Origin of the sequence: Parashewanella hymeniacidonis (assembly GCF_016900895.1) — a bacterium.
Classification (GTDB): domain Bacteria; phylum Pseudomonadota; class Gammaproteobacteria; order Enterobacterales; family Shewanellaceae; genus Parashewanella; species Parashewanella hymeniacidonis.
This window is the reverse complement of the sequence record NZ_JAFEUN010000020.1, coordinates 1-46,860: the sequence shown is the minus strand read 5'-3', so window position 1 is coordinate 46,860 and position 46,860 is coordinate 1. Positions and strand designations below refer to the sequence as shown.

General features: G+C 40.7%; 40 protein-coding genes and 1 pseudogene. 14 read left to right on the top strand and 27 right to left on the bottom strand.

What is annotated here, in order from left to right:
- Window positions 1-433: 433 nt before the first annotated feature.
- The 8 genes from JQC92_RS06185 to JQC92_RS06150 are packed head-to-tail and all read right to left on the bottom strand — an operon-like array spanning window position 434 to window position 8,209.
- A complete protein-coding gene (locus JQC92_RS06185) occupies window positions 434-844 on the bottom strand; it encodes a hypothetical protein (protein ID WP_204998833.1) in 411 nt (136 codons plus the stop codon).
- Window positions 841-2,169 (bottom strand): FliI/YscN family ATPase, encoded by a 1,329-nt coding sequence (locus JQC92_RS06180; protein WP_204998832.1) that lies wholly within the window; start codon window positions 2,167-2,169, stop codon window positions 841-843. Before JQC92_RS06180 ends, JQC92_RS06185 begins: the two co-directional genes overlap by 4 nt.
- Window positions 2,156-2,923: a flagellar assembly protein FliH gene (gene fliH, locus JQC92_RS06175; protein ID WP_204998831.1), complete on the bottom strand. Its 768-nt coding sequence runs from the start codon at window positions 2,921-2,923 to the stop codon at window positions 2,156-2,158. Before fliH ends, JQC92_RS06180 begins: the two co-directional genes overlap by 14 nt.
- A 14-nt stretch (window positions 2,924-2,937) precedes the next feature.
- Entirely contained in the window at window positions 2,938-3,924 is a 987-nt protein-coding gene (locus JQC92_RS06170; RefSeq protein ID WP_204998830.1) for a flagellar motor switch protein FliG, read from the bottom strand.
- A gap of 1 nt (window position 3,925) precedes the next feature.
- Window positions 3,926-5,635, bottom strand: coding sequence for a flagellar basal-body MS-ring/collar protein FliF (gene fliF / locus JQC92_RS06165; protein WP_204998829.1), 1,710 nt, complete (start codon window positions 5,633-5,635; stop codon window positions 3,926-3,928).
- A 23-nt stretch (window positions 5,636-5,658) separates the two neighbouring features.
- Entirely contained in the window at window positions 5,659-5,994 is a 336-nt protein-coding gene (gene fliE, locus JQC92_RS06160) for a flagellar hook-basal body complex protein FliE (RefSeq protein ID WP_204998828.1), read from the bottom strand.
- Window positions 5,995-6,035: 41 nt separating this feature from the next.
- Window positions 6,036-7,331: a sigma-54 interaction domain-containing protein gene (locus JQC92_RS06155; protein WP_204998827.1), complete on the bottom strand. Its 1,296-nt coding sequence runs from the start codon at window positions 7,329-7,331 to the stop codon at window positions 6,036-6,038.
- Complete coding sequence (locus JQC92_RS06150; protein WP_204998826.1) at window positions 7,328-8,209, bottom strand: MotY family protein; 882 nt, start codon at window positions 8,207-8,209, stop codon at window positions 7,328-7,330. The genes JQC92_RS06155 and JQC92_RS06150 overlap by 4 nt, the downstream gene beginning before the upstream one ends.
- 477 nt (window positions 8,210-8,686) lie before the next feature.
- On the opposite strand from JQC92_RS06150, the gene JQC92_RS06145 reads away from it, so the two are divergent.
- The 8 genes from JQC92_RS06145 (at window position 8,687) to JQC92_RS06110 (ending at window position 16,391) form a co-directional block, all read left to right on the top strand.
- Window positions 8,687-9,559 (top strand): FliM/FliN family flagellar motor switch protein, encoded by an 873-nt coding sequence (locus tag JQC92_RS06145; RefSeq protein WP_204998825.1) that lies wholly within the window; start codon window positions 8,687-8,689, stop codon window positions 9,557-9,559.
- Window positions 9,556-9,897 (top strand): FliM/FliN family flagellar motor switch protein, encoded by a 342-nt coding sequence (locus JQC92_RS06140; RefSeq protein ID WP_204998824.1) that lies wholly within the window; start codon window positions 9,556-9,558, stop codon window positions 9,895-9,897. Before JQC92_RS06145 ends, JQC92_RS06140 begins: the two co-directional genes overlap by 4 nt.
- 25 nt (window positions 9,898-9,922) lie before the next feature.
- Window positions 9,923-10,651: a flagellar type III secretion system pore protein FliP gene (fliP, locus tag JQC92_RS06135; RefSeq protein ID WP_204998823.1), complete on the top strand. Its 729-nt coding sequence runs from the start codon at window positions 9,923-9,925 to the stop codon at window positions 10,649-10,651.
- Between the two features lie 11 nt (window positions 10,652-10,662).
- Entirely contained in the window at window positions 10,663-10,932 is a 270-nt protein-coding gene (locus JQC92_RS06130) for a flagellar biosynthetic protein FliQ (protein ID WP_129948453.1), read from the top strand.
- Window positions 10,933-11,064: 132 nt separating this feature from the next.
- A complete protein-coding gene (gene fliR, locus JQC92_RS06125; RefSeq protein WP_204998822.1) occupies window positions 11,065-11,841 on the top strand; it encodes a flagellar biosynthetic protein FliR in 777 nt (258 codons plus the stop codon).
- Between the two features lie 2 nt (window positions 11,842-11,843).
- A complete protein-coding gene (flhB, locus tag JQC92_RS06120) occupies window positions 11,844-12,974 on the top strand; it encodes a flagellar biosynthesis protein FlhB (protein WP_204998821.1) in 1,131 nt (376 codons plus the stop codon).
- Between the two features lie 14 nt (window positions 12,975-12,988).
- Entirely contained in the window at window positions 12,989-15,073 is a 2,085-nt protein-coding gene (flhA, locus tag JQC92_RS06115) for a flagellar biosynthesis protein FlhA (protein WP_204998820.1), read from the top strand.
- Window positions 15,074-15,197: 124 nt separating this feature from the next.
- The gene (locus JQC92_RS06110; protein ID WP_239480416.1) at window positions 15,198-16,391 is read left to right on the top strand and encodes a GGDEF domain-containing protein; all 1,194 of its coding nucleotides are present in this window, start codon (window positions 15,198-15,200) and stop codon (window positions 16,389-16,391) included.
- A gap of 101 nt (window positions 16,392-16,492) precedes the next feature.
- Here JQC92_RS06110 and JQC92_RS06105 read toward each other — a convergent pair whose 3' ends face one another.
- From JQC92_RS06105 to pepA, 19 genes and pseudogenes are all read right to left on the bottom strand, one after another.
- The gene (locus JQC92_RS06105) at window positions 16,493-16,972 is read right to left on the bottom strand and encodes a ClpXP protease specificity-enhancing factor (RefSeq protein ID WP_204998819.1); all 480 of its coding nucleotides are present in this window, start codon (window positions 16,970-16,972) and stop codon (window positions 16,493-16,495) included.
- 3 nt (window positions 16,973-16,975) lie between these two features.
- Entirely contained in the window at window positions 16,976-17,605 is a 630-nt protein-coding gene (gene sspA, locus JQC92_RS06100; RefSeq protein ID WP_204998818.1) for a stringent starvation protein SspA, read from the bottom strand.
- Between the two features lie 94 nt (window positions 17,606-17,699).
- The gene (locus tag JQC92_RS06095; RefSeq protein ID WP_204998817.1) at window positions 17,700-18,422 is read right to left on the bottom strand and encodes a cytochrome c1; all 723 of its coding nucleotides are present in this window, start codon (window positions 18,420-18,422) and stop codon (window positions 17,700-17,702) included.
- The gene (locus JQC92_RS06090; RefSeq protein WP_129948691.1) at window positions 18,422-19,636 is read right to left on the bottom strand and encodes a cytochrome b; all 1,215 of its coding nucleotides are present in this window, start codon (window positions 19,634-19,636) and stop codon (window positions 18,422-18,424) included. Before JQC92_RS06090 ends, JQC92_RS06095 begins: the two co-directional genes overlap by 1 nt.
- Before the next feature lie 5 nt (window positions 19,637-19,641).
- Window positions 19,642-20,232 carry a ubiquinol-cytochrome c reductase iron-sulfur subunit gene (gene petA / locus JQC92_RS06085; RefSeq protein ID WP_204998816.1) on the bottom strand — a complete coding sequence of 197 codons (591 nt, stop codon included), beginning with the start codon at window positions 20,230-20,232 and terminating at the stop codon, window positions 19,642-19,644.
- Between the two features lie 357 nt (window positions 20,233-20,589).
- Window positions 20,590-21,480, bottom strand: coding sequence for a protease modulator HflC (gene hflC, locus JQC92_RS06080; protein WP_204998815.1), 891 nt, complete (start codon window positions 21,478-21,480; stop codon window positions 20,590-20,592).
- Between the two features lie 2 nt (window positions 21,481-21,482).
- The gene (gene hflK / locus JQC92_RS06075; protein WP_204998814.1) at window positions 21,483-22,640 is read right to left on the bottom strand and encodes an FtsH protease activity modulator HflK; all 1,158 of its coding nucleotides are present in this window, start codon (window positions 22,638-22,640) and stop codon (window positions 21,483-21,485) included.
- 118 nt (window positions 22,641-22,758) lie between these two features.
- Window positions 22,759-24,042, bottom strand: a complete 1,284-nt coding sequence (gene hflX / locus JQC92_RS06070) for a ribosome rescue GTPase HflX (RefSeq protein ID WP_204998813.1) — start codon at window positions 24,040-24,042, stop codon at window positions 22,759-22,761.
- A gap of 192 nt (window positions 24,043-24,234) precedes the next feature.
- Entirely contained in the window at window positions 24,235-24,501 is a 267-nt protein-coding gene (hfq, locus tag JQC92_RS06065) for an RNA chaperone Hfq (protein ID WP_204998812.1), read from the bottom strand.
- Window positions 24,502-24,671: 170 nt separating this feature from the next.
- Entirely contained in the window at window positions 24,672-25,586 is a 915-nt protein-coding gene (gene miaA, locus JQC92_RS06060) for a tRNA (adenosine(37)-N6)-dimethylallyltransferase MiaA (RefSeq protein ID WP_338049495.1), read from the bottom strand.
- Window positions 25,579-27,471 (bottom strand): DNA mismatch repair endonuclease MutL, encoded by a 1,893-nt coding sequence (mutL, locus tag JQC92_RS06055; protein ID WP_204998811.1) that lies wholly within the window; start codon window positions 27,469-27,471, stop codon window positions 25,579-25,581. The genes miaA and mutL overlap by 8 nt, the downstream gene beginning before the upstream one ends.
- An 18-nt stretch (window positions 27,472-27,489) precedes the next feature.
- Window positions 27,490-28,812, bottom strand: a complete 1,323-nt coding sequence (locus JQC92_RS06050; RefSeq protein WP_204998810.1) for an N-acetylmuramoyl-L-alanine amidase — start codon at window positions 28,810-28,812, stop codon at window positions 27,490-27,492.
- Window positions 28,813-28,838: 26 nt separating this feature from the next.
- Window positions 28,839-29,297 (bottom strand): tRNA (adenosine(37)-N6)-threonylcarbamoyltransferase complex ATPase subunit type 1 TsaE, encoded by a 459-nt coding sequence (gene tsaE / locus JQC92_RS06045; RefSeq protein ID WP_204998809.1) that lies wholly within the window; start codon window positions 29,295-29,297, stop codon window positions 28,839-28,841.
- Between the two features lie 93 nt (window positions 29,298-29,390).
- A pseudogene (locus JQC92_RS06040) lies at window positions 29,391-30,880 on the bottom strand (MFS transporter).
- Between the two features lie 193 nt (window positions 30,881-31,073).
- The gene (locus JQC92_RS06035; RefSeq protein ID WP_204998808.1) at window positions 31,074-32,399 is read right to left on the bottom strand and encodes a hypothetical protein; all 1,326 of its coding nucleotides are present in this window, start codon (window positions 32,397-32,399) and stop codon (window positions 31,074-31,076) included.
- Window positions 32,400-32,597: 198 nt separating this feature from the next.
- A complete protein-coding gene (locus tag JQC92_RS06030) occupies window positions 32,598-33,482 on the bottom strand; it encodes a bile acid:sodium symporter family protein (protein ID WP_204998807.1) in 885 nt (294 codons plus the stop codon).
- A gap of 171 nt (window positions 33,483-33,653) precedes the next feature.
- Complete coding sequence (locus JQC92_RS06025; protein WP_204998806.1) at window positions 33,654-36,527, bottom strand: valine--tRNA ligase; 2,874 nt, start codon at window positions 36,525-36,527, stop codon at window positions 33,654-33,656.
- 12 nt (window positions 36,528-36,539) lie between these two features.
- A complete protein-coding gene (locus JQC92_RS06020) occupies window positions 36,540-37,010 on the bottom strand; it encodes a DNA polymerase III subunit chi (protein WP_204998805.1) in 471 nt (156 codons plus the stop codon).
- 67 nt (window positions 37,011-37,077) lie between these two features.
- Window positions 37,078-38,586, bottom strand: a complete 1,509-nt coding sequence (gene pepA, locus JQC92_RS06015) for a leucyl aminopeptidase (protein WP_204998804.1) — start codon at window positions 38,584-38,586, stop codon at window positions 37,078-37,080.
- A 207-nt stretch (window positions 38,587-38,793) separates the two neighbouring features.
- On the opposite strand from pepA, the gene lptF reads away from it, so the two are divergent.
- The 6 genes from lptF to JQC92_RS05985 all read left to right on the top strand — a co-directional run bounded on the left by lptF (window position 38,794) and on the right by JQC92_RS05985 (window position 46,745).
- Window positions 38,794-39,906, top strand: coding sequence for an LPS export ABC transporter permease LptF (gene lptF, locus JQC92_RS06010; protein ID WP_204998803.1), 1,113 nt, complete (start codon window positions 38,794-38,796; stop codon window positions 39,904-39,906).
- A complete protein-coding gene (gene lptG / locus JQC92_RS06005) occupies window positions 39,903-40,964 on the top strand; it encodes an LPS export ABC transporter permease LptG (protein ID WP_204998802.1) in 1,062 nt (353 codons plus the stop codon). The genes lptF and lptG overlap by 4 nt, the downstream gene beginning before the upstream one ends.
- A 197-nt stretch (window positions 40,965-41,161) precedes the next feature.
- Entirely contained in the window at window positions 41,162-42,409 is a 1,248-nt protein-coding gene (locus JQC92_RS06000) for an endonuclease/exonuclease/phosphatase family protein (RefSeq protein ID WP_204998801.1), read from the top strand.
- Between the two features lie 114 nt (window positions 42,410-42,523).
- Window positions 42,524-44,047, top strand: coding sequence for a YifB family Mg chelatase-like AAA ATPase (locus JQC92_RS05995; protein ID WP_204998800.1), 1,524 nt, complete (start codon window positions 42,524-42,526; stop codon window positions 44,045-44,047).
- Between the two features lie 1,368 nt (window positions 44,048-45,415).
- Window positions 45,416-46,450 carry a nucleoid-associated protein gene (locus JQC92_RS05990; protein ID WP_204998799.1) on the top strand — a complete coding sequence of 345 codons (1,035 nt, stop codon included), beginning with the start codon at window positions 45,416-45,418 and terminating at the stop codon, window positions 46,448-46,450.
- Complete coding sequence (locus JQC92_RS05985) at window positions 46,443-46,745, top strand: hypothetical protein (protein ID WP_204998798.1); 303 nt, start codon at window positions 46,443-46,445, stop codon at window positions 46,743-46,745. The genes JQC92_RS05990 and JQC92_RS05985 overlap by 8 nt, the downstream gene beginning before the upstream one ends.
- Window positions 46,746-46,860: the final 115 nt, after the last annotated feature.

Here is a 46,860-nt window from a genome sequence, read left to right as displayed (position 1 = left end):
ATGAAATTTCTTGAGTGTTAGCGTATTCTGTCTGCATAGAGGGCTTTATGTGTTGTTATTGCGTGTCGGAACAATATAACTAACACAAAAAGCTCTCTTGTCTACCTTTATATAAACTCAACTCATTGATCTTAATAGATCTATTTTTTAAGTTTGTCGTTTCAAAAGATCTACACCCTATTGAATTCCAAAAAATATCTAAAGAAACTGAATCAACAGTCACAGATTCACACAGTGATAATTCATCGAGTTATCTGAGACTAAAAATATACCTACATACATGTGATGGAGAATCCAGAGAGTTATTACTATGTTTAATCAATAATCAAATGCTCCTTAACTTTATGACGCACGAGCAATTAAACTTTGAATACCTATCAAACCTATTCAGTGAAGATATTCTATCAAAAGCTATTTCTGCCGCTTCCCTCGATTAACTTACTAGTGAGCCAGCAAACTCATCCGTTTGAGTTTGCTCCTGTTTCGCTAAAAACTTTTGTTTTTTTACATGTGCATTTTCCAAAGCAACTTCGAGCCCTAAATGACGTCCTAATTGTCTTCGCCACAACTTCTCAACTCGCTGCTTTTCTTGAGTATGCAGCATTTGTTGACGAGTGAGTTGCTTTTTAATCGGCTCTAGCGCCAAACTCATTTCAACACTATTATTCAAAAGCATAGGGTTGGCATGACAATAACGCTGCTGCGCATAATGAGTGGCCGCTTGTTGTAATGCTTGTTGCTGCGTTGCGAGCTGATCAAGCTTTAATTGTGCTTGCTGTTTTTCATTTGCTAGTGCACAGAGCTTCTTTTGCTCCTGCTGACTCAGCAGCTTTAACGCTTTCACTGTTGACAACCCGTCAATTGCGAGATCAAAGTATCCAAACTTATTAGAGTCTGCTCGACACTCGAAGATTCATGCATGCCTTGCTGTAAAAACTCTGCCAGCTTTGAATAACTGCTCACGGCTATATCTAACTGTGGGTCTTGTCCCGCTTGATAACCACCGAGTGGAATTAACGCTTTAACTTCGTTGTATTTACTGAGCAGCAAACGCATTAACTTTGCGTGTTCTAATTGTTGTTCATTAGATATTTGCGTCGCTAAACGACTGACCGAAGCGCACACATCAATCGCTGGAAAGTGCCCTTGCTCGGCAAGTTGACGACTTAGCACGATATGACCATCTAAAATCGCTCTGGCAGAATCAGCGATCGGATCTTGCAAGTCATCGCCTTCACTGAGAACGGTATAAAAAGCGGTTAAAGTTCCTATTGGATGCTGACTGTTCCCCGACATTTCGACTAAGCTTGGCAGCGTAGCAAACACTGAGGGCGGATAGCCCTTGGTTGCAGGAGGTTCGCCTAAACTCAATGCAATTTCACGTTGTGCTTGTGCGTAACGGGTTAGAGAGTCGACTAACAGTAACACTTGCTTGCCCTGCTCTCTAAAATCAGCAGCGATTTGATGACAAAGCAACATGGCACGTTTGCGCATGACAGGTGTTGTATCGGCTGGAGCTGCTACAACAACAGCACGTTGCATCCCCTCGCTACCGAGTGAATCTTCGATAAACTCTCGTACCTCACGACCACGTTCACCAATCAAACCTACGACGATCACTTCGGCTTCGGTGTATCGAGTCATCATTCCTAACAGCACCGATTTACCGACACCTGAGCCAGCAAATAAGCCTAACCGTTGACCGCGACCAATCGGCGTTAATGCATTTATTGCTCTCACGCCAACATCTAAAGTCTCCGTAATGGGTTTACGTTTTAATGGGTTTAGGTTTTTATGAACATGACTGTGTTTGTTATCGATACGTGCTTCAAGTTCATCAATTGGTTGCCCTAAACCATCGATAACACGACCGAGAAGTTTTTCTCCGAATGGCATTCTACGATGATCTGAAATGGGTAACACTCTTGCACCAGGCATTAAGCCATGAGGGTGCTCAACAGGCATTAAGCACAGAGTTTCTTTATCAAAGCCAACGACTTCAGCTTCTATCCATCGGCCATCTCGGCATTCAATTTTACAAGGCTCACCCGTCGCCATTTGGCAACCCACAGCTTCGAGCAGTAAGCCATTAACCCGAGTCAGTCGGCCGTAGACCTGTGCAACAGGAACCGCTGGAAAATCAAGTATTACCGCTTCAGTCGGCGACATGCGCTTCCTCTGATTGAGCTACTTCAGTTTGCACGGTTTGGTTTTGATTCATTTCAACCAATTTATTGGCCACATGATCCATACAGGTATTTAAGCGAGTTTCTACTGAAGCGTCTGCGTCGGAGTGTTCACTCACAACGCGGCACCCACCAGCAGAAATACCGTCATCAGAAACAAGTTTCCAATCCTTAATTTTATCGGCAGCGAGTTCTTGTAGCTTACTGACGGCGGTAGGCTCTAAATGAATTTTAACTTGCTTGGCATCATCAGGCAGCGCCGCTAAGGTTTCTTCTACTAGCGTTAGTATTTGTGCTGGCTGTAGGGTTAATTCACAACGGATCACTTGCTGAGAAACTTTACGCACAAGTTCTAGAATCAAATCCTGCTGTTGTAGAATATGCTGGTTATGACCGTCCTCTAGTGTTTCTTTTAGTGCAGAAAGCGGAGTTATCATATCGTTGAGTTGCGATTCAAGGTGAGTTCGGCCTTGTGCATGCCCTTCGGCCAGCCCCTGTTTAAAACCGACATTATAACCCGCTTGTTTTCCTTGCTCTTCACCTGAACTAAAACCAGTGTCATGCCCTTGCTGCAGACCTTCTTCATAGCCTTTATCAAATTTAGCTTGATAGTCATCCCATGCAGCTGTTGCGTCTTGCAATTCCTGCTCATGAGCTGATTGCAGTAAAGGAGGAAAACGATGCAACCGTACATTACGCTGCGCTGATTTATTAAACACTAAATTCAAAGGTTTCATATCGTCTTTACTTCCTATTCCACAACTTGCTCTTCAAATAACTGCAGCTCAATTTCACCGTCATCGTTCATTTTTTTCGCCAACTGCATGATTTCTTTACGGGCAGCAATAGCTTGACTTAAAGGCACAGAACCTAAAGCTTCAGATTGAGTTTCAATCGCTGATGACATGCGTTTTGGTAACGCTGTCATGATGATACCTTTAAGCTCAAAATCGATGCCTTTAATGGCTATTGCAAGTACCTCTGGTGGTACAATCGAAATGATTTCTTGGAGAACATCTGGCTTTTGACGACCAAGAATAATGAAGTCAAACATATTATCGGTAACATCACTTGCAAGTTCAGTATCATGTAACTTAATCATGGTCATCAGCTGCTCACGATCACCGTCATAACGATTCAAAATATCGGCTACTTGGCGTACACCAGATACTTTAGTGTGACTCTTTTCCATAGCGATGAGCATGCAACGTTCAACCAGCTGTCTCAGCTCATCAACAGCATCTCTATCCAGCTCACTGAGCTGAGCAATACGAACTAATACTTCATCCTGAACAGTTTCAGGCAATTCTTGCAATACTTGAGCAGCACTTTCTGGTGGTAATAAAGCAAGAAGCACAGCTTGGAGCTGACAATGCTCATGTGCGATTTCCTTAGCAAGAAGCTGCGGATCAACCCACTCTAAACGTCTTACAAGTGTTTTTATTTCGTTGCCATAAATACTGTCGATCAAACTCTTAGCGACTCGATCGCCTAACGCTAAATCTAAGGTCTTTTGCAAATAAGAACGTGATGCTCTGGCAATGCCTGATTGTTCACGATATTGACTAAAAAAACGTCCAAGAACATCATCAGCTTCATGTTGGCTGATACTAGAAAGTCGGGCCATTTTATGACTAAGGTGTTGTACATCATGGCGATCAAGATGCGCCATCACTTGCGCTGCACCTTTTTCTCCCATACTCAGCAGTAACATTGCCGCTTGCTCTACATTGTTCATACTACTGCTCCTTATTCTCTTCGACTTCTTTATCTTTGATCCAATGCGAAATAACTTCAGCGACTCGTGCAGGCTCTTTTTCGGCTAATAAGCCTAAGTGTTCTAGTTTGACCGTCAGTGGTGAACCAGGCTCAGGCAGTCCATGTAAATGCATCCACTCAGCTTCTGATAATTCAGCTTGTTCTGGTGTCTGCGCTGATTTTGGCAATGCACCTAGAGACTCTGCTTGCTGTTCTTCTGGGCTCAATAGCGGTTTAGCGTCATGATTTGTGTTGTCTTCAAATTCATTTTCTACTGTACGTGTTAAGTGTTTCACCAAAGGACGCAATACAAAAATGATCAAGCCAAACCCAAGCAAACAACCAATCAAGTAACGTAAATACACTTGATATGTTTCGGACTGCCACCAAGGCATCGGCTCAAACTGTACCGCAACGGTAGGGGCAAAACTAAAGCTGTTGATGCTAAATTGGTCGCCACGCTCAGCGCTGTAACCAATCGCATTTCGAACCATCTGACTGATCTGTTGCTGTTGTGCATCTGTCCAGCCAGCTTCACCTGCAGCCGCATTATTGAGCAGTACCGAAACAGACAAACTCTCAAGCTGCATTTGCTGATATTTTATGTGCTTAACTGAGCGACCAACATCAAATTGGCGATTATTTTGCTCACGTAGATTACGGCGTTGGTTTTTATCTGACTCACTGTCTGTCGACGGCGGCTGGTTACTGAGTGCGCCAGGAATACCTAGTGCTAAATCTGAATTACTTTCATCACGTGATAGCTGCTCAGAACGTATTACGGTAGAGGGATCTAATGATTCTTTAGTCTCTTCAATTTGGTTGAAGTTAACCTTAGCTGATACTTGCACCTTGAAGTTATCTTGACCAAGTACAGGCAATAGCATGTTTGATGCACGCTCAATGAGGCTCTGCTCAAGTTCATTAGTGTATTTTAACTGGCGATCACGTGACTGAGTCATGTCTTCACCTATGTTGATCACTGAACTTAAATGGTTACCTTCTTGGTCTACGACTTGAACCCGCTCAGGCTTCATCCCCATAACACTGCCAGAAACTAAGTTAACAATCGATTCAATCTGCTGTGGTGTTAGGTTAGCATCTGCGTATAAATCCAACATAACTGATGCAGAAGCCAGTTCTGGTTTCTCACGAATGAATAATGATTTCTTTGGAATCGCAAGATGCACTCGAGCATTGCGAACAACTTTTAAGGCCATAATGGTACGGGCTAACTCTCCTTCAAGGCTATGGCGATAACGAGCTTGCTCCAAAAACTGACTGGTACCGATACCTGATTTGTCTAACGCTTCCATACCAGAAGGCACTTTGGCTTTCACGCCACGTGCTGCCAGTAACATGCGTGCTGCACCCAATTTCTCTTCAGGTACTAAAATTAAGCCGGTATTGGTTTCAAGTTGGTAATTGATACCTTCAGACTCTAGCACTTCAATGATCTTCGAAGTATCCACCTGCTCTTGCTTACCGTACAAAGCACGGTAGCCTTGACTAGCACTCCATAATGCCAGCACTATCACACAAGCGACTACAATCGCTAACACAGCAAGCACCAGTACTTGCTTATCGCTGCCATTGAAACTTTGCCACTTTTGCTTCATTGATAAAAGCAAGTTGCCACTTTGCTCATCGGTGATCACTTTCGGCTCAGGTTGAGTTAACGTCATTGTCATAGTGCGAGTTTCCAAAGATAAAATTAAATAGGCATTTTCATTACGTCATCAAACGCCTGAACGAGACGATTACGTATTTGAACCATTGCAGAAAAAGATAGACTGGCCTTTTGGGATGCAACCATAGCGCCGACTAAGTCATCACTTTGGCCACTATCAACGGCACGCATCAATGCAGATGATGAATTTTGATCGGTATTAATCGCAGAAACTTTTTGTGCCATTAAGTCAGAAAATGAAGCTTGAGCGTCTCCAATTTCATCAGGATTGCGACGAATGGTAATTTCACCTTTCGCTACTTCTTTATAGCGGTCAAGTTGTTGCAATAACGATTGGTTATTTGTATCTAAAGCATTCATTTACGCTTACCTTTAATTCTTCTTTTATAAGCAGCTATGGTTTATGCGGCTTTCGCTTCTGTTAAAATAGTGTCAATATCGATACCTTGCTCACGCATTTGCGCCAACTTGTAACGTAAGGCTCGAGTTGTCATTTCCAAAAATTCGGCTGTTTTACAACGATGACCATTGAAACGCTTTAAAGCATCAATAACGAATTGGAATTCAGCCTGCTGCTTAGACTGTTTTAAACTGGTCTCTTTCGTTTCTATAAGGACGGCACTAGATTTAATTTCTAAACCCAAGTCTGCCATCTGTATCACTTGCCCACGCCTTAATACCAGTGCACGCTGAATACAATTCTCCAGCTCTCTTACATTTCCCGGCCAATCATGTGCCATCAACACTTGCTTAGCTTGATCGCTAAAAAACTGAAGTGGGGTATCCATGTTGTACTTACTCAGAAAGTGTTCAGCTAAAGGCAAAATATCGCTTCTGCGTTCACGCAATGGCAATGTTTTTAAGGGAAGTACATCTAGGCGATAGAATAAATCTTCTCTAAATTCACCATTGTTAACCGCTGCGCGTAAATCACGATTGGTGGCAGCAATAATCCGGATATCCAATGAAATCGATTTATGATCGCCTAAGCGTTCGACTTCTCTTTCTTGGAGCACTCGCAATAGTTTTGCTTGAAGCAGTAACGGCATTTCACCAATTTCATCCAGCAGAATCGTACCGCCGTTGGCCAGCTCAAACTTACCCGGCTGATCGGCTTGTGCCCCAGTAAATGCACCTTTGCTATGACCAAACAGTAAAGATTCAAGAATACTCTCAGGGATAGCGGCACAGTTAATCGCAATAAATGGCTTATTCGCACGAGAAGAATTTTGATGGATATAACGAGCTAACGGCTCTTTACCTGTTCCACTTTCACCTGTAATCAATACTGAAGCCTCAGTCATGGCACTACGATGAGCAAGCATCAATAGTTGACGACTAACAGGCGATGAAACAATATAATTATGGTTTGTCTTTTCTAGTTCTTTTAAGCGGATAACCAAGGCAATTAATTGTTCTTGCTGCAACGGCAATAATAGATAATCTTGAACACCTAACTTCATGGCCTGCGCCGCATTTTCACTTTGTTCGGCATTAAGTAGTGCGACTTTATTCGTACCATTAACCTTAGCCAATTCAACTTCAATGCATTCAGCAGACACTTTTGATAGATTAACGAGACTCAACCAAGGTGTTTGCTGGCAGTTCGTCACAAGATTAAAGCCTTCACATTCTAATGCCTGAATTAAGTCATCAGAGATTAGATGATCAATGAGTTCAATGCAGTATTTATTCACTGGTTTACTCCTTGACTATGCTTAACCAGTTTCACCGTAACACGACGATTGATAGAGCGACCTTTCTCTGTAGAGTTCGCTACTAACGGCATCCGTTCACCGTGGTGGCGCACGTCTACCATATCAATAGCAAGTCCGAGTTCGACAAGCCTCGATGCGACTTCATCAGCACGCTCTTTACTCAATACCAAATTGGCTAAGTGATGACCATTGCCGTCAGTGTGTGCATCAACAAGTATGCGCTCGATAGTGCTGTCTGCTTGAACGTATTCAACAATCGCATTCAAGTCTTGCTCATGCTGAGAATTAAGCTGACTGCTTCCTGAGTCAAAAATAAGGTCAATGCGTCGAACGTAAGAATAGGGTTTTGGCAACAGTTGAGCGTAACAATGGCGAAATTGCTCAATGACGTTTTGTGAATTAACCGAATTAGCAATGCCAGAAAATTGTTCGCCAATCCGGTTATCAACCGTAACTTCAATAGTATAGCCTTTGGCTATTGCTTTTAAATAAAGACCGAGCTTGTCATCAGCAACTGAAGTTTGCTGTTTGTTCTTTGCTTGAAATTTAAAAGTTGGAAATGACTCATGCTGTGTTTGATGCCATGAAGGAACAACCACTTGAGCAAAGCTATGTGCTTTTTCAAAATTCAGCCATTGACTGTTTAAATTCAGTGTTAATGACGCATCTGGTCGTGCGACCAAACTGATCTCACCAAAGCGGCTAATATCATGTGCAATTTGACATGAAAACTTGTCGCCTTGATAGCGCCAATTTGATTGCTCTAATTCAGTTTGAAATGAGCCAGCCCATAAAACATTAGGCAATAAAGCACACACAACCCAAAGGCTTATTTTTATTATTGTAATGACCTTCATCGAATTATCTCGTCCATAAACAGTTTTAATTAAAACTTATAGAGGCGGTTATAAAAACCACAAAACTAAAACTAATTGGCAATAAGAATTAACAACAGAAACAATTAAACACAAATTAATATTAATTGTAAAACAAAATAACAAATTAAAGTCACATTAATTAATTAAATGCATTTATCATTGACCTAGCAATAATAAATAAGATAAATTCAAAACCGATTTATAAATATAATTAACAATTTAGCGAACAGTGACTATTTAATTATAGGCAAATCAAGCACAAAGCACGCTAAGTCACTGTTTTACTTAAGCTTAAATAAATGAAACTTTAGTGTCAAAAGTTTATCTAATGTCAAAAAATTATTTAAAGTAAGAATATTGACGTTTTAAATAATAAATAAGGACGTGACATTAATTTGACATAAAATATATATAAACACTTATTTGACGACTGACAAATTAAAATCAAAATAAAAAATGAAAACGACATCTAAAGCAACATTATTAAAAACAAACAACACAAACAGTATTAGACCAATAGTTTTAACAAATGAAAAACTTGCCAGAAGTAGATTATTTGCTCAACTTAAGTCTAGCCAACGTTCAATTTTAAATGTCACTAACTCTTTATTAATGCCAATAATTAGGCAAGGACATTCGGCGTTAGAAACTATTAAACAAGACTCAGTACCAGAAGTATTTGATCCAAATATCAAACAATCCTGGTTCACTATGATGTATCAAGGTAATACCGTTGCTTGGTGGAGTGTCGATCGCTCTACATTAGATCAACTCGCCAGTTGTTATTATGGCAGCCCAAGTAGTCCGGCTAAATCTCCCTTACTGCCTCCAAGCAACTCCGAATTTCGTCTGGCAAAACGTTTTATGCTTGGTGCATTAAAAGCATTACCCGATTTATCCCTAGATCCAGATGATATCGAATTAACACTATTAACAAGTGCCAGTGAGATTAATGCACAGGTGATTTGGACAATGAACTTTGCCAAAGAAAGCTACATAAAACCTATGCATTTTTGTGTCAACGAACAACTTTTGGGTTTGCTCTCCAACCAACCAACCCATCAAGAGCCTGCTCTAAACCTGGCTGAAAAGCTTAAAGAGAAGAGCCGCCAAATTCCTGTGCAACTCAAAGTTGAACTAGGAAAAGCCAATACCAGTATGACAGAACTAAATCAGTTACGTCCGGGCGACATTTTACCATTGACACTACATGCACATTGCCCAGTAAAAGTGACTGATCACCATCTATATGACGCCAATATTTATACCGATCAAGGTCAAATGATAGCCAAAATCACTAAAGTTCAAGACGAGGAAAAAATGACATGAGTGAACACGATTTATTAGCTGATACGGATTTATTGCTAGATGCTGACATCTTTGGTGATGATGAGCCATTAGATCTACCAAACACAACGAAACCTACAAAAGATATGTCTTTTTTCCAGCAGCTACCAGTTCAAGTGACGCTTGAATTGGCCAGTGCTGAAGTATCACTAGGTGAACTCACAGAAATGGGAGAAGGAAACGTCATTATGCTCGATCGTATGGTGGGCGAACCATTGGACGTGCGTGTGAATGGTGCTCTATTAGGCCGTGGTGAAGTGGTTGAAGTCAGTGGCCGTTATGGTGTGCGTTTATTAGAAGTTGAATCAACACAACTTTAAGACAAGTGATTTAAGGTTTACACACATGTGTCGAGTATTACTGATCCTAGCGCTAATGTTTTCACCGTTAGCAAGTGCTTCTGAAGGGCTTACCCTGCTGACATTATCTGATGGCGATCAGCAACAGTCGGTAAACATTAAGCTTGAAATTTTAGCATTAATGACCGTCTTGAGTTTATTACCTGCCATGCTAATGATGCTCACCAGTTTTACTCGAATCATTGTGGTACTCGCTATTCTTCGTCAAGCCATTGGCCTGCAACAAAGTCCGCCTAATCGCATACTTGTTGGCATTGCATTAGTGATCACACTATTTATTATGCGTCCTGTAGGTAATGCCATTTATGAAGATGCTTTTGTTCCTTATGACAAGGGGTTAATTGAACTACCTGAAGCAGTAGAACGCGCAGAACAACCGTTACGTAAGTTTATGTTGGCACAAACTCGTGAAACAGATTTAGAGCTACTATTAAAAATTGCTGATGAACCTACAACGCTAACGAAAGATGAAGTGCCATTTTTAGTCATGATGCCTGCCTTTGTATTGAGCGAATTGAAGACGGCATTTCAAATCGGCTTTTTGTTGTACTTGCCTTTCCTTGTTATTGATTTAGTGGTCGCCAGTGTGTTGATGTCTATGGGGATGATGATGCTATCGCCACTGATTATCTCGTTACCCTTTAAATTGATGGTATTTGTACTCGTTGATGGTTGGTCGATGACGGTAAATACCTTAGTCGCCAGTTTTGGTTGACGGAGCGAGTTATGGATACTAATCAACTCACAGCTATTTTCGCTGATGCTATTTATTTGGTGGTTGCCATGGTAAGCGTACTCATCGTACCAAGCTTACTATTGGGCTTAATCATCGCAGTTTTTCAAGCTGCGACTCAGGTGAACGAACAAACACTGAGTTTCTTTCCTAAGCTCGTGTTTACTTTATTAACCGTTTTGTTTACCGGCAACTGGATGTTGACCAAGTTGGGTGACCTATTTAACCAGCTGTTCTACAACATTCCACATGTCATTGGTTAAACCTAAAAACATCAGTTGAACGCTAAAAATAACTTATGAAATTACAACATATTTTCGATTTTCATTGGCTCACCAGTAAGGTGAATCGCTCTACGCTTAAAGGCGTATCAAACTGATGTCTTTAGGTTAACCATGCTAGCGCTTACTACCGATCAAATCGTCAGTTTTCTTGGTTTATTTTGGTGGCCATTTTGTCGACTAATGGGTGCATTTGCCTTAATGCCGATGCTTGGTAGTAGCTATACACCAGTTACTGTTCGCATTTTGCTCGCTGCCTCTATTTCTGGAATTTTAGTGCCCGTATTACCTGCAATGCCACATATTGATCCGCTTTCGATACAAGGAGTATTGGTAGCTGGAGAACAAATGTTGGTGGGAGCCATGATGGCATTATTCGTCAATATGCTAATTGTTACCATGACTATGATTGGTGCCATGATGGCGATGCAAATGGGGTTAGCCATGGCAATGATGAACGACCCATCAAGCGGCAGTTCTAACCCGATTATTGGTCAATGGTTGTTAATATACGCTATTCTTTTATTTCTCTCTTTAGATGGACACCTTGTCAGCATTGGTATCATGGTCGACAGTTTTCATCTATGGCCTGTGGGCAGTGGTGTTCTCGGCCTGCCATTAATGTCATTGGTCTCCAAATTCGGTTGGATGTTTGCGTCCGCCTTTATGGTCGCACTGCCGGTAATTATTGCGATGTTGTTAGTCAATATTACCTTTGGTGTGCTCAGCCGTGCAGCACCTTCATTGAATGTGTTTGCATTGGGCTTTCCTATGTCAATGCTCATGGGGCTCTTTTGCGTACTATTCTCGTTTTCCGGTTTACCGTCTCGATATAGCGACTTTTGCATTGAAGCCTTGCAAAGTATGCAAAATTTTATTGGTGGTAGCTGATTATGAGCGAAAATAGTGCACAGGACAAGTCAGAACAGGCCACCCCCCAAAAACTAAAGAAAGCGAAAGAAGAAGGACAAGTTCCTCGCTCGAAAGATCTCGCTTCTTCAGCCCTCATCATGGTAGGTGCCGGTCTACTGATGAGTTATCAAACTGAAATTGCTTCGCAAATTGTTGAACTCACACAGTTCAACATGATGATTGACAAAAATGCGTTGCGAGAAGCCGATATTTTGCAGCTACATCTCGCATCGTCACTCATGTCTGTGGTTACTATTCTCGCACCAATATTGCTGATTTTAATGCTGACGACCATTGTCACGGGGTCACTGCCGGGTGGGGTGGTATTAAGCGGAAAAAACTTAGGTTTTAAATATAATCGTATCGATCCGATTAAGGGCATAGGCCGTATTTTTTCAACTCGTTCTTTAGTTGAGCTCCTCAAATCTGTGCTGAAAATCATTCTATTAGCCGGAATTATGATTAACTTACTATCTAATGAACTACCGAGTTTACTCGGCTACAGCCAGCTTGCTGTTGATGAAGCCATTACTCAAGGGATCCATATGCTGGCCATGGGGATGCTGTACCTGTCACTTGGCTTATTAATCATTACCTTTATCGATGTTCCGTACCAATTTTGGCAACATGGTAAAGAGCTGAGAATGTCGAAACAAGAAATTAAAGAAGAACAAAAACAGCAAGAAGGTTCACCAGAGGTTAAAGGCCGTATTCGCCAATTGCAGCAAAAGATTAGCCGCTCTCGAGCTGATGTTTCCATTCCACAAGCAGATGTTTTGCTAGTAAACCCGACCCATTATTCCGTCGCACTGAAGTATGACGAACAAAAATCTGATGCGCCTTATGTTTTAACTAAAGGCACCGATGAACTTGCTCTGTACATGAAGCAAATTGCAAAAAAACATGATGTTGAAATTGTAGAAATTCCGGCATTAACTCGTGCGGTGTACTACTCCACACAAGTTGAACAACAAATACCAGCAGCCTTATTTGTTGCTATTGCTCACATTCTCAATTATGTCATGCAATTACGAGCGGCACGCCAAGGTAAGCAAAAAGCGCCTGCGCCCTTACCGAACTTTTTCATCCCACCACATTTAAGACACGACTAGAGGTACAAAGCAGCATGGACACGTTTACCAAGCTTTTTTCGGGTAACAAGGCATACATCGGCATTCCGGTTATGCTTTTAGCAATGCTTGCCATGGTAATTTTACCATTGCCGCCTTGGCTACTGGATATTTTGTTTACTTTCAATATCGTGCTATCAATCATGGTATTACTGGTTGGCGTATCGATTCGTAGACCATTAGAGTTTTCAGTATTTCCAACCGTTTTGTTACTCGCCACGTTAATGCGTTTAACCCTAAACGTTGCCTCAACTCGTGTGGTATTAATTGAAGGACATAACGGTGGTGATTCAGCAGGCCGAGTGATTCAAGCCTTTGGCGAAGTGGTGATCGGTGGCAACTATGTAGTGGGTGCGGTGATCTTCCTGATCTTAATGATCATTAATTTCGTGGTGATAACCAAAGGTGGAGAACGAATTTCTGAAGTGTCTGCACGTTTCACTTTGGATGCCTTACCTGGCAAGCAAATGGCGATTGATGCGGACTTAAATGCAGGTGTAATTAGCCAAGAACAAGCTAAAGAACGCCGTCAAGATGTTGCCCGTGAAGCCGACTTTTACGGTTCAATGGACGGTGCTTCGAAGTTTGTACGCGGCGATGCAATCGCCGGAATATTGATTTTAGCCATCAACATTATCGGTGGTATATCCATCGGTGTGTTTATGCACGATTTAAGTGCCGCTGATGCCTTTAAAACCTATGCATTACTCACCATTGGTGACGGCTTAGTTGCACAAATCCCATCACTACTTTTAGCAACGGCTGCAGCGATTATCGTAACCCGTGTTTCTGATGAAGAAGAGATGCCGCAGCAGTTAGGCAAACAATTACTGGCGAACCCTAAAACCTTAGCTACTGCAGCTGGTGTAATGGTGGTGCTTGGTATAGTACCTGGCATGCCAACCTTAGTATTCTTAACCTTCGCTGCGATTCTCAGTTTTGCTGCTTGGCGTCAATATCAATTCCAACCGTCAGCAGCGCAAGATCTTGATATTGAAGACGTCGCTGAAAATAGCTTATCTGAACCTGCAGCGCCAAGTTGGGATTCACTCCCCTTTACCGATCTCATTGAAGTACGCTTAGGTTATCGCCTAGTACATCTGGTTGAACGATCCAAGGGCGCTGAACTGCAAAAACGTCTAACGGGTATTCGCCGAACACTGTCAGAACAAGCTGGTTTTTTACTGAGTGAAGTACGAGTACGGGACAACTTATCGCTTGCACCCAATGCTTATCAAATCAGCGTGATGGGAACACCAGTGATACTTGCAGAGTTAGAGCCTGAAAAATTAATGGCTATCAACAGTGGCGCTGTTCACGGTCAGCTTGATGGCACCTTAACCAAAGATCCTGCTTACAATATGGAAGCTATTTGGATTGAAACAAGCCAAAAATCGAAAGCGTTGAACTTAGGCTACTCCGTTGTGGACAATGCCACTATTATTGCAACTCACGTCAGTAAACTGATCCGAGAATCACTTCCTGAAATGCTACAACATGATGATGTGCATGCATTAAATGATCGGCTTGCAAAACAATCGCCTAAATTAGCAGAATCTTTAAATACAGCACTTACCCCAATTCAGCAGCTTAAAGTGTTCCGCTTATTATTGAGAGAACAAGTCTCGCTTCGGGATATTCGAACCATTGCTACGACCTTGCTAGACTGCAGTGAAAACAGCAAAGATCCTATTTTACTTGCTGCAGATGTACGCTGTGCATTAAGAAATAGCATTCTGCACAGCATCGTAGGTAATGCGAATAAAGTGAAGGTGATGACGCTTGCCCCAGAACTTGAACAAACGTTGATGACAGCTCTAAATCAGGCTCAGCAACAAGGTAACGTATCACTGGATAGCTTCCCTATTGATCCACAGTTACTGGCTCAGATTCAACAGTACATGCCTGATCTATTGGCGAAAGCTAAAGAACAAGGTCATACACCAACGCTATTGGTGCCACCACAACTACGACCAAGTTTAGCTCGATATGCACTGGCCTTTGCGAAAGGCTTACATGTGCTTTCTTATAATGAAGTTCCTGAGTCAAAAGAGCTGATGATTGCAGGACAATTAGGATAAAAAACATCTAGCGCCTCAAATATTGTCGATTAAAAGGCGCTAATATTTATATTCTAAGTTAATATATTTAGTTAAGTTATAAGGTTATAACTGAGCGTTCTCATTTCAATATTTGAGGTTTGTTTTGCCAAAGTATCTTCAAAATTTACGCATTGTCGCCATTCCTTTTTTAGCAACGTTCGTGTGTTTATTTGCAATCTACTTTCAACAAGAACACTGGCAAAGCTGGCGACCAATTTTACGAGAGTTACCTTTGTGGCTATTACCTATTTCAGCGGTGATTGCGATTCAATTTAACCGTAGTCGCTTAAGCTATTTAGCGTTAATCTTCACCTTCTATTTTGCAGTTGAACGTAGCCTTTTATTCGATAGTCAAACTCTGCAACAAAACGCTTTAGTTATCTTCTCAACGATGAGTGCAGTGATGGCTTTTTTGGCATTAAGTAAAGACAGGGGCTTAGCGTCTATTTTTACTCTATTGAATATTATGATCATCAGCGTGCTTTGCGTTATGGGCTACTTTTGGCATCACTATCAAGCCAGCACCTTAGCGTTATTCGAAAACAATGCGAGTTTTCTAGCATCAAAAGGGCTTATCGAAATGCTCCCATGGGGTATCTCTGCTATTTTAATCACTGTTGCGACGATTAGAAATGGTACCTTAACTTCTACGGCAATTGCGCTTAGTTTCAGCTTTTGGTCGATGATATTCTTTAGTCCGGAGTTATTCCCTACTGCAATTCTACTAACCGTATTAGCGGCTCTTTATTTTATTAGCATTCTGTTCGACTCATATACTTTAGCGTATCGTGATGAACTAACAACACTTCCCTCAAGGCGTGCTCTGTACAACTTAGTATTGTCTCTAGGGCCTAAATACAGTGTCGCAATGATGGATATTGATCATTTCAAGAAGTTTAATGACACTTATGGTCATGATGTGGGTGATCAAGTATTAAAACTCGTCGCAAGTAAGCTCTCTAAAGTCAGCGGAGGTGGTAAAGTATTTCGTTATGGCGGTGAAGAATTTACGGTTATTTTCTCTCGTAAAAACGCAGCTGACACGATTGAACATTTAGAGGCTGTCCGACAGTCCATCGAAGACTATAAGATTGTTATTCGTAATGATGATCGAAAGAATGACTCTAAAAAGTCCCGTTCGAAAATGAAACAGGCGAACAAAACTGTGAGCGTAACCATATCAATTGGTGTAGCTGAACATGGTAAAGGTGAGACTTTTGATCAAACACTAAAGCAAGCAGACTTAGCTTTATATGATGCTAAGAAAAAAGGTCGAAATCAGGTTTGTCTGAAATAACACGATAATATTCAGTAAAAATTAAGAGTTACTCTCGGTATGTATTGATTACAAAAAAACCAGCAATTAGCTGGTTTTTATATAATAAAAGCTGCAATGGCTTATTTCACAACAGTTAAATGACCGCGCTTTTTCGGAGGTTTGTTATTACCGTCATCTTCAGGTTTAAGATCTTGTTCAGCCTCAACTTCAGATTCCAATAACTCATCATTCTCTACCGCCTCTAAATGAGCGTCATTTTCAGTCTCTTCATCGTCACTTGGTAGGTAAGCATCTTCCATATCAAACACAGTACCAGCCCCATTTTCGCGAGCATAAATAGCTACAATAGCAGCCATTGGTAGAACAATATGATGAGGTACGCCGCCAAAGCGAGCATTAAACTCAACAAAGTGATTGTTCATCTCTAGACTCAATACCGCACTCATTGCGATATTAAGTACGATTTGACCATCTTTAACATATTGTTGAGGAACCTGCGTACCTTTAACGTACGCATCAACAACAATATGCGGTGTTAGACCATTATCTAAAAGCCAGTCATAGTATGCTCGTAACAAATATGGACGATTTGGAGTCATGTATTAGATACCCATTCGCATTTCGCGTTCTGCTTCAGTCAACGATGCTTTAAATGAGCTACGTTCGAAAATACGAGTCATATAAGCATGAATGTGTTGACTAGATTGCATATCAAGTTCAATACCCATTGTAGGCAATCTCCACAAAAGTGGACCTAAATAGCAATCAACTAAGCCAAATTCTTCACTCATAAAGTATGGTGTTTCAGCAAAAATTGGTGCTAAAGCTGTTAAGCTTTCTTTTAATTGTTTACGAACTTGATCTGCATTATCACCGCTCTTAATTTTAGCTACGAGTGAATACCAATCATTTTCGATGCGATGCATCATCAAACGGCTACTGCCCCTAGACACAGGATAAACAGGCATTAGCGGAGGATGCGGGAAGCGCTCATCCAAGTATTCCATAATGATACGAGATTCATAAAGAACCAAATCACGGTCTACTAGTGTTGGTACAGAGTTGTATGGGTTCAACTCCATTAAATCTTCTGGTAATTCGTTAGGGTCAACCTGTAAAACATCAACAGTGACTCCTTTCTCAGCCAAAACGATGCGCACTTGATGGCTATATAAATCATCGGCCCCTGAAAACAAGGTCATGATAGAGCGTTTGTTGGCAGCAACAGCCATTGATACCCTCCAAATTCTTATAAAAATAAAACAAACGAGGGGCTAAGCCCCTCGTCTATAGTCAGATAATGTACATTTTACCCTTTAAATGGGGTTAGTGTACATCTCTCCAGTATTCTTTCTTCAAGAAATAAGAGATGATGAAGAAAATAAACAAGAAGCCAAGTACATACCAACCCATTGATTCACGAACCGTACGAACAGGTTCTGCTGAATAAGTTAGGAAGTTAGTAATATCAAGGACAGCTTGGTCAAACTCTTCGGCCGACATACTGCCGCCTTTCGCTTCACCAGGCTTACACGTTTGAATACCGTGATTATCTGTCGTACAGGTAGCGTCTTTAACACCTTCTAATGTTTCTAACACGTTAGGCATGCCCACTAAAGGGAATACTGTGTTGTTGACACCGAATGGACGAGTGTCATCTTTATAGAAGCCTTTTAGGTATGAATAAACCCAATCACTACCACGAACACGTGCAATCAAAGTTAGATCTGGCGGTGTAGCACCAAACCACGCTGCAGCTTCTTTATGTGGCATCGCATTAGTCATTAAAGAACCAATCTTAGCGCCATCAAGAATGTACTTTGCACGCATATCATCAGCTGATATACCTAAGTCTTCTGCAACACGACCATAACGTTGATATTCAGTACTATGACAACCAGAACAATGTTGTTGAAATAAGTTCAAACCACGTTCTAAAGAAGCTTTGTCGTGAAGGTCAATATTCGCTTTTTCTAAAGGTACACTGCTTCCTGCTGCGATAACAAAAGTCGGAAGTAATGCAACTAATGCAATAAGTAATTTCTTCATTAGTGAGTCACCCTCTCTGGTACTGGCTTTGTTTTCTCATTTTTACTATATAGCCACAAGAAGAAGAAGAAACCAAAATACAGTAGCGTAAAGATACGTGCCGCTATTGTTTTCTCTGGTGTCGCTGCAACGGCACCTAAGTAACCAAGAACTACAAATGAAACAGCAAACTGTCCAATATTCAACTTATGAAGCAAGCTACGGTAACGAACTGACTTAACTTTACAACGGTCTAACCAAGGTAGAACGAATAGTACTACGATAGAGAGTCCCATCACTACAACACCACCTAATTTATTAGGCACCGCTCGAAGCATTGCGTAGAAAGGCGTGAAGTACCAAACCGGAGCAATGTGTTCAGGTGTTTTCAGTGGGTTAGCTGGTTCAAAGTTTGGTTTTTCTAAGAAGTAACCACCACCATCAGGCATAAAGAACAGAACATAACAGAACAGTATTAAGAAACCTGCTACGCCCATGATGTCTTTAACAGTGTAATAAGGATGGAATGGAATACCATCTACTGGCCAGCCATTTTCATCTTTGTTTTTCTTAATTTCGATACCATCTGGATTGTTAGAACCCACTTCGTGTAATGCAATTAAGTGAAGGAATACAAGAACAACAAGTACGAGTGGTAACGCAATTACGTGTAATGCAAAGAAACGGTTTAGAGTAGCACCAGAGATCACGTAGTCACCACGGATCCAAAGTGTTAAGTCATCACCGATTACTGGAATCGCACCAAACAGAGAAATAATTACCTGAGCACCCCAGAATGACATTTGTCCCCACGGAAGTAGATACCCCATGAAAGCTTCAGCCATCAAAACAAGGAAAATCAGCATACCGAATAACCACAATAGTTCTCGAGGCTTTTGGTAAGAACCATAAAGTACGCCACGGAACATATGCAAGTAAACTACGATAAAGAACGCTGATGCGCCTGTAGAGTGCATATAACGAAGTAACCAACCATAATCAACATCACGCATGATGTACTCAACAGAAGCAAATGCGCCTTCTGAAGTTGGTACATAGTTCATGGTTAGCCAAATACCTGTTATTAGCTGATTGACTAATACCAGTAGGGCTAAAGAACCAAAGAAGTACCAAAAGTTAAAGTTAGTTGGTGTTGGGTATTGACCAACATGACGATTGTAAGTTGCCGTCATTGGAATACGTGCATCAATCCAATTTTGCATACTCTTTAACATTTGCATTACGCTACTCCTTTATCGAGACCGATAAGAACAGTTGCGTCATCCACATAATGATGCGGTGGAATTACCAAGTTCAATGGTGCTGGAACGCCTTGGAATACACGGCCAGCCATATCAAACTTAGAACCATGACAAGGACAGAAGAAACCAGATCTTATACCTTCAACGTATTGCTCAAACTTATCGTGTTCATAAGTTGGTGAACAACCAAGGTGAGTACAAATACCAACAGCAATGAATAATTCTGGTTTAATTGAACGACCAGGGTTCTTTGCATATGCAGGTTGTTGATCTTCTTCAGAGTTTGGATCACGCAATTGGTTATCATGCGTTTGAAGCTCGTCCATAATATCTTTATTACGACGAACAACCCAAACAGGTTTTCCACGCCATTCAACACGAATTAGCTGGCCTGGCTCTACTTTACTAATATTAACTTCAACCGGTGCGCCTGCAGCTTTCGCTTTGGCACTTGGATTCCATGACTTGATGAAAGGAACCGCTACAGCGACGGCACCTGCTCCACCTACTACGGCGGTTGCGGCGGTCAGGAATCTGCGACGTCCGGTATCGACTGGCGCATTGCTCATCCACTTATCTCCCAGAGGGTGTTGGAATTTTATTTATTCAACGATATTAAAATCTTGGTACATCAAAGCTAAAGGGAAAATTTTGTACCCTTTAGACAATAAAGTGTAGCACCAAAGATTGAGGCGGTGCTCATTATAGCGAAAAATTAGAAATAGATCATAGTGAAAACACATAAGTTACGTACGGATATTGGTTATTTTTTTCAATTAGAGGTGAAATAGTGTGTGAACTGGCTGAAAAACTGTCAATTAAACAGCAAGTGTTCAGCAAAGTTTGTGAATTAATAAATAAAAAGCCCGAACATGTTCGGGCTTTTTTACATTATGTTTGAGGTTTGTCTTCAAATTAATACGAAGTTATTTCTTTTCAGAACCTTTCATATATTTAAAGAACTCACTGTCAGGCGAAAGTACCATAACGTCTGAATTTTTAGCAAAACTCGCACGATAAGCTTCTAAGCTACGTAAGAAACTATAAAACTCAGGATCTTTTTTATAGGCATCAGCAAAGATTTTAGCTGCTGTGGCATCACCTTCACCACGTGCAATTGAAGCTTTACGCTCCGCATCTGCAATTTTAATCGATACACTCGCATCTATCGTTGCTTTGATAATCTCAGATTGTTCTTTACCTTGAGCACGATGCTCTTTAGCTACAGCTTGACGCTCAGCACGCATACGTTTGAAGATACTGCTACTTACGTTTGCAGGTAGATTAATTTGCTTAACACGCACATCAACGACTTCAATACCAAGATCTTTAGCACTTTCGATTGCGTTTCTTAGCGCGTCACGTTGAAGCTCATCTCGGTTACCCGACACAATTTCTTTAATCGTGCGACGACCAAACTCAGTACGCAAATCGTTATTCACTTTACGCTGTAACAGCGATTCTGCGATAGATTTTGTGCCTGTATTGGTCGATAAATAATATTTTTCGAAATCCTCTACACGCCATTTAACGTATGAATCTACCATCAAATCTTTCTTTTCAGACGTCACAAAACGGTCTGCATCACTGTCTAATGTTTGAATACGCGCATCAATTAAACGCACTTCGTCAATCAATGGAACTTTTAAATGTAACCCCGGCTTAAAGACCTTATTGGTTTGCTGACCGTCAATGTCAGTTTTCAATACGGCTTTAAAACGCGTCACAATTGCTCTTTCACCTTCATCTACTTTAAAGACTGAAGATAAACCTACGCCCACAAGCAGGGCAAGAATAATTAAAACTACTCTGCTCATAATTATCTCCCTGACTGACGCATACGTTGTTCACGCGTCAAACGGCTTGACCCTGGGGTTCCAGAATTTGTCGAGTGACTGCCATTTGAATGCGTTGAGTGTTCAGTATTTGGTACAACCTGGAATTGCATTGGTTGCGACTTATGTGTATTACCTTTTTCCATTAACTTATCTAATGGCAGATACATCAAGTTGTTACCGTTCTTGCTATCAATGAGTACTTTACTGTTACCAGCTAATACTTCTTGCATAGTATCAAGATACAAACGTTTACGTGTTACATCGGGTGCCTGACGGTATTCAGGTAGTAGCTTCTCAAATCGAGCCGCTTTACCTTTTGCATCTAGAATTACGTTTTGTTGATAAGCACTAGCTTGCTGAAAAATACGCTCAACTTGACCACGAGCTCTCGGTTCAACTTCGCGGGCGTATGCTTTTGCTTCAAGGATAGAACGTTGTTCATCCTCTTGTGCTGCGATGGCATCATCAAAGGCATCTTTTACTTCTTCAGGCGGCCGCGCAGGAAGCACGTTGACGTCTTTAATCTCTAAACCTAATTTATAAGGTTTAATGATACGCTCAATTTCTGCCAAGGTCGCTTTACGAATTTCTTCACGTCCAGTAGTCAGAATGTCATCCATTTTATTATGACCAACCACATAACGTAACGCACTGTCAGTTGCTTCACGTAAACTTGCGTTGGCATCAACAGAGCTAAATAGGTATAAATATGGATCTTCTACTTCATACTGAACTTCAAGCTCAACACGTACTACGTTTTCATCAGCCGTTAACATACTGCCTGAAGCAGGCAGTGAGCGAATGTTTTTCACATTGACTGGATAAACCTTATCAATGAACGTCGCTTGCCAATGTAAGCCTGGTTCAGAAACACCAATATACTGACCAAAACGAAGTACAACGCCTTTTTCAGCTTCTTTGATGGTATAAAAACCTGAAATACCCCACACAACTAGAGCTATAGCCAAGAAAATTAAAACTCCAGTTTTTCCAAAACTAGAACCATTTCCTTTTCCGCCCATGCGCTTTGACATTCCACGAAAGATATCTTCTAGATCTGGTGGTCCTTTATCATTCCCACCATTTCCTTTATTTCCCCAAGGGTCTTTGCCCTTATTTCCGGGCTCATTCCAAGCCATTCAACACTCCATAACAGAATGAAAAAATTTAAGTCTAATCACGCTATATAAAATCGACTTTTACATAAAGACGTGATCAAGCTCACTTACTGATAATTGTAGCTACTCTAACAGCGCTTTATCCGATAATAAAGCTTTCCAGCTCGCCTTGGCTTTGCTTTAACAAGCGCTTCCAATTCGATTCTGGTAGCCTAACGGACAAAATGCAATTTCCTAGCTCATCATATTCTTGCGACTGCGTTGCTTCGAGTCGATAAAACTGACCAAGATAATGCCCAGATGCAGCAGGAATTTTTAATGTAAATTCAGCAACTTTATCTCCAACAAGTTGCTCAATAGCATCTGCTAACAATTCAAATCCAAGTCGCTGCTGTGCAGAAACCCAAACTCTAATTGGCACACCTTCATCGTTATAATCTACTTTTGGCTTCACTGTCTCAAGTAAATCTATTTTGTTACAAACTATGAGCTGTGGGATTTCTTTGGCATTAATCTCTTCAAGTACATTTTGTACCTGCTCAAAATTTTCTCCCATATTTTCATCAGCACAATCGACAACGTGTAATAGCAAATCTGCATTACGTGTTTCTTGCAATGTTGCTTTAAATGCTGCAACTAAATCATGGGGAAGATGCCGAATAAATCCTACAGTATCAGCCAGAATTACGCTGTGATCTTTAAGTTCTAATTTTCTCAACGTTGGATCGAGTGTTGCGAACAATTGATCGGCGGCATAAACATCAGAACTGGTCAACGCATTGAATAGCGTTGATTTTCCAGCGTTCGTGTATCCAACTAATGATACTGTCGATAAATCACTGCGACTGCGCGCACGTCTACTCTGTTGACGCTGTTTATCGACCTTATCAAGACGACGGTTAATCGATTTGATTCTGCCACGTAGTAAACGTCTATCCGTTTCTAGCTGAGTTTCTCCTGGTCCACGTAAACCGATACCACCTTTTTGTCTCTCAAGGTGGGTCCAACCTCGAACCAAACGAGTCGACATATGTCTTAATTGAGCAAGTTCAACTTGTAACTTACCCTCGTGAGTTCTTGCACGCTGCGCAAAGATATCAAGAATTAACGTAGTTCTATCAAGGACACGGCACAAACAGAGCATTTCAAGATTTCGTTCTTGAGCTGGTGATAATGCATGGTTGAAAATAACGACATTCGCCTCTGTGCCTGCAACCATAGCTGCAAGCTCTTCAGCTTTACCTGAACCTACAAAGAATTTGCGATCGGGTGCATTACGACTACCAGTAATCGTACCAACAGCATTTGCACCCGCAGACTCCACCAACAATTGCAACTCAGTAAGGTCTTCTCGACGCTCATCATCTGCAAAGTCAATGTGGACAAGAACAGCTTTTTCTCCTGCCTCATAACGATCAAACAAAAAGTAAACCCCTCAATAAACACCTGACCATAAGTTCTTAATCATTTAAGCGATCAGATCTAGTGCAGTACAAGTCACCACGTAAGACGCATGGCCTTAGCTATGTATCTGAAGCAGCAACATAACTAAACTCTGCGGCTGAATCCTAACGTCAAAAACTCTCACATAATTTGTTATGGTAAGGTACTTTAATTACTCTTCGTTGCTATTCATTTCTTGTGCAGGACCTGAACCACCTTGATTAGCGCTTACATTAAATGGTCGAGCTGGTACAACAGTCGAAATAGCATGTTTGTAAACCATCTGGCTTACGGTGTTTTTTAGTAAGATTACAAATTGGTCAAACGATTCTACTTGTCCTTGTAGTTTAATACCGTTAACCAAATAAATAGAAACTGGAACGCGCTCACGACGCAATGCGTTCAAAAATGGGTCTTGTAATGATTGCCCCTTAGCCATCGTATTTTCCTTTTTTAATTTATTAAAATCAATCTACTACGTTAATAATAACAACAGTATGATACAACATGGATAAATTAGCTAATATCAAGTTCAGTAAGTTTAATCTCGCTCAAAATTTAACGGGAGGCAGCTTATCTAATGCTTCCTGTCAATATACTTACTAAAACTTAAAGATGCTGCGTCACTTTGACTACATTCCCTTCAGCACCACTTTCTAACCAATTTAAATCTCCCCAACTACGTAACCATGTTAATTGACGCTTTGCTAATTGCCTAGTAGCAGCAACAACTTTTTCAGACATCTGACTATAGTCAAATTCGCCATCTAAGTATTGCCAACACTGACGATACCCTACACAACGCATAGATGGTAGATTGATATCTAGATCACCTCGTTGTTTTAACTTGGTTACTTCTTCTACAAATCCTTGTTCTAACATGATCTCAAAGCGTTTAGCAATCTGCTCATGTAAGGTTTTCCTTTCAGTCGGAGCAATAGCAAACTGCACGAAATCATAAGGTAAGGGCTCAGCTTTAACTTGAGTCAATTCAGTTAAGCTCTTACCACTAATTCGAAAAACTTCTATCGCTCTCGATAGTCTCTGAGGATCATTCCCATGAATTCGTTCAGCTGATACTGGATCAACTTTTTTAAGTTCTTCATGTATCCATTGCCAACCATGCTGCTCTGCTTCTTTCATGATTTGTGCTCGAACTTCTGGCACAGCTTCTGGCAACGGTGATAACCCTTCTAATAATGCTTTAAAATAAAGCATGGTTCCACCAACTAAAAGTGGGGTTTTACCACTTTTTATGATGTTTTCGATCTCATTTATTGCATCACGACGAAAATCAGCCGCAGAATAACTCTCTATAGGATCTAAAATATCAATCAAACGATGCGGAGCTCTTGCTAATTCTTCTTTGCTCGCCTTCGCTGTACCCACGTTCATTTCTTTATAAACGAGTGCAGAATCAACAGAAATAATTTCACAATTGTGTTTTTCAGCTAACTCTAGTGCTAACGCTGTCTTTCCTGATGCAGTTGGCCCCATCAGGGTTAGTACTTTTGGATTACTCACTAATTTTCTCTTGTGAACTATTTACCAAGCTTTTTTCTGTTTGCTTTTCCGCTAACCAATTCTGCCAAGGTAAATGAATGCTTCTCGTATTTAAAATATCTTGTTGAACTTTATCATCTAAAAGCTCATATGCTTTCCAAGCTTGTGCTGCCGAAATGAAACCTTTTACAGATTCCTGAGCGAGCCAACTTGCCAACTCTTCATCAGAAGGCTCTTGAAACTGAAGCCACTGTAATAAAGCTGGAATCACTTTAGCAAGCTGACTGTCTCTTATATATGAGGGCACTTTTTTAATTATCAACTGTTTTAATTTAATTGATAATTCAATGCCTAATTTGCGTAAAATTTGTTCTTTATTTTGCACAATTTCTTGCCATTCTGGTACAACACTTACAGAAACGGGCATAAGTAGAGGTTGAGCTTGTAACCCATTTGGTAAAGTTTTTAAAATTGTTTGTTTTTGGGTGATAGTTGCTGCAGCTTTTACAGGCAACAACTGAATTTTATCATCGGCTACGATGACCCAATACTCCCCATTCACCAATGGCGGCATGCTTGAAGTAATAATTTGAGCTTCGTTCACTTCATCGGTTGTATTTGATGATGTAGCTAACAACTCAGCATAACTTTTTACTGCATTCGCATTAATTGAGTCACGACTTGCTGATTGATACCCACCGTAATTATTACTGCCGCCAGAACTCGATGAGTTGGATTGATACGCACCCGAAATATTTTGTTCAGAGAAGTTACTTTGCGCATAATCACTTGTTAAGGAACTTGACTCACCGAAATTAGCTCCATATTCGTCGGCTATATAAGACTCTGTTGGCACTGATGAACCCTCAGATTTACTTTGTTGCGACTCTGAACCTAAAAGATCAGCTACAGAAATTTGACTTAACGCCGACTGTAATGTTTGCAGAATAAAGTCGTGAATATAACGGCTTTGATGAAATCGTACTTCATGCTTCGCTGGATGTACGTTCACATCGACTTGGTGCGGATCAAGTTCGAACATTAATACATAGTTTGGTTGATCTTGAATCGATAACTCTGAGAATGCTTGGCGTACCGCATGATTAACTAAACGATCTCGCACTAATCGCCCATTAACATAAAAATAATGGGTAACAGGTGCTAAATCTTGCTGAAGAGGCGATTGTAAATAACCAGATAAAGACAAACCATCATGCTGACAATTAACTTTAATCGCTGTTTCAGCAAAAGCTTTACTACTCACTTGCGCTAGGCGTTGAATATACTGCGGCTCGGTCTTAGCAGGTCGGTAATTCCGAACCACCTTACCATTATGTTGTAAGGTAAAATGGATATCTGCTCTAACCAATACAATTCGCTTAAGCCATTCATCAATGTGGGTGAATTCTGTCTTATCACTTTTTAAAAAACGACGTCTCGCAGGCGTATTAAAAAATAAGTCCGCGACATCAATCGTCGTCCCAATAGGATGAGCAGCAGGAATTACTTTCACTGCCATCTGAGATCCTTCAGCATAAGCTTGCCATGCTTCTGTCTGCCCCTCAGGCTTTGATGTGATAGTTAAACGAGAAACAGAACTGATACTGGCTAGTGCTTCGCCTCGAAAACCAAAACTTAGTATTGCCTCAAGATCATCTAAAGTGCAAACTTTTGAGGTAGCATGCCTAGCCAAGGCTAGAGACAGATCCGCTTTTCCGATGCCACAACCGTTATCTCGAATTCGAATCAGCTTAGCTCCGCCCTTTTCGATCTCAATATCAATTTTAGTGGCACCAGCGTCGATACAGTTTTCAACCAACTCCTTAACGACTGATGCAGGTCTTTCAACGACCTCACCTGCGGCAATTTGGTTTGCTAGTTGTGGTGGTAAAATTTGTATAGGCATCTAATTTGCCCTTTGTTTTTAAGTTCTAGGAATGGTTAGGCGCTGGCCTAAACGAACGACATCAGATTTAAGGTTATTCGCTTTTTTGATTCTAGCTACAGAGACATTATAGCGTCTAGCAATTCGGGTTAATGAATCCCCTCTCTTCACCTTATGAATTTTAGGTGCACTATGATTAGCGATTAATGTATCTGAAGGCGCATGCTTTTTGAAATAAGAGACAATACCTGTTTTTATGGCATTGGCCAGTTTTTGTTGATGCTTTGTAGACCGTAACAGCCGCTCTTCTTGAGGATTTGAAATAAAGCCTGTTTCGACTAATAAAGATGGGATGTCTGGTGACTTTAACACACCAAAACTTGCAGACTCTGGATGTCGTTTATGCAGTTTGGTTACTCGGCCAACTTGGCCAAGAACACCATCAGCAATTTGATGACTTATAGCAAGGGATTTATCAGAAACCATATCAATCAGGGTCATCGCCAGATATTGCTCACTATCCGTATTTTCAATAGCGTCGCCAGCACCACCTAAAAGTTCTGAATGACGCTCTTTTTGCTCCAACCAACGCCCCATTTCTGACTTAGCTCGACGTTTAGATACTAACCATACTGAAGCACCGCGAGGTTTAGGGGTAGTGAAAGCATCTGCATGAATTGAGACTAGTAGATCTACTTTTTTGTTCCTAGCAATTTCAGTACGCCCATTCAAAGTGACAAAATAGTCACCTCTTCGTGTAAGAATTGCTTTCATTCCGGGTACTTTATTGATTAACGCTTGAGTGCGCTTAGCAATTTGTAGTACGACCTTTTTCTCATAGGTTCCTGCAGGGCCAATAGAACCTGGGTCATCACCGCCGTGCCCTGGATCAATGGCAATGATAATATCTCTGAGCTTTTTCTTCGGTTTCGTTACCACTTTTACAGTAGAAGATTTACCTTTGGTTTCAATATCAATAACAAGACGATCGCCATAAGGCTTTGTTGGTTTTAAAGAGAAAATCTTTGCAGATACAGGCTTTGTGAGATCAAGTACAACCCTTAATGTATTTTTTTTACTGGTTTTGCTGTAACGAACTCGTTTTATAAGCTTGCTTGAGTTTTTTACTTTTGAGAGTGAAAGCTTTGATTTGGAGCCTTTCAAATCAACAACAAGCCGATCTGGCTTCGCTAAGAAGAAATAACTGTACTGAGGATTATCACTTAAATCAAAAACGATTCGCGTAGAGTCAGGCGCAGCCCAGATACGAACACCTTGCAATGTATTAGCAAGTGCAGAATGTATCGGCAGTAAAAAAATGAAGACAATAAGTAGTCTTTTAATTAAGGCTCTATTGGGCATAAAGTTAGTATTATTTTAATTGACTTTTATTGTAACTGACTAAGTAATGCCTCACCAATCGGTGTTCCGGCTTCCATGACAACCTCTCTTCCTGAGTCAACATATTGAATCTCAATATGTATATCGGCTTGTGGTAATAAACCTTGGCCATGTTCAGGCCACTCCACAATACACAAACTATCATCTGAAAAATAGTCTCTTATTCCCATAAATTCGAGTTCTTCTGGGTCCATCAATCGATATAAGTCGAAGTGAAACACCTTAAGCTCATTAATTTCGTATGGTTCAACCAAAGTATAAGTAGGACTTTTTACTGCGCCTGGATGCCCTAACGCTTGGATTAAACCACGTGAGAAAGTGGTTTTGCCTGCACCTAGATCACCTTCTAAAAATATCGTCAAAGGTGGTTTAACAACTTTTGCAAGTTTATTCCCAAAAGCGACGGTAGCGTCTTCATTTGCAAGAGAAAAAGAGTATTGTTTCATTTGAGTACTTACGACAACTTAATTAGCGCTAATTATACTGAAAAAAAAACCGAAGTCTTTTTAACTTCGGTTTTCAGCAGAAAAATTTTCAACCTAAGATGCTTGCTGTGCTCGCTGCATGTTCATTAGCCATTTGCCATAAATATAAATACCTACGGCAGAAATTGAACCAATGGCAGCAATGATGTACCACGCAGCTCCAATATTGTGAATTTGGTATAAATATTGTGTCAGGTACTGAGCTGTTTCACCGGTAAATTGTACTGCTGTGGTAAATGCTTCGCCTTCAGGAATCGCATCGACCTGAGAGGCTGACATGCCTCTTTCCAGCAATAGTTCACGTGAAAACACTTCTTTTGACGCAAATGCTTCATACAATCTAGGAGCGTAACGACTTTCTAAACTCCACCCAATACCTTGTGGAAGCATTACGAAACCTAAGTACATCGCCTTTTTGCCTTTGGGAGCAATATTACCCATAAACTCGTTTTTCTTCGGGCTGATCATCATCTCACCGATAGAAAACATAGCTATCGCAATTGCCATCATCCAAGCAGCATTGGTATAGCCAATAACAAGGAACGCCGCAATACTTAACAGACATCCTGCCAACATGTCATGATCAACGCAGCATTAATATTAATCATACCTTCTGGCATGATTTTAGTTCCAGCAAAGTCCATTCCTAGCACGGTTTGCCAGAAGCTACTTGAGGTTCCGCCTTCACCAAATAAACTGGTAACGATAACGCTAGTGTCTACCCACTCTGAGATGTGGATCGGTAAGACATCAAATAATGCATTGAACAAGAACCAAAAACCTGAGAACACTAACATATAGTAAATTACAATCGGCTTTTTAAGTTCATGTAATGCCTCTTTCCAAAGCACTTTTTGCTTAACCTCACCACTACGAACTTTGTCCATACGAGCTAAGCGTTCTTCTTTACCTGGCTCTTTATAAGTCAGCAATAAAATGAAGTTAAGTGAGATAATAGCAGCACAAGCAAAAAACACATTTTCCCATGCTAATTGACGCATATGAACCGCGACTAATGGCCCAATAAAACCACCAATATTAACAATTTGGTAAAAGATACCCCATGCCATGGACGTATTATTACGATTGGTCGATAAAACTAATGTACCTTGAATACCCGGTTTAAATATACCTGTACCAGTCGCAAGCAACATGGCACCAAAAAAGAATCCCCAATAAGTTGGGAAAAACGCCATGACCATATAACCAGAAATTTTGATTATGGTTGAAGCAAAAATGGTTTCTTTGTAGCCAACTCGATCAGAAATACCACCAGTTAAGACTGGAACAAAAGTCTGCATTAATGCCCAGATAAGAAGAATATCACTGTACTCTCTTAAGTTAATGCCTAATCCACCTTCAGAAACTGGAGATTTCGCATAAAGACCAGCACTGGCTTTTACCCCATAATAAGCAACACGCTCAACCAGCTCCATACCACCCACAAGCCAGAATACGTAGCTTAAACTGACGATTGAAGCCCACATGCCTAACTGTTTAACTTCAGTTAAATCGTTACCCGAAACTGAGCCATTATTGCTCATATCCCGCTCCTTATTTTTATCGTTATTTACTTTTGCCTTACCAATGAATGAAACCAAACAGTCTCACAACACATTTAACAAATTTGCAGCAATTGTATACATAAAGCGGATACTTTACAGAAATTAGGGAAAAAGGCTAGCAGAGGACGATGAAGGGAAAGATTTATATGTAATGACTCACAAACTTAAAAATCTATTTAGTCATTAGTTTTTGACTATTTTTAAATCTAGATAGATCTCTCGGGTGTATTGGAGGTGCTGGCAACGGTACTAACGGAGGAGCTGGCAATTCTCCAGCCTTGATCTCTGCCTTATTTTGCACAGCTTGTTTAAACTCCTTATTTACGTGTATTGCAAATTTCTCTTGAGAACTAAAAGGTACAGACTCAAAACCAAATGTTCGTGAAAGAGGCTCTTTACGAACATTTACAACATCAGCTCTTAACTTATGGGGTGAATCTGAAGATGTTTCAGATGCTTTACAATTTTCGTTCTGGGCTTTCGCATCTAATTGAAAGTAATCACTCACATGAGTTCTATGTAACTCAGAACAATGACCTGAGCAATAACCAGCACTTTTCACACTCCAACTTTTTTCCTCGGCCTCTTTCAATGAAATGCTCTTCTCAGATGAGAAACTGGAAGGTGTAGGCTGATGCTGTTCAGCAGGTACACTGCAATTCATTTCACTTAGAGCTTCCGATGATAAACTATTCTCAGATGATAAATTGGAAGATACGGAGTCATAACCTTCATCACAGGAATGATCAGTTATTGATTGCCCTCCTGTGTCGGCAGTTCTACTTGCTTCATACTCAGCCAATTCTGATGCATCAATTTCGTCATATTCTGAGAATTCTTCACTCGTTTGTATGTGATCTTCTTTACTAGGGGCATGTTCCCTAACTAAACGATTCTCCAGTTTTCGATAGCAATCGGGTCTCGAATCTTTTAATACTTCAGGATGTAAAGGTTTGCTATATTTGCGATTTAATAACAGCTTTTGATCTTCTGCTCTCTTTAAGGCCGATATTTGTTGATTATAACTTTCAAAAAACACACTTCCATTTGTAATTTCTGGACTTTCAAAAATTGCAGAATCATTGCCATACTTTATCGTAACCGTCTTTTCCTTTAACAGACATTTAAAAAACCTGTCAGTGTCTACTGCTTCTCCAGCGGTTATAGTTTCTCCTTCTACTATCAATTGTAAGGATGGCAAACTTCTCAGAGACCAGCTCAAGTTTGCTAGTTGATGTCCAAACTCTTGATTCGTTCTTGCTGTAACGAGTTTACCTACGGCGTATCTGCAGCTGTTTACATCAGAAGGATGAAATTTATACTGAATGTAATTGAAAAAATTGATTAAGCTCTGCTTTAATTTGGTTGTTAGCGACTGAGTGCTACGTTCGGATCTCAAACTTTTCATACGAACAGCATCACCACGAAAATCTCCCCAAGCCGAAAAGTTATCTTTTTGGGCTCCAATGATTTCAGCAGATAAAGGTGCTACAGACATAAAGTTATACCAAATCTCAAAGCTAAATAATCCCCCATGAACAACTCAGCTATGTAAATTTGAGCCTTATTCAACACTATGAATAAACGAATAGAATTTCGACTGTATGTCAATTGCAAAGAAGTGTAAAGAAACATAAATTATAATTTACGTTTCTCATATATTTTTAATGAATATCAAAAATTTAGATTTTTTACTTTAATTTAAGTTGGCTTTGATTTTTTTATAGCGAAAAACAAAATAAAAAGCAGGTATATTCATCAAAACCCCATAACACAATGATATCAAGGCCAACTCGGACCAGTTTAGAAGGTCATTGGCGATAAATATTCCCATTGCAGCGTTTTGAATCCCAACTTCAATTTGTAATGTTTTAGTTTCTCTTCTATCTAAATTAGCCTTTTTTGAAATATAAAATGTAACTGCTATTGCGAGCACACATAAACTCAAACAAAGAACAGCCATTAACACGCCCACTTCGATCAACTTTGTGAAATTATTGCTAATAAGTAGGCAAACAATCACAACGAATAACCAAGATGAAATAGCTTCTGCACTGTTTTTATAGCGTTCACAAAACTCGCTTGAAATATATTGTGTTGTCATTCCCAGAAATACAGGGATTACTGTCACCAGCAGCAGTTTTACTGTTGTTGGTAAAATTGGAATTGAGAATCTATCAACTTGAGATCCAAGCAATGATGCTTGAAAAATGAATAAACTCGGTAAGATAAACGGAAGCACCATGCTCACAAAAGCCGTCATGGATAAGGACAAAGCGCTATTTCCACCCGACAGTTGGCTGATAACATTTGATGTTGCTCCACCAGGACAAGCTGCCAGTAAGATTAGTCCAATACTAATCAATAATGGAACTTCAATGAACAGATTGGCAACGAGTATTACAAACCATGCTAAAGCAGGCAGTAATAAAAGTTGAAGAGTTACTCCCAAAAAGAATGCTTTTGGCTGTTGTTGTACGCTCTTAAAATCTTCGACTTTTACATTCATCCCGAGCACGAACATCATCAATGCCAAAGCAAGCGGTAAAAAGATTTGAAGCATTGATGTGAAATCTATCATTGAAGTTATTACTGTAAGTGCAGAAGGCTAGATAAATTACAAAACATCAAAATAAAAAACAATGATGTAGCGCAGAAGAAACTGACTTTGTGTTTATTTTCGAACAAGACAAAGGCGATCGATCTGATCGCCTTTGTATCTAGTTAGAGACAAGATTGCTTTTAAACCTATTTAAGCCAGTTTCGCAAATTCAGCTTTCGTATCGTTTAGCTTATCCATATCACGTTCAAGATCAGCCAATTTCGCTTTCTCTTTATCGATAACCGCAGCTGGTGCTTTAGCAACAAAACCTTCGTTAGAAAGCTTGCCTTTAATGCGTCCAACTTCTTTTTCTAGTTTTTCAAGTTGCTTATTAATACGTGCGGTTTCAGCGGCGACATCGACTAAACCTGCCATTGGGATCAATAGTTCCATTTCACCGATCAAAGCAGTTGTTGACATTGGTGCCTGTGCATCATCTGCTAGCACAGTCATTGATTCAAGTTTTGCCAATGTAGCAAAGAATGCTTGGTTTGCTTCTAAACGTGCTTTGTCTTGCTCAGACACGTTTTTAAGCATCGAACTTAATGGCTTAGACGGAGCAATGTTAAGTTCAGCACGAATATTACGTACTGCAACAATCACTTGCTTAACCCACTCAATATCTGCCATCGCCTGTTCGTCGACTTTCGATGCATCAAATTCAGGGAATGCTGCCTGCATGATAGTGTCGCCTTCCACTTTAACTAATGGCTTCACACGTTGCCAAATCGTCTCAGTGATATACGGCATCATTGGGTGAATCAAGCGCTGCATGGCTTCAAGTACGGTTAATAACGTATGACGTGTTCCACGCTTTTCAGCATCACTGCCATTTTGCAATACTGGCTTAGTTAATTCTAAATACCAGTCACAGAATTGATTCCATGTGAATTCATAAACTGTGTTTGCAGCTAAGTCGAAGCGATAAGCAGCAATATGCTCATCAAACGTTTTAACGGTATTGTTAAACAAGCTCATGATCCAACGGTCAGCTAATGAGAATTCCATCTCACTCTGTTCGTTTGGCAAAGAGTCAAAACCACAATCTTCACCTTCTGTATTCATCAATACATAACGTGAAGCATTCCAAATCTTGTTGCAGAAACTGCGGTAACCATCAAGGCGTTTCATATCCCAGTTGATATCACGACCTGTCGATGCCATTGCAGCTAAAGTGAAACGTAGTGCATCAGTACCGTGAGCTTCAATACCTTCTGCGAATTCTTTACGTGTACTCTTCTCAATCTTTGCTGCCAGTTTTGGCTGCATCATGTTACCTGTACGCTTCGTCACTAATGACTCAAGATCGATACCGTCAATCATATCCAGCGGATCAAGTACGTTACCTTTCGACTTAGACATCTTATTGCCGGCTTCATCACGAATAAGCCCCGTCACATAAACGGTTTTGAACGGTACTTGAGGTTTGCCGTCTTCATCTTTGATGAAGTGCATGGTCATCATGATCATGCGCGCTACCCAGAAGAAGATGATATCAAAACCAGTAACCAACACGTCCGTTGGGTGGAAGGTTTTTAGATCTTCTAAATTATCAGGCCAACCTAAGGTTGAGAACGTCCACAATGCAGAGCTGAACCACGTATCTAATACATCATCATCTTGGCGAAGTACTACCGAATCATCTAGGTTGTTATTTTTACGAGCTTCGGCTTCATTGCGACCAACGTAAACTTTACCTGACTCGTCATACCAAGCTGGAATACGGTGTCCCCACCACAACTGACGTGAGATACACCAATCTTGAATGTCACGCATCCAAGAAAAGTACATGTTCTCATACTGTTGAGGTACAAATTTGATATCGCCATTTTCAACCGCTTCAATTGCCGTTTTTGCCATAGGCGCTACAGCAACATACCATTGGTCAGTCAATAGAGGCTCAATGACTACGCCAGAACGGTCGCCATAAGGTACTTTCAAACCATGCGGCTCAATTTTTTCAAGTAAACCTAATGTTTCAAATTCAGCAACCACAGCTTTACGGGCAGTAAAACGTTCCATGCCTGCATATCGTTCAGGCAAGCTACCATCAATCTCGTTATTGATTGTGCCGTCTGTGTTTACGACTTCTGCCGTTTCACGAATCGCCGCATCCATGGTCAAGATGTTGAACATTGGCATTTGATGACGTTTACCAACTTCATAATCGTTAAAATCATGAGCTGGCGTGATTTTCACACAACCTGTACCAAACTCGATATCAACATAATCATCGGCAACGATTGGAATACGACGGTTTACAATTGGTAGAAGAATGAATTTACCAACTAGATTTTGATAACGCTCATCATCAGGATGAACCGCAACGGCACTGTCACCCAACATCGTTTCTGGACGAGTGGTTGCAACCTCTAGATAATCTTTACCGTCTGCAGTTAGCTCACCGTCCGCTAATGGATAGCGAAGATGCCACATTGAACCTTGCTTTTCTTTGTTCTCAACTTCAAGGTCTGAAATTGCCGTGTGCAGTTTTGGATCCCAGTTGACTAGGCGCTTACCACGATAAATTAAGTCATCTTCGTATAATCTTACGAATACTTCTTGAACCGCTTTTGATAACCCCTCATCCATAGTGAAACGTTCACGATCCCAATCCACTGATGCACCTAAACGACGAAGCTGTTTGGTGATGGTGCCGCCAGATTGCTTTTTCCAATCCCAGATTTTATCAATAAAGGTTTCACGCCCAATATCATGGCGAGATTTGCCTTCTTCAGCTTCAAGCTTACGCTCAACCAGCATTTGAGTTGCAATACCAGCGTGGTCAGTACCCACTTGCCATAAGGTATTTTTCCCTTTCATACGCTGATAGCGAGTCAGGGTATCCATGATCGTATCTTGGAATGCATGTCCCATGTGCAGACTACCTGTCACATTAGGTGGCGGGATCATAATAGAGTAATTGCCTTGGCTAGTATCACCGTGAGGCTTGAAATAACCTTGCTCTTCCCAGTTTTGGTAAAGCGATTGTTCAATTGACTGAGGATCGTATGTTTTTTCCATGGAATTTGGTCACTAAATATTTAAAGGTTGCTGAGCGAGGTCGTGAGTATTTAACTTCACGCCCATTGCTTTATACTGGCGAAAACGATCTCTTGCGATCGCTTTTAGCTTTTCGTCTGCGGCAACAAAGTCGATAATTTGCCCGAAGTTTACCGCAAAACTGGGTACTTGGTCTGCAAGATTTATCAGAAGATGACGATTTGTGCTAGGTCCAATTTGATCAAAGCCGATTTCAACTGGTGAACCGCCCTCTAATCCCTCACCTTTAAGGTTATGAGGCACGAATGATTGTGGGTCAAATTGCCAAAGAGTCTCATCAATATCAAAAGCCGCTGTTCGACTACCACAATGTATGTAAACTTTACTTTTTTGTCGGTAATGATATTCAGCTAACTTGCAAGCTAATTCTTGCACAGCTACAAGCGCTGAGCTTTGGCTTGCTTGATCTTGATTTGGAGATAATAGGTAGAAAGTTCCTTGCACTTTTTTTCCCTCTTCTGATCAAAAAGGCGAAGCTAATGCTTCGCCTATTTATTCTTGCTGCGAAGCATTATTCGCCTTGTTCGACGCCTGAACGATTCAACAAGAATTGTGACAGAATAGGCACAGGACGACCTGTAGAACCTTTATTCTTGCCACTGTTCCATGCAGAACCAGCAACATCAATATGCGCCCAGTTGTATTTCTTAGTAAAACGAGACAAGAAACAAGCTGCGGTGATAGAACCTGCAGGACGACCACCTAGATTGGTAAAGTCTGCAAATGGACTCTCTAGCATTTCTTGATAATCATCCCACAACGGCATACGCCATGCACGGTCACCACTTTGATCACCCGCATTTAAAATTTCGTGTGCCAGAGGATTATGCGATGAGAATAAACCAGAAGCATGTTTACCCAATGCAATCACACATGCGCCTGTTAAGGTTGCCGTGTCGATTACAAGTTCTGGGTCAAAACGCTCAACATATGTCAATGCATCACAAAGCACTAATCGACCTTCAGCATCCGTGTTTAATACTTCAACTGTTTGACCTGACATCGTTGTCAAAATATCACCCGGACGATAAGCATTACTGCCTGGCATGTTTTCACAACCTGCCAAAACACCAATCACATTAACGGGTAGATTCATCTCACACAAGGTCTTCATTGTGCCGATGACACCTGCCGCACCACCCATGTCATACTTCATTTCATCCATGGCTTCGCCTGGTTTCAATGAGATACCGCCTGAGTCGAACGTCAGACCTTTACCAACAAGTACGATTGGCTGTTCATCAGCGTTTGCAGCACCTTGGTACTTCATAATCGTCATGATGGACTCGTTAGCACTGCCACGGCCCACGGCTAAATATGAGTTCATACCTAGCTCTGCCATTTGCTCTTCGCCAACGGTAGTGACGTTTAAGTTGTCATATTGCTCAGCCATTTGACGTGCTTGTGACGCTAAATAAGCTGGGTTACAGATGTTTGGCGGCATGTTGGCCACATCACGACACAAACGCATACCATCAGAAACTGCATTACCATGCTCAATCGCACGTTCACCAAAAGGCAATTCACGGCGTGTTGGTACATTAAATACAATTTTTCTTAATGGACGACGAGTTTCACCTTTTGACGACTTAAGTGCATCAAAACTGTATAAACTGTCATTCGTCGTTTCTACCGCTTGACGTACTTTCCAGTATATATCGCGACCCTTAACGTGAAGTTCAGATAAGAAGCACACTGCTTCCATTGAACCGGTTTCATTCAAGGTGTTGATCGTCTTAGCAATGATTTGCTTATATTGGCGCTCATCAAGTTCACGCTCTTTGCCGCAACCTACCAGCAAAACTCGCTCGCTCAATACATTAGGTACATGGTGCAAAAGAAGCATTTGACCAGGTTTACCCTCTAAATCGCCCTTACGAAGAATGTTACTGATGTAACCTTCACTGATTTTATCAAGTTGCTCAGCGATACCAGATAAACGACGAGGTTCGTAAACACCGACAACAATACATGCTGAACGCTGTTTCTCTGGACTACCGCTCTTTACGCTAAACTCCATGAGCACTCCTAGATTCTTAAAGACAAATATTTTTATTTATAAGATAATATCAAATCTGCACCGCTTATTGGGCTAGTATTACAGTTTACATTGAATTTCTCTGTAAAAATGACATCAATAGATAATAAAAGCTCTGAAAGCAGACAGTTTACATGAAACTTATTCGTATTCCAGAAAAAAGACAACAACAATAGAGTCTAATACCCAGTGATTGTATTTAGATATTTAGTTAAAGAAGTTTTTAAGGCTCAAGCAGCGGTTTTAACCGTTCTTCTTACCATTTTTGTTAGCCAAAACTTCGTGCGTTTTCTCGGTGATGCCTCAGATGGTGATTTCTCTGGCACACTGGTATTAAATTTTGTTGCCCTCAATTTGCCTGAGCTGCTTATGCTCATTGTGCCATTGAGTTTATTCTTAGGCATTCTGCTCGCTCACGGTCGTATGTACGCCGAAAACGAGATGGTGATTTTCCATAGCGTTGGTATCAGCGAATGGTATGTCACTCGTGTCACCCTCGTTCTCGCGCTCATCAATATGGTCGCTACAGCAACCATCTCGCTTTACATCTCGCCTTGGGCAGAAGAGCAACAAAACGTGCTTCGAGAAAAAGCGAAAGCCGAGGCTGGTATTTCTGCCGTCATTGAAGGTCGATTCCAAAAAAGCCCCAACGGCCGTGCCGTATTGTTTGTTGAAGATAAAAACAAACAAGGCAACTTATCCAATGTATTTGTTGCTCAGCTGCCCGATGAAGATGACGTCAGTGGTGAAACCAATATCGTTGTCGCTAAACACGGTAAAGTCGTTGAAGAAAAAGATGGTGAGCAGCAGCTTAACTTAGAAGGCGGAACTCGCTATCAATTAAAACCAGATACTTTAGATTATCAAGTTATCCACTTTGGTGGTTACCAGATGCAAATTAAGGATCAAGAAGTTGAAGCCCGTCGCCGGAAGCTTAATGCGATGCCAACGGCTCAATTGATTGGTACTCCTGGCCCTGAGGCTGCGGCTGAATTCCACTGGCGTATTGCAATCCCAATTGCCATCTTAATGATGACGCTTATTGCTGTACCTATGTCACGGGTAAATGTACGCCAAGGTAAGTTTGCCAAAATGTTCCCAGCGATACTACTGTATTTAGGTTATTTCGGTATGCTGGTTGCCGGTAAAAAGGCCATTGCAGACGAAGTATTCCCTTCGTTTTTAGGTATGTGGTGGATACACCTATCGGCCTTTATCATGGGGATGCTGTTACTCGGAAAGGAAAGACCAACAGGTGCGAAATTTGCTGGCTTTATTAAACAAAAGAGGGCGAAGAAATGAAGATAATTGATCTTTATATTGCCCGAGTATTGATGAGTTCATCTGCACTGAGTTTACTCGTCTTGACTGGCCTTTCAAGTATTATTAAATGGGTAGATCAACTCAGAGTCGTTGGTCGTGGCACCTACACTATTGTTGATGCAGGGCTTTACGTGTTGTATTTGGTGCCTCGTGATATTGAGATGTTCTTTCCAATGGCAGTGTTGCTTGGAGGGTTGATTGGTCTTGGCATGTTGGCATCCAACTCTGAACTTGTCGTCATGCAAGCATCAGGTATGTCAAAGCTGGATATCAGCATCTCCACACTAAAAACGGCGATACCGTTAATGCTGTTAGTTATGGCATTGAGTGAATGGGGCGCCCCAATTGCCGAACAAAAAGCCAATGAACATAAAGCAATTAAAGTATCAGGTGGTAGCTTAATTAAATCGCGCCAAGGTGTGTGGGCTAAGGATGGTGATTTATTTGTGAATATCGGCCAAGTCAACGACATCAACCGCATCAGTAATATCACCTTGTACCATTTCAATGATCAACAACAGTTAACTAATTTAGTTTTCGCTAAAAATGCGGACTTTATCGACGGTAGCTGGAAAATGCACGATGTTACGCAAACCTCAATTACACCGACTAAGGTGACAAAAAAGCTTTCCTTCGAGTACGAGTGGAAGTCCACATTAACACCAGACAAACTCAGCATTGTATCAGTTGAACCAAAATCGTTATCAATTGAAGGATTGTTGGATTATCTTGAATATTTAAAAGTGAATAAACAAGATCCAAGCCGCTATGAACTTGCTTTATGGTCTAAGATCATGCAACCCATATCTGTTGCAGTGATGCTGCTCGTTGCACTGTCATTTATCTTTGGCCCATTACGAACGGTAACCATGGGTGCAAGAGTGCTCTTTGGTGTGATAGCAGGTTTTAGCTTCTATATCAGTAACCAAATTTTTGGTCCTGTTGTCATTGTTTATCAGTTACCGCCGATCATTGGTGCTGTAGCGCCAAGTTTGTTATTTACCTGTATCGCAGTGTATCTAATACGCAAACAATAACGTCACGCTTATCTGCTGTAATGTTAACCAGTTAACATTACAGCTTTGACCTACCCCACAAAAATAAATCCATAGTTTTAAGTTACCTAATTACTTCTATTAATCGTTAGCTACATCACGTTTATTCTAAATATTTATATCTATGATTCATCTGAAATATAAAGCCATATAAAAATTGTGACTATAAGGTTGATGTAATGAAGTTAAAAGCAAGTTTAATTGCGACTGCAGTAAGTGCTATGTTATTAGCAGGGTGTAATTCAGATAACGACGATAACAAACAAGTGATTGACCAAACCGTAAGATTCGCTAGTTTTAATGCTTCATTTGACCGTACTGCGGCAGAAGTACTTCCAGCAGAAATGGCTGCGGGCGATAACCAGCAAATTAAAAATGTCGCTGAAGTATTGCAACGTACTCGCCCAGATGTTGTGTTATTAAATGAGTTTGATCATGACGGCATCGGTGAAAATGACACTGCCGTTAAAGACTTTATTGCTAACTACTTGAATAAGTCTCAAAACCAAACAGAAGCTATCGATTACCCTTACTTTTATATTGTTTCAACTAACACAGGTTTGGCTGAGCATGACTTAAACGATGACGGTAAAGTAACCATCCCAGCAGATACCTATGGATTCGGTTTTTACCACGGTCAATATGGTTTCATCGTACTCTCTAAGTATGAGCTTGATACTGACAACATTCGCAGTTTCCAAAAATTCTTATGGAAAGACATGCCTGATGCAGCACTGCCAAGCAAAGTGGGAGCAGATGGAAACCTGCTTGATGAACCTTTCTATTCAGATGCAACTATGGAGCATTTCCGCTTATCATCGAAAAACCATATCGATTTACCAATTAAGGTAAGCGAAGATAAAACCATTCACTTACTAGCTATGCATCCAACACCACCGGTATTTGATGGTGTAGAAGATCGCAATGGCCGTCGAAACTATGATGAAATCCGTCTATTCTCTGATTACATCAGCAGCGATTACAGCCAAAACTCTTACCTAGTTGATGACCAAGGCAACAAAGGTGGTATAGGAGAAAGCGCTTCATTTATCATTGCTGGTGACCTGAATGCTGATCCTGTTGACGGTGACTCGTATGATTATTCAATCAAGCAACTGCTGAATCATCCTCGTGTAGCACAGGAAACTGCTGTAGGTAATATGGTTCCAGCTTCCAATGGCGGTAAAAACTACACTGATAAAAAAGCTGCACAAAATAAAGGTATCGCTGACTACTGGACTCATACCTTCCCATTACGTCTTGATTACGTTTTACCATCAAGTGATCTGAACGTTGTTGATTCTGGCGTATTTTGGCAAGCTGACGGTGAAGACTATCGTTATTTGTTCATCAACGACGAAGGCGAACAAGGTAAATCTGTGACTTCTGATCATCGCTTAGTTTGGGTTGATATTAAAATTAAATAGTATTCAGTATTAAATTTATCTATCAGGGGCTTCTCAAGCCCCTTTTTTATTCATTGTTTTCGTAACAAAAATTTAATAGTCTGGTTAAAATGAATACAACATAAGGATATGTTGATGGGAATTGCCTGCGTTTATACCCGAGCCAGTTGCGGCGTTGAAGCTCCACTTGTCACAGTAGAAGTTCACTTAAGTAACGGATTACCTGCCTTTAACCTTGTCGGCTTGCCTGAAACTTCAGTAAAAGAAGCAAAAGAGCGTGTTCGCAGTGCCATCATCAACGCTGGCTTCGAGTTTCCAATGCAACGGATTACCGTAAACCTTGCTCCAGCCGATCTCCCTAAACAAGGTGGTCGTTATGACTTACCTATTGCCATTGGAATTTTAGCCGCGTCAAACCAAGTTCCTCAACAAGCACTGAGTCAACACGAATTCGTTGGAGAACTCAGCCTATCGGCGCATGTTCAGCCTTGCACAGGGCTGTTGCCCGTTATTGTCGCCAGTAAAAAAGCAGATAGAAAGCTTGTTATGCCCATCGCCAATCGTCATGAAGCAGAACTTGTCGATTATCAGCAGGTGTATTTTGCCAGCCAGCTCGCTCACATTTCTGCTTATTTGCATGGTCAGGATAAATTACCCGGTATCGAGCCCGGTGCAGAATGGATCCATGAGCAAGAAGAGTGTATTAACACAAATTGCATCAGTGATGTCATCGGGCAGTATCAAGCGAAACAAGCATTAGAGATTACCGCTGCTGGCGGTCATAATTTATTATTTTTGGGCCCCCCAGGAACAGGCAAAACCATGTTGGCAAGTCGAATTATGTCACTACTGCCACCTCTTAATTATGATGAAGCTTTAGAAGTCGCATCCATTCACTCAGTCGCTGGCATGAACATTAAACCCAATGACTTTTTTAAACGCCCTTTTCGTTCACCGCATCACACCAGTTCTTCTGTATCTTTAGTTGGTGGTGGCAGCATTCCTAAACCCGGTGAAATATCGTTATCCCATAAAGGCGTACTTTTTTTAGATGAAGTGGCCGAATTTCCAAGAAAAGTATTAGATTGCCTTCGAGAACCAATGGAAACGGGTGAAGTTATCATTTCACGTGCGGCAGCGAAACTGAGATTTTTAAGCCAGTTTCAATTGGTCGCTGCATTAAACCCAAGCCCCTGCGGAGATGCAGAGAAAAGCCGTGCAACACCCAATGAAATTAAACGCTACTTAGGACGTTTGTCAGGCCCTTTTATCGATCGATTCGATCTCACCATTGATGTACCGAAATTACCACAAGGCACCTTAACCCAAAAACAGACCAATAATGAAACCAGCGCCAGTATTGCTGAACGTGTAGCTAAGGCCAGAACCTTACAGCTTCAAAGAGCTGGCGTGTTGAACTCGCAACTCAACGGTAAATTATTGAAGCAAACAGGCGGGTTTAAACTCGAAGATTTAGAGTTTTTAGAAAAAAGCGTCAATCAACTCGGGCTTTCAGTTAGGAGCTATCATCGTCTACAACGAGTAGCACGAACGATTGCTGATTTACGAGGTGAGACGAATGTAGACCGCAGTCATATTGCACAAGCTTTGGGGTATCGGGCAATGGATAGGTTATTGAATCGACTTAATCAAAGTTAAGTTTGTTTGGTTTCCCTTATTTTATGTCTTTTAATTTTAAAATAAGACTTCTTTGAAGTACAAAGTCGCGGGTTTTATACCCTTTAGCCGACATAAAAAACTATAATTTAAAGTATTACCATCATACTTGCGAAGTAAGCATTCACCAGAGGGGTATTGACAATCTCAAACTCCCGTTTATTGGCATTTATAACTACAAGCTTGCCATTGTTTTGTGACACAAGTACCACCCCGCAAGTAAGTTTCACTGTTTATTTGAAAAGTCAATACGGGGCTGGTGAATGGTTACCTTGCGAAAGCGGGTGTCCAGCGCCTTGTTGATGCGCAACATCATTTTTTATTTGAGTGAAAACAAAACTTCTGCGAAGTTTACAAAGTCGTGGAGTTGCACTCCACACCGCCAAAAGGGGAAGCCTCCAGCTACTTCCCCTTTAGAATCCCCTGAGCCGCCCAAACGAAGCTAAGCGTTTCAGATATGATTGAATAAATGCCTAACAGCTCTGATGGTACATCCTGTACCCCAGAGCTTGGCTCGACGTCCATGTCTCGCCCACGCCATTTTTCATTCAATCATATCTTCAACAGCTTCGACGGGGATAAGCAGCCCTTTAGCAGTAATTAAATACATTATGCTTCACACCTGCTAAAGCAGGTGTTTTGTAGCTTTTACCGCTGATGATGCAAAAGCATTCAACTACAGGATGTCTATTTTCATAGGTATGACTTAAGCGCTTTTAACTGAATCAACCGAAACCCCTGACGTCTACAACAATTCCCCATGACAAAGGTAACCATTCACCAGCCCCGTATTGACTTTTGGAATAAATGGTGAAACACCCTTAAAAGTGATACTTGCATCACAAAACAGCGGCACCCTTGCGGTTATGAATGTCAATAAACGGGAATTTGAAATTGTCAATACCCCTCTGGTGAATGCTTACTGACAAAGTTGTTGTGAGTTGTCAGTGAAAATATCGTAAGCGCAGCATGGACGCTGCGCTAGTTTCCGAGGTGCATGGATGCACCACCGGAAACGTTAGAATATTTTTGCTGTAAGACGAATAACGCTTAACTTTGTGGGGCGGCACGGGGAGATGGAAGAGGGGAGTTTGCTGGAGAACTCCCCTCTTCCTCGGGTGTGGGCAGAAAGCCCACGACGTTATAAAGTGCGAAGCGCTTTCATATCCAGCTTTAACTACATAGCTCGTTGATTAAAACAACCACAAATCTAAAACGTGCCGACTTTAATATTTGATGTAGCACAAGTAATCTTTATCATGACAGATACTTGGTATTGCCTTTTTATAAGCGACAAGAGACAATCTTTAGATAAAAAATGAAAAAGTATTTTTAAAGTAAGGGATTTACATGGATCAAGCTGCACCAGAAAGTACCATAAAATTTTATCAAATTTTCGAAGTAGCGTCAGATTCTAACTCTGTTCGTAAAATAGATCTAAACGACGCAGACGAAAATGATGTACTAGCTTTTGTAACAAAATTAGCTAATGATGCTAAATATGGAACATCCCAACGTCAAGCTACTTTTCAAGACTCTTCTGCCGTAAAAACAAATTTAATAGCCTCTTTAACCGATGATGAAAATAAAAGTAGCATATCAAAAATAGCTCAGCACCTCCTTTCTTGTGAAGTCGAATATAACTCAAAGCATGGGAACTTTAACGAAATTAGAAAAGGTTCATTATTAGTTTCAAATTTTGAGAGTAAAGGTCAAAACTCTATTTTAGTAGCAAAAATTGACGTAGAGAACTTCTTCGAAACTGAGCACCTTAGGCTATTAAAAGGGTTACCACAAGATAAAGGCGTGTATAAAACTTGTTTAGTTAACGTAGAAGTTAAAGCTCTTGGCGAAGAAATTTATTTATCAGATACAAACTCATCCATTTCCAAATTCTGGTGGAATACATTCTTAGAATGTGAATTCATTCGTGACTCACAAAAAAACACTGATTTAGCGTTTAGCCTATTAAGCTCTACCTTAAGCCAAGTCAACAAAGTATCCCCAGTTGATCATGCTTTTCTAAAGGGAAACCTTACATCATATTTTACGACAACAACTCACTTTGATCCTGACGAAATGATTGAGCGAATTGTAGGAAATTATGAACCAGAAAATGAAGACGTGGATACAAGTAAAATCAAAAAGGATTTAAAAAAGGCGTGTAAAAGTGGGAAATTTGATACTTCATTTGAAATAGACATAACTCCCATCAAATCTAAATTAAAACGTACCATTAAAATTGACGATGATATTGAACTAAAAATTAAAAGTGGTGACGTGTCCAAAATTTATCATTTTGAACATCAAAAAAATAACTTCATAGCTATTAAAGCTAAATCAGGATACGGCAACTTTAGAAAGCTGGACGTTTCAGATGATTGAGTTAAGTGAAACTCTGGCTGATTTATATTTCGAAATCAGTTTTAAAAAGGGTTTTAACAAAAATAATATTATTAGTGAATCAGAGCCATATATACAATATGTTTCCCTAATGTCAGCTGATCAAATATCTTTATATGAAAATAATGAGTGGTATCAAGATGTAGAATTAAATGTAGAATCTGCTTTAGATTGCATTACAGCTAATTTATTGGATTCATCAACCGAAGATACAGAGTTTAGCTTAAGAGTTGAAATTGATAAGCCAAGTAGAGGTTCGTTGCACTTCTACTCCTGACTCTTCTACACAAATATTATGGAAATTGAACTTATTATCGTTTCGTTGATCTGATCAGTAAATTACACTAGATAAGGCAACGCATCATGTCAATTTTCAACCAAGATCTATGGTC

Coding starts and splice junctions, on each gene's coding strand:
- JQC92_RS06140 (WP_204998824.1), top strand. CDS start 9,556: ATGAGTGAACACGATTTATTAGCTGATACGGATTTATTGCTAGATGCT.
- JQC92_RS06145 (WP_204998825.1), top strand. CDS start 8,687: ATGAAAACGACATCTAAAGCAACATTATTAAAAACAAACAACACAAAC.
- tsaE (WP_204998809.1), bottom strand. CDS start 29,297: ATGAAACAATACTCTTTTTCTCTTGCAAATGAAGACGCTACCGTCGCT.
- fliE (WP_204998828.1), bottom strand. CDS start 5,994: ATGAATGCTTTAGATACAAATAACCAATCGTTATTGCAACAACTTGAC.
- fliH (WP_204998831.1), bottom strand. CDS start 2,923: ATGAAACCTTTGAATTTAGTGTTTAATAAATCAGCGCAGCGTAATGTA.
- JQC92_RS06130 (WP_129948453.1), top strand. CDS start 10,663: ATGGATACTAATCAACTCACAGCTATTTTCGCTGATGCTATTTATTTG.
- JQC92_RS06090 (WP_129948691.1), bottom strand. CDS start 19,636: ATGTTAAAGAGTATGCAAAATTGGATTGATGCACGTATTCCAATGACG.
- fliP (WP_204998823.1), top strand. CDS start 9,923: ATGTGTCGAGTATTACTGATCCTAGCGCTAATGTTTTCACCGTTAGCA.
- JQC92_RS06025 (WP_204998806.1), bottom strand. CDS start 36,527: ATGGAAAAAACATACGATCCTCAGTCAATTGAACAATCGCTTTACCAA.
- sspA (WP_204998818.1), bottom strand. CDS start 17,605: ATGGCTGTTGCTGCCAACAAACGCTCTATCATGACCTTGTTTTCAGGG.
- JQC92_RS05985 (WP_204998798.1), top strand. CDS start 46,443: ATGATTGAGTTAAGTGAAACTCTGGCTGATTTATATTTCGAAATCAGT.
- JQC92_RS06000 (WP_204998801.1), top strand. CDS start 41,162: ATGAAGTTAAAAGCAAGTTTAATTGCGACTGCAGTAAGTGCTATGTTA.
- JQC92_RS06180 (WP_204998832.1), bottom strand. CDS start 2,169: ATGTCGCCGACTGAAGCGGTAATACTTGATTTTCCAGCGGTTCCTGTT.
- flhB (WP_204998821.1), top strand. CDS start 11,844: ATGAGCGAAAATAGTGCACAGGACAAGTCAGAACAGGCCACCCCCCAA.
- JQC92_RS06105 (WP_204998819.1), bottom strand. CDS start 16,972: ATGACTCCAAATCGTCCATATTTGTTACGAGCATACTATGACTGGCTT.
- hfq (WP_204998812.1), bottom strand. CDS start 24,501: ATGGCTAAGGGGCAATCATTACAAGACCCATTTTTGAACGCATTGCGT.
- JQC92_RS06050 (WP_204998810.1), bottom strand. CDS start 28,812: ATGCCCAATAGAGCCTTAATTAAAAGACTACTTATTGTCTTCATTTTT.
- fliF (WP_204998829.1), bottom strand. CDS start 5,635: ATGACAATGACGTTAACTCAACCTGAGCCGAAAGTGATCACCGATGAG.
- JQC92_RS06095 (WP_204998817.1), bottom strand. CDS start 18,422: ATGAAGAAATTACTTATTGCATTAGTTGCATTACTTCCGACTTTTGTT.
- JQC92_RS06035 (WP_204998808.1), bottom strand. CDS start 32,399: ATGTCTGTAGCACCTTTATCTGCTGAAATCATTGGAGCCCAAAAAGAT.
- JQC92_RS05990 (WP_204998799.1), top strand. CDS start 45,416: ATGGATCAAGCTGCACCAGAAAGTACCATAAAATTTTATCAAATTTTC.
- petA (WP_204998816.1), bottom strand. CDS start 20,232: ATGAGCAATGCGCCAGTCGATACCGGACGTCGCAGATTCCTGACCGCC.
- JQC92_RS05995 (WP_204998800.1), top strand. CDS start 42,524: ATGGGAATTGCCTGCGTTTATACCCGAGCCAGTTGCGGCGTTGAAGCT.
- JQC92_RS06030 (WP_204998807.1), bottom strand. CDS start 33,482: ATGATAGATTTCACATCAATGCTTCAAATCTTTTTACCGCTTGCTTTG.
- fliR (WP_204998822.1), top strand. CDS start 11,065: ATGCTAGCGCTTACTACCGATCAAATCGTCAGTTTTCTTGGTTTATTT.
- lptG (WP_204998802.1), top strand. CDS start 39,903: ATGAAGATAATTGATCTTTATATTGCCCGAGTATTGATGAGTTCATCT.
- JQC92_RS06170 (WP_204998830.1), bottom strand. CDS start 3,924: ATGAACAATGTAGAGCAAGCGGCAATGTTACTGCTGAGTATGGGAGAA.
- mutL (WP_204998811.1), bottom strand. CDS start 27,471: ATGCCTATACAAATTTTACCACCACAACTAGCAAACCAAATTGCCGCA.
- hflC (WP_204998815.1), bottom strand. CDS start 21,480: ATGAGCAGAGTAGTTTTAATTATTCTTGCCCTGCTTGTGGGCGTAGGT.
- JQC92_RS06150 (WP_204998826.1), bottom strand. CDS start 8,209: ATGAAGGTCATTACAATAATAAAAATAAGCCTTTGGGTTGTGTGTGCT.
- flhA (WP_204998820.1), top strand. CDS start 12,989: ATGGACACGTTTACCAAGCTTTTTTCGGGTAACAAGGCATACATCGGC.
- pepA (WP_204998804.1), bottom strand. CDS start 38,586: ATGGAGTTTAGCGTAAAGAGCGGTAGTCCAGAGAAACAGCGTTCAGCA.
- hflK (WP_204998814.1), bottom strand. CDS start 22,640: ATGGCTTGGAATGAGCCCGGAAATAAGGGCAAAGACCCTTGGGGAAAT.